Origin of the sequence: Variovorax sp. 3319, assembly GCF_031456585.1 — a bacterium.
Lineage (GTDB): Bacteria > Pseudomonadota > Gammaproteobacteria > Burkholderiales > Burkholderiaceae_C > Variovorax > Variovorax paradoxus_P.
In genome coordinates, this window is record NZ_JAVDUZ010000001.1 from 778,206 (window position 1) to 832,336 (window position 54,131).

Consider the following 54,131-nt stretch of genomic DNA (forward strand, 5'->3'; position numbering starts at 1 on the left):
GCGCTCGAAGACGCACTGGGTACGTCGCGCCGCACGCTCGAAGGCTCGCAGTTCGGGGCGTGCTTTCATGAACCGCACGTGCTGCGCACCGCCATCGACGGCGCGCGCAGCAACGACTTTGCCACGCTGCGATACGAGGCCTTTCTGCGCCGCGTGAACCACGAACTGATGCCGGTGCAGGTCACGCTTGCGCAGGGCGACAAGCAGGGCGAGCTCATCATCGAGATGTCGCCGCTCGAGCAGCAGGTGCGGCAAGACCGCGAAGAACGCCTGCTCGACCAGGCCCAGGCCAACAAGGAACTCATTCGCAACCTGGCGCACGAGATCAAGAACCCGCTTGGCGGTATTCGGGGCGCGGCCCAGTTGCTGCAGATGGAAGTCGAGTCGCGCGACCTGATCGAATACACGCAAGTCATCATCCACGAAGCCGACCGGCTGCAAACGCTGGTCGACCGGCTGCTGGCACCTCACCGGCGCCCGCATGTGGTGGGCGACGTCAACATCCACGAAGTGTGCGAGCGCGTGCGCTCGGTCATTCTTGCGGAGTTTCCGCGCGACCTGCATATCGAGCGCGACTTCGACGTGTCGATACCCGAGTTTCGGGGCGACCGCGAGCAACTCATCCAGGCCACGCTCAACATCGTGCACAACGCGGCACAGGCCTTGTCCGAGCGCCGCGCGGCTGGCGACGCGCAGATCACTTTCAAGACACGCATCGCCCGACAGGTGATATTCAACAAGCAGTGGTATCGATTGGCACTGGAATTGCATGTCATCGACAACGGACCGGGTGTGCCGGACACGATCAAGGACCGCATCTTCTATCCGCTCGTATCGGGCAGGGAAGGCGGGACAGGGCTTGGATTGACGCTCGCGCAAACTTTTGTGCAACAGCATCACGGCGTGATCGAGTGCGACAGTGTCCCGGGCCGAACCGATTTCAAGATATTGATTCCGCTGCCCTAGCAGCCACGGCAACAAGGAGATGCATGAAGCCGATCTGGATAGTTGATGACGACCAATCGATCCGCTTCGTGCTGGAGAAGGCCTTGTTGCGCGAAGACCTGCCCACGCGCAGCTTTACCAACACGCGCGAGGTGCTGGCCGCCCTCGAACTCGCCGCAGACGACGAACAGCAGGGCCCGCAAGTCCTGGTGAGCGACATCCGCATGCCCGGCGGCTCCGGGCTCGACCTGCTCGACAAGATCAAGGCCAAGCATCCCGGCTTGCCGGTCATCATCATGACGGCGTTCTCCGACCTGGACAGCGCCGTTTCGGCTTTCCAGGGCGGTGCCTTCGAATACCTTCCCAAGCCCTTCGACCTGCCGCGCGCGGTAGAGCTGATTCGCCGCGCCGTCGACGAAAGCCAGCGCGAGGAAGTGGCCGAAGAGCGCATGGTTGCCGCACCCGAAATGCTGGGCCAGGCGCCTGCCATGCAGGACGTGTTCCGCGCCATCGGCCGGCTTTCACAGAGCAACGTCACGGTGCTCATTACCGGCGAGTCGGGTTCGGGCAAGGAACTGGTGGCGCGTGCGCTGCACAAGCATTCGCCGCGCGCCAACGGGCCCTTCGTGGCCATCAACACCGCGGCCATTCCCAAGGACCTGCTCGAGAGCGAACTCTTCGGCCACGAGCGCGGCGCCTTCACCGGCGCGCAGACCATGCGGCGCGGCCGCTTCGAGCAGGCCGAGGGCGGCACGCTGTTCCTGGATGAAATCGGCGACATGCCGTTCGACCTGCAGACGCGCCTTCTGCGCGTGCTGAGCGACGGGCATTTCTACCGCGTGGGCGGACACAACTCCGTGAAGGCCAACGTGCGCGTGATTGCAGCCACGCACCAGGACCTGGAGCAGCGCGTCAAGCTCGGCGGCTTCCGCGAAGACTTGTTCCACCGCCTCAACGTGATTCGCCTGCGCCTGCCCGCGCTGCGCGAGCGCGGCGAAGATGTGCCCGCACTCACGCGCCACTTCCTCCAGGTGAGCGCGCGTCAGCTCGGCGTCGAGCCCAAGCGCATTTCAGACGCCGCGTTGGCCAGGCTCGCCGCGTTCAGCTTTCCGGGCAACGTACGCCAGCTCGAGAACATCTGCCACTGGCTCACCGTCATGGCGCCGGCCCAACTCATCGAAGCCAAGGACCTGCCGCCGGAAGTAATGGCCGCGGGAGCCGGTGCGGAAGCGCACGCCGGCGAAGCTGCAGTTGCCGCAGCGACGCCCACCGCCCTGCAACCCGCACCAACGCTCTCGCCCAGCCCGGAGCGCGAATCCGCCCCTGCGAGCGCCGCGCCAGAAGCGACCGAAGGCCTGGTGGGCGCCAGCAGCTGGGAGAGCGGTCTTGAGATGGAAGCCCAGGCGCTGCTGGCCGCCGGGCGCACCGACGTGTGGGACGTGCTGTCGCGCCGCTTCGAGTCGCGGCTGATACTTACCGCACTGGCCAACACCCGCGGCCGCCGCATCGAAGCTGCCCAGAAGCTGGGCATCGGCCGCAACACCATCACCCGGAAAATCCAGGAACTCGGAATCGAGTAGAGCGGCCCCCGCCGGGTGTGGCTAGCGGCTTCGTTGGCCGAGCGTCAGCGAATCGAGCTGGAAGTTTCCGCTCTTGTCCCAAAGCCAGGTGTCCACATACGTGTGGCCACCCAGGCGCCCTGGGCTTGGCAACGGCGACGCCGCCTTGATGAGCTCCGCAATCTTGCCCGGCACTTCAGGCGCATGGCTCGGAACGCGGCTGAACGTGACGTTGGTGACGTTGCCGCGGGCATCGAGCTCGGTTTCGACGACCACCACCGCATACACCAGCGGAGGGATTTTTCCCTTGTAGATACGCTGCGCGTAGGTCTTGTAGATCTGGCCCGCGCCGGTCTTGCGGTAGGCCCGCACTGCAGGCGTCTGGGCGGTGATCAGGCGCGTGGTTGGCACATTGGGCTTTGCGCCAGCTACTTCGTCTGTCGGGGAGGTGGGCGACTTGTCTTCGCCGGTCTTGTCGGCCGGTTTCAACGCCGAGCAGGCAACAAGCGTCAGTGCGGCTGCAACGGTTGCCAGGGTGCGCATGGTCATTTTCATCAGGTCCCTTGGTCGATATCGAGCACCACCGGCGCGTGGTCGCTGGGCTTTTCCCATTTGCGCGGCACGCGGTCGATGACGCAACCCTTAACGCGCGGCACCAGCGGTTCGCTCACAAGAATGTGGTCGATGCGCAGGCCCCGGTTCTTCTGGTAGCCGAGCATGCGGTAGTCCCACCACGAATAGCTCTTCTCGGGCTGTTCGAAAAGGCGGAAGCTGTCGACAAGGCCAAGCTGCAGCAGCGCCTTGAACTGCTCGCGCTCTTCGGTGGTGTGGTGGATGGTTTCCGCCAGCCCCACCGGGTCGTAGCTGTCCCGGTCTTCCGGCGTGATGTTGAAGTCGCCGAGCAGAACCAGGTTCGGATGCGCCGCCATCTCGGCACGCAGCCATTCGCGCAACGCGCGCAGCCAGCCCATCTTGTATTCGAACTTTTCGGTACCCGGCGCTTGGCCGTTGACGAAGTACCCGTTCACCACGCGCAGCGGGCCTGCCGCGGTGTCGATGGTGGCTGCGATCACCCGCGACTGGTCATCGGTGAAGCCGCCGATGTTCTTTGCCACGTCGCGCATCGGCGCCAGGCTCAGGATGGCCACGCCGTTGTACGTTTTCTGGCCGAACACCGCGCACTCATAACCCGCCGACTTGAGCACATCGAGAGGAAACTTGTCGTCGCTCATCTTGAGCTCCTGCAGGCACAGCACGTCCACAGGGTTGGCAATCAGCCAGTCGAGCACATGCTGCAGGCGGGCGGTAAGGGAGTTGACGTTCCAGGTGGCTATTTTCATCAAACGCTACGTTGTTGACTCGGGGGGCACTCCTGCCGGAATGCGCGGGTCCGCCTTTGTACCCCACTCGCGGCCCGCCGGCGGAGGATTCATCCGCGCGTGTAGAACTTGTCCTGCAAGAACCATGGAAAGCGACCGGCAAAGCACGTTTTCTTCGCAAGGAAACTGCCGTCTCCAACAACCTGGAGAGCCCGATGCCGGACGATATGGAGATTCGCGTTCCGCAGAACGACGAGCACATCGACATCACGGACCTGAAAGAGGTCGACTATTGGACGAAGTGGTTTGGTGTCAGCGAGACCCGGCTGCGGTTGGCGGTTGCGTCCGCGGGCACCATCAAGGACGACCTGCGCGTTTATCTTGGCCTTCCCTGAAAAGCGCTGGGGCCGTCGGCCGGCTTGCGGCCGCAGCCCTCGCGCTACCTGATGGATGGCTGAATCCAAAGTTGCCATCTACGGCGCGATCGGCGCCAACGTAGCCATTGCCGCGACCAAGTTCGTGGTGGCCGGCATTACCGGCAGTTCGGCCATGCTGTCCGAAGGCATTCACTCCGCGGTCGACACCTTCAACGGCGTGCTTCTGCTGGTGGGAATCAGGCTGAGCCAACGGCCCGCCACCCCCGAGCACCCGTTCGGCCACGGCAAGGAACTGTATTTCTGGAGCCTGATTGTCGCGGTGCTCATCTTCGGGCTCGGCGGCGGGGTGTCTTTCTACGAGGGCATCCAGCACATCCGCCATCCGGAGCCGATGCGCGATCCCACCTGGAACTACATTGTGCTGGCCTTGGCGTTCCTGTTCGAGGGCACCAGCTTCCTCATCGCGCTGCGGCAATTCCGCGCGCAGGCCCGCGGCCGGCCTTTCTGGCGCGCGCTCGAGCAAAGCAAGGACCCCACCACCTATACCGTGCTGGCCGAAGACTCCGCGGCGCTCATGGGGCTGGCGGTGGCTGCGCTGGGCATCTACCTGAGCCACCGCCTCGACATGCCTCAGCTCGACGGCGCGGCCTCGGTGGTGATCGGCCTGCTGCTGGCTGGCGTGGCTGTGCTGCTGATCGGCCAGGCGCGGGGGCTTCTCATCGGCGAAGGGATTCGCCCTGAAACCGCGCGGGCCATTCGCAGCCTTGCCATGGAGCAGCCCAGTGTCAGCGACGTCGGCCATGTGCTGTCGATGTACATCGGCCCCGACGAGGTGCTGGCCATCGTCGACGTGAACTTCAAGGAAGGTACTGCCACGGGCGAAGCGGCCGAGGCCATTTCGGCCATCGAAGGGCAGGTGCGCGCGCGTTTTCCGATGATCCGGCGGCTCTTCATCGAGGCGAGCGAGGCCCCGGTACAAGCAGTAGCAAGCGCGTGAGGTGCCTCGCGGCATCGTTCAGACGAACCGGGATCGTCGGCCTTGGCTGACCCTTGCTTACGTGTTTGCCTGAGCGCTGGGGCCCGGCGCTTGCGCCACGGTCGAGCCTCACTCAGGAGATAGCCGCATGAACACGCCTGCACCGCCGCCGTCATCGCGCCCGAAGCGCTCCCCGGACGAACCCGAGATCACCCAGGAAGAATCCGTACCCACTGATGGCAGCGACACCGAGGGTGAGGAGATGATGAAGAAGGTCGAGAACAAGAAGCTCGAAGACCCGGGTTCGGCCGAGCACAAGACGCCCGAAAAGTCCTGAGCGGCGGGAGCTTTGTCTTCTCACGAAAAAGGCGCCGCCCTACAGGGGAGGCACTCTCCCCTAGCTAAAAATCATTCCTGCGGGCATTGGCTGCCCGGCCTGCGGAGTCATTTTTTCGCAGGCAGATCGCAAACAGACAACAGCGTAAAGAAGGACTGTCTGTCCATACGATGGAGGAAAAAAATGAAGATCGACGCCGCGACGGGGGCCATGCAGGAACGCCTGATAAAGATCGGCGTGCCCGGCCTCGACGATGTTCTTGGGGGCGGCCTCACGTCCAATCGCTTGTACCTGGTCGAGGGCACGCCAGGTGCGGGCAAGACCACTATCGCGCTTCAGTTCCTGATTGAAGGCGCGGCGCGCGGCGAATCGGTGATGTACGTCACCCTGTCCGAAACGGCGCATGAGCTCAGGGGCGTTGCCGACTCCCATGGCTGGGATCTGAGCGGCATCGAAGTGCGAGAAATGCTCCCTTCGGAGACCGCGCTGGAGCCCGACGAGCAGTACACGATGTTCCATCCCTCCGAGGTCGAACTCAGCGAGACGACACTCCGAATCCTCTCTGACGTCGATGTGATCAAGCCCTCGCGAGTCGTCTTCGATTCGCTGTCCGAGCTGCGCCTGCTGGCCGGCAGCTCCCTTCGCTACAGGCGGCAGATCCTGGCGCTCAAGCAGTTTTTTGCAGGCCGCCGATGCACGGTGCTGCTGCTCGACGACATGACCGCCACTAAGCATGACCTGCAGGTGCAGAGCATCGCCCACGCCGTGCTGCGGCTCGAGCAGATCAGTTCCGACTACGGCGCCGCTCGCCGCAGACTGGTCGTCAGCAAATACCGCGGCCAGCAATTTCGCGGCGGCTATCACGACTACCGCATCGAGCGGGGCGGCCTTCGCGTGTTTCCACGCCTGGTAGCGGCTGAGCATTCGGCTGCACTCACGCAGGTGCGGATTCCGAGCGGCATCGAGTCGCTCGACGCCTTGCTGGGCGGCGGCATAGAGCGGGGCACGAGTACGCTGTTCGTCGGAGCGCCGGGTACCGGCAAGTCGACCGTGGCAGTGCAGTTTGCGCTGGCCGCAGCGCAGCGCGGCGAATGCGCGGCGCTCTTCATCTTCGACGAGAGCATCAACACCTTGCGCACGCGCTGCGAAAGCATGGGCATGGACCTGGGTTCGCATATCGATGCCGGCCGCATCAAGGTGCGGCAGGTCGATCCGGCCGAGCTGTCGCCCGGCGAGTTCGTGCACCTGATACGCCTCGCGGTGGTGGAGTCCGGTGCGGCCGTGGTGGTGATCGACAGCCTGAACGGCTACCTCAACGCCATGCCCGACGAGCGGTTTCTGATTGCGCAACTGCATGAACTGCTCTCCTACCTTGGGCAGGCGGGCGTCGCAACGCTGCTGGTCGGCGCGCAACACGGACTCATCGGCATGCAGATGCAGACGCCGGTGGACGCGAGCTACCTGGCCGATGCCGTGGTGCTGCTTCGCTATTTCGAGCTCGACGGCGAAGTGCGCCAGGCCATCTCGGTGCTGAAGAAGCGCGGCGGTGCGCATGAGCGGAGCATCCGCGATTTCTCGATGACTGCAACGGGCCTGAAGATCGGCGAGCCGCTGCGTAACTTCAGGGGCATCCTGTCGGGCATTCCGATTCCCATCGACGGCGTGCAGCACGCATCGTGAGCGCAGCACCGGCACCCGTCGAGCAGCGCATCCTGTTGCGAACCGCGACCTCCAGGGACGCCCTGATGGCCAACGCCGTATTGGCTCGCGCCCAGATCGATACGCACTCGTGCGCCAACCTGGGCGACCTTGTGCGCGAGCTGCAGCAAGGCGCGGGCGCGGTCATGCTGGCTGAAGAGGTCCTGGTCGACCCGGCCGCCGCCTCGCTGAACGAGGTGCTTGCCTCGCAGGCGCCGTGGTCCGACGTGCCGGTGCTCATTCTTGCCCGCCAGGGCGCGGATTCGCGCGTGATTGCCGAAGCCATGGACAAGCTGGCAAACGTCACCGTCATTGAACGCCCGATGCGGGTGGCGTCGCTCATCAGCACGGTGCGAACGGCGCTGCGTGCACGCAACCGCCAATACCAGCTGCGTGACCTGCTCGACGGCCTGCGCGAAGCCGACCAGCGCAAGACCGAGTTCCTTGCAACGCTGGCGCACGAGCTGCGCAATCCGCTCGCGCCGATGAGCACCGCGCTCACCCTCTTGATGCGAAAGCCGCACGAGGCCGCGGAGGCCGTGCGCTACTACGAGCTCATGGGCCGGCAGATCGAGCACATGGTGCGGCTGGTGAACGACCTGATGGAAGTCTCGCGCATCACGCGCGGCAAGATCGAGTTGCGCATGGAGGCCGTTGCGCTCGAATCGGTCATCAAGGACGCAATCGAACTGAGCCGGCCGTTGCTCGAAGGTGCGAAGCACGAGCTGAGCACCGAACTGTGCGACGAGCCGCTGGTGGTGCGAGGCGACGGCGTGCGCCTGACGCAGGTCTTTTCAAACCTGCTCAACAACGCCGCCAAGTACACCGCGCCGGGCGGCAAGATCAGGATTGTCCTGCGCAAGGAGGGCCGCCATGCGGTGGTCGAGGTGTGGGACAACGGCACCGGCATTGCACCGGAAATGCTCAATTCGATCTTCGACATGTTCGTGCAGGTCAGCGGCACCTCCAAGGCGGCGCAAGGCGGGCTGGGCATCGGGCTTACGCTGGTGAAGAGCCTTGTCGAGCTGCACGGGGGAAGCGTGGTGGCAACCAGCGATGGCCTTGGCCGGGGCGCAATGTTCTGCGTGCGCCTGCCGCTCACGCGCATCGATGCCGGCTCGGCCACGCCGCCGGCGGCCGCTGTCGCCGGCTGGCCGGCCTCTTTGCCGAACACCGTGCTGATCGTCGATGACAACCGCGATGCGGCCGACGCGTTGAGCGACTTGCTGCAGTCGCTCGGCGCCTCGACCCATGTGGCCTACAGCGGCGATGCAGCGTTGCATGCAGTGGCCGATGGCGTGCTGCCCGGGCTCGCGATCCTGGACATCGGCATGCCGGGCATGGACGGCTGCGAACTGGCCATCAAGCTGCGCGCCAACCCGGCCCTCAAGGGATTGATTCTTGTTGCATTGACGGGATGGGGCCAGCAAGGCGACAAGGACCGCATTGCCATGGCGGGGTTCGACCATCACTTGCTCAAGCCGCTCGACCTGGCGGCGCTCTTCTCAGTCCTGTAGCCATGAACCACAACGCCACCACGCTTTCGGCAGCCAGCGCTTCCACGGGCAAGCCGTCGCTGTGGCGGCGCTGCCGCCGCTGGCTGCTGCCGCTGCTCGGGGTCGCGGTGCTCGGCTTGCTGCTGTCGCATGCGCACAAGGTCGATTGGGCCGGCGCGTGGCAGGCACTGCAGCGCTATCCCGCAACGCTGCTGCTCGGCGTGCTGGGGCTCGCGACCGCGAGCCACGCGCTCTATGGCTGCTTCGACCTGATCGGCAAGCGGCACACGCGCCACAAGGTTCCGCGCTGGCGCACGTGGGCCATTGCGGTCACGAGCTATGCATTCAATCTCAACCTGGGCTCGCTGGTTGGCGGCATTGCGCTGCGCGCGCGGCTCTACGCGCGCGCCGGGCTGGACGAAGCCACCGTGGCACAGGTCGTCGGCATCAGCCTGGCGACCAACTGGCTGGGCTACGGGCTGCTCGCGGGCGGCCTGTTTGCGGCAGGTGCCATCACCCCGCCGCGCCAGGCCAGCATTGGCACGGATGCACTTCGCGTCCTTGGCGTGGTGATGATCGTGCTGGCCGCGGCGTATGTGGCGGCCTGTGCGTTCTCGCGTGGGCGGCAGTGGCAGGTGAGGGGGCGGCGGCTCAAGCTTCCGTCGGCGCAGCTGGCGCTGGTGCAGCTCACGCTCTCCGCCGCCAACTGGGCATTGATGGGCTGCGCCATGTACCTGCTGCTGGGCCGTCAGGTGCCGTATACGACGACGTTGAGCGTGCTGCTCGCTGCTTCGATCGTCGGGGTGATCACGCCTATTCCGGCCGGGCTGGGCGTGCTCGAAGCCGTTTACCTGGCGCTGCTTTCAGGCACTGTGCGCCAGGGCGCGCTGATGGGCGCCGTGCTGGCCTACCGCGCGCTTTACTACCTGTTGCCATTGGCCGGCGGCATTGTGCTTTACCTGCTGCTCGAGCGTTACGCGGCAAGTCATCCGAACGAGGCGGAAAGCGAGACACCATGGCGCGCGCAAACCCGCTGAAGCGCTACAAGGAGAAGCGCAACTTCGGCGTCACGCCCGAGCCGGAGGAGGGCGGCGCATCGTCACCCGGCACGCTGCAGTTCGTGGTGCAGAAGCACTGGGCCAGTCGCCTGCACTACGACTTTCGCATCGAGCTCGATGGCGCGATGAAGAGCTGGGCGGTGCCCAAGGGCCCCAGCTACGACACGCACGACAAGCGCATGGCGGTGCATGTGGAAGACCACCCCATCTCCTACAACCAGTTCGAGGGCGTGATACCGCCCAAGCAATACGGCGCGGGAAAGGTGATCATCTGGGACAAGGGTACCTGGACGCCCATCGGCGATGCCCGCAAGGGCTACAAGGCCGGGAACCTCAAGTTCGAACTGCATGGCTACAAGCTGCGCGGCAAGTGGGCGCTGGTGCGCATGCACAGCAACAAGGACGACAAGCAGGATGCGTGGCTGCTGATCAAGGAGCACGACGACTACGCCCGCCCGGCCGCCGAGTTCAGCGTGGTCGACCAGTTTCCCGACAGCGTGGCCGAGATGCCGATGCCCACGCCGGCCGCGCCCGCGCCCGCACCCGAGGCGGCGCCGCCTGCCCGTGCAAAACGCGGCAAGGCAGGCGGCGGCATGCCGGCCGATGCGGTGAAGGCCGCCATGCCCGCCAAGCTGTCGCCGCTGCTTGCCACTCTGGTCGACGGCCCGCCGCCCGACCCCGGGAACTGGTTCTACGAAATCAAGTTCGACGGCTATCGCCTGCTTGCCCGCATCGACGAGAAGAAAGACGTGCAGCTCATCACGCGCAACGGGCACGACTGGAGCAGCCGCATGCCGCAGCTGGTGCGCGCCATCAAGGGCATGAAGCTCAAGCCCGGGTGGCTCGACGGCGAGATCGTGGTGCTCAACGAATCTGGAAGCACCGACTTTCAAGCCTTGCAGAACGCGTTCGACAAGGAGAAGACCAGCAACATCGTCTACTTTCTTTTCGACCTGCCGTACTACGATGGCTTCGACCTCACGGGCGTGCCGCTCGTGGAGCGCCGGGCCCTGCTGCAGTCGCTGCTTGCCAAGGCGCCGCCTGAAATCCGCTTCAGCGAAATCTTCGATGCGCCGCCTGAAGACATCGTGGCCTCGGCCTGCAAGATCGGGCTCGAGGGCGTGATCGGAAAGCGCAAGAACAGCACCTACGCGTCGCGGCGCTCGCCCGACTGGATCAAGCTCAAGTGCTCTCGCCGGCAGGAGTTCGTCATTGGCGGCTATACCGATCCGAAGGGCTCGCGCGTGGGCATCGGTGCATTGCTGATCGGCGTGCATGACGAGAAGGGCGATCTCGTCTATTCGGGTGCCGTGGGTGCGGGCTTCAACGGCCGCACGCTCAACGAAATGCTCGAAAGGCTGAAGCCGCTCGGCACCGACGAGCGCCCGTTCAAGGACCCGACAGAGAACGACCGCCGCGCGCATTGGGTCAAGCCGGTGCTTCTGGCGGAAGTCACTTTTTCGGAATGGACCAAAGACGGCCACGTGCGGCACCCGGTGTTCCACAGCGTGCGCACCGACAAGCCCGCCAGGGCGATCATCCGCGAGAAGCCCGTGCATCAGCCGAAGGCCAGGCCGGGCAAGGAGGCCAAGCCGGCGAAAGACGCCGGGCCGATACCCTCGGCCACGATGCCCGCCAACTTCAAGGTCTCGAATGCCGATCGCGTGGTCGACCCGACCACAGGCATTACCAAGGTCGAAGTGGTGCGCTTCTACGGCCTTGTCGCGCCGCTGATGATGGAGCACCTCAAGAGCCGGCCGGTTTCGTTCGTGCGCGCGCCGCAGGGCATCAAGGAGCAACTGTTCTTTCAGAAGCACCTCGACGAGGGCCAGATGGCCGGCGTGCGGCAGCTCGACCCGGCGCTGTGGCCCGCGCACCCCGAGCTCATCGAAGTGGCGAGCCCGCTGGGGCTGTTGAGCGCGGCGCAGATGAACGTGATCGAGCTTCATACCTGGAACGCCGTGAAGACGCTCATCGGCAAGCCCGACCGCATGACCTTCGACCTTGACCCGGGCGAGGGCGTCGGCTGGCCCATGGTGCTGCAGGCGACGGAGCTGATGCGAGTGGTGCTCGATGAACTCGGCCTGCCTTCTTTCTGCAAGACCAGCGGCGGCAAGGGCTTGCACGTGGTCGTACCGCTGAAACGGCAATACGACTGGGACACCGTCAAGGATTTTTCCCAGGCCATCGTGCGGCACATGGCTCGCACGGTGCCGCAGATGTTCGTTGCCAAGAGCGGGCCGAGCAACCGCGTCGGCCGCATCTTCATCGACTACTTGCGCAACGGCTTCGGTGCGACCACGGTGTGTGCCTGGTCGGTGCGCGCGCGCCCGGGCATGGGGGTATCGGTGCCTGTGGAGTGGGCCGAGGTGCCAACGCTTGCGAGCGGCGCGCAGTGGACGCTCCGAAACATCCATGCCCGGCTCGACCGCGGCAACGAACCGTGGGCGGGCTACGCCAAGGCCGCGGTCAGCCCGGGAGCCGCAATGAAGCGGCTGGGCTTCGAGGCAAAGCTCAGAGTTCGATGAAGGCCGAGGTGGCCTTGTTCAGTGCCAGCATGCCCTTGGCGGTGATCGATTCGACCTGGGCCAGATGGCGTATCGCGCGATCGTCCGGCGCGTGGCCGGTGGACGGCGGGATGAAAGCGGTGACCAGCTCGGCCGCACGCAGCACGCGCACCCGGTCGATGTCTGCTGGCGTGTGGACGACGTATGGCAATTTCTGTTCGGCAATGACTCGAAGAAACTCCATGGACATGAGCCGTCTCCTTGTCTAGATGGCGGTACAAACATTTTGCGGAAAAAATCACGTTTGTGCCTAATCCCTGCACCGCATACGACTTTCTTGTGTGTACAGAAGTGTTCGTTTTTGCCCAAGACTGAAACGAAGGTGCCGATCCGCGCAGGGCTGAAACCGCTTACCGCGCAACCTGCGCAGGCGCGGGAGCCCGGTCGGCTGGAAGAATTTGCCAGCGCGCCGCGTCGATGCCGTTGAAGGCCGCTGCGTAGCGGGCGGTGCCGCCGTCTTCGCCCGTTACATCGCGTATCGCAATGCTGTCGATCCGGTCGGGGTAGGTGCGCGCAACGTGGCCGTAGATCTCGGGGTCGCTTTCACCCGAGTCGCCCACGAGCATGAATCGCCGCCGGGGAAAGTCGGCCAGCAGCCGCTCGATGACGCCCAGCTTGTGGGTGCGCGAATCCTGGTCGCCCGGAATCAGCGTGCGCCAGGTCGTGCTCTCGCGCAGGTGCATGCTGCCTGTGGGAAAGCCTGCATCGCGGACGAAGTCGGCCAGCGCGGGGTAAAGCTGCATCGGGCTGGCCGAAAGGTAGTGAAACCGCGTGCCCGGTGCTTGCGACAGCGCCCGGTAGTACGCAGCCATGCCCGGCGCGGCCTCGAAGCGCCGCGCGAATGTGTTCAACAGCATCTCGCGCCGGTCGCGTACCTGGGTGCGCTTGATGGTGTCGTCGATGTCCGAAATGATCGAGAGGCCTTCGGCAGGAACGATGAGCGCCTGGCCCCTGAAGCGGTGCAGCAGTTCGCCCGGCCCGGTCACGGCATGGAATTTCAGCCATTCCTCCGAAGCCGATGCATGGGGTGCATCGATCACGATCCGCATGTTCATGCGGCCGTTGGCGCCCGAAGGCGGCGAGGTCGCGCGCACCGGGCTGCCGTCGAAGTCGATATCGAACACCTTGCCCTCTTCCGATTCGGCATGGAAGAGCGCCGTGCGCTGGTTGAAGCGCAGCCGCGCCGCGGGCGAGAGCTTGTTCAGGCGCAAGCCCAGGTAACGCGCGAACGCGGTGTTGAGGCCCCAGCGCCGGTCGGGTTCGTAGACCCAGGCGTGAATGTCCACCTCGAGCCTGCCGTCGCCCGTGGGGCGCGCGGTGCCCGGCATGAAGAGCGCCTCTTCGTCGGGCTCCAGCCGCTCGGCCGCCTGCAGCGCCTCTATGGGTGCAAGGCCGCAAAGCAGTGCGGCGCCGGCCAGAAAGGAGCGGCGCCGCAGCGGCGGGGAAACGGCGAGCCGGACGTCGCCGTTCATGTCTTCGAGGGGGCCACGCGTTCGTAAGTGACGAAGCTGAAGTTCAAACCTTCCTTGGCCGAAACGTGCGGCTCGCGCTTGGTCTCGCGCCACTCGGAAGGGGCGAGCTCGGGTGCGTGCGCATCGCCCTCGTAGTCGTGCGCGAGTTCGGTCACCACGGCGTACTGCGCAAGCGGCTCGGCTTCGGCGTAGATCTGCGCCCCGCCGATCACCCACACATCGGGCACCTGCGATTCTTCGCAAAGCGCAAGCGCTTCCTGCAGGCTGCCCACGCGGTGGGCGCCTTCGGCTTTCCAGTCGTCCTGCCGGCTGATGACGATGTTGTGCCTGCCGGGCAGGGGCCTGAAGCGCGGCGGCAGCGAATCCCAGGTCTTGCGGCCCATGACGACCGGCGCGCCGGCCGTCTGCTGCTTGAAATGCACCATGTCTTCGGGCAGGTGCCACGGCATGGTGCCCTTGGCACCGATCACGCCATTGGCAGCGCGGGCGAAGATGAGATGCAAACGCGGTGTGGGCATATCGGGCCGGAGCAATGCGGTCACACGGCCACGGGCGCCTTGATCGCCTCGTGGTGCTTGTAGTCGAGCACTTCGAAGTCTTCGTACTGGTAGTCGAAGATCGAGGCGGGCTTTCGCTTGATGTGGAGCGTGGGGTAGGCGTAAGGCGTGCGGCTCAGTTGCAGTGCCACCTGCTCGGCGTGGTTGCTGTAGATGTGGCAGTCGCCGCCGGTCCAGATGAAGTCGCCCACGTCGAGGTCGCACTGCTGCGCGACCATGTGCGTGAGCAGCGCATAGCTGGCAATGTTGAACGGCACGCCAAGAAAGATGTCGGCGCTGCGCTGGTAGAGCTGGCAGCTCAGCTTGCCGCGCTCGCCGGGTGCCTGCGGCGGCGCCACGTAGAACTGGAAGAAGGCATGGCATGGCATGAGCGCCATCTTCGAGAGCTCGGCCACGTTCCATGCGCTCACGATGATGCGGCGCGAATCGGGGTTGGTCTTCAGCGTCTTGATGACTTCGGAGATCTGGTCGATATGCCCGCCGTCGGGCGTGGGCCAGCTGCGCCATTGCACGCCGTACACGGGACCAAGGTCGCCGTCTTCGCGTGCCCATTCGTCCCAGATGGTGACGCCGCGCTCCTTGAGCCAGTTGTTGTTGCTGGAGCCGGTCAAAAACCACAGCAGTTCCTGGATGATGGACTTCAGGTGCACCTTCTTGGTGGTGACCAGCGGAAAGCCTTCATTCAGGTCGAAGCGCATCTGGTGGCCGAACACGCTCTTTGTGCCCGTGCCGGTGCGGTCGCTCTTGAAAACGCCGTGGGTGTCGACGTGACGCATGAAATCTTCGTACTGGGAGCGAACGGGGCGGGCGGGCGAGGTCATGTTGGGAATTTTACGGGGCGGCGCTAGCATTGGCCGATGACCGGACATCCCCACTCCCACGAGCACTCCCACGACCACAGCGAACTCGGCGAAATGGACCTGCGTGTGCGCGCCCTGGAAAGCGTGCTCACGCAGAAGGGCTACATCGATCCCGCCGCGCTCGATGCGCTGATCGACACCTACCAGACCCGCATCGGCCCGCGCAACGGGGCAAGGGTGGTGGCGCGGGCCTGGGTCGACCCGAACTTCCACGACTGGCTGATGGCCGATGCCACGGCCGCCATTGCCTCGCTCGGCTACACGGGACGCCAGGGCGAGCACATGGTGGCGGTGGAGAACACCGGCGAGCAGCACCACATGGTCGTCTGCACCCTCTGCAGCTGCTATCCCTGGCCCGTGCTCGGCCTGCCGCCCACCTGGTACAAGAGCGCGCCATACCGTTCGCGCGCCGTGAAAGACCCGCGCGGCGTGCTGGCCGATTTCGGCACCGCGCTGCCGGAGACAACGCGCATCCGCGTCTGGGATTCGACCGCCGAGGTGCGCTACCTCGTGATTCCGCAAAGGCCCGCAGGCACCGATGGATGGAGCGAAGACCAACTTGCCAGTCTCGTTTCGCGCGATTCGATGATCGGCACGCGGCTTGCCGATTCGCCGGCCGCCGCCAGGAGCGCCGCATGAGCTACGTCACGCACGCCGACCTGGGCGGCCAGCCGGGCTTCGGGCCGGTCACACCCGAGCCCGAGGGCGAACTCTTCCACGCCGGCTGGGAGCCGCGAGCGCTGGCGCTCACGCTTGCCATGGGCGCAACCGGCTCCTGGAACATCGATGCGAGCCGCGCCATGCGCGAGACCCTGCCGAACTACCGCGACCTGAGCTACTACCAAATCTGGCTCGGGGCGCTCGAGCAGCTGATGCTGCAGCGCGGGCAGGTGTTTCCCGACGAGATCGCGTCCGGAGAGATGCGCCACCCGGCCGCGCCGGTCGCCCGCGTGCTGCAGGCCGGGAACGTGCCCACGGTGCTTGCAAAGGGCTCGCCGACCGAGCGCGCCGCGCCGGGCCCTGCGCGCTTTGCCGTCGGCCAAGCCGTGCGCATGCACATCGGCAAGGTCGACCATCACACGCGGTTGCCAGGGTACGTGCAGGGCAAGCGCGGCACCATCGAACACGTTCACGGCGCGCATGTGTTTGCCGACGCCAATGCGCAGGGCATCGGCGAACAGCCGCAGTGGCTCTACACCGTGGTCTTCGAGGAAGCCGAGCTCTGGGGTGACGCTGCGCAAAGCCAAAACCTCTCGGTGTCGGTCGATGCATGGGAAAGCTACCTGGAGTCCGTTGCATGAAGACCGGTATGAAGATCGACATGCCGCCACTCGCGCTCGCACCCGGCATGCCGCGCGACGCCGATGGCCCGGTGTTCCGCGAGCCGTGGGAAGCGCAGGCCTTTGCGATGACGCTTGCGCTGCATGAGCGTGGCCTTTTCAGCTGGGTGGAGTGGGCCGAGGCGCTTGCGGCGCAGATCACCGCTGCACAAGCCGCTGGGGACCCTGACGCCGGCGACACCTATTACCGGCATTGGCTTGCCGCGCTCGAGGGCCTGGTGGCCCGCAAGGGCGCGAGCTCGGGCGACGAACTCGCGCGCTACCGCCACGCCTGGGACCACGCGGCCGACCGCACGCCGCACGGCCAGCCCATCGAGTTGCGCGGCGAAGACTTTTCCGCCTAGACGCGGATCACTCGGCCCGGGTTCAGGATGTTCTTCGGGTCGAGCCCGCGCTTGATGGCGCGCATCATTTCCAGCGCCACGGGCGACTTGTGCTTTTCGAGCTTGTCGACCTTGAGCGAACCCACGCCATGCTCGGCCGAGAACGAGCCCCCGAACTTTTCGACGGCGTCGTAAACCAGCGTGTTGATGCGCTCTTCTTCGTTCTTCAAAAAGGCCTTGGTGTCGATGTTCTCGGGCGCCTGCACGTTGTAGTGCAGGTTGCCGTCGCCCAGGTGGCCAAAGTTCACCAGCCGCACGCCTGCGATTTCGTGTGCCAGCAGCGCATCGGTCTCTGCCACGAACTCCGGAATGCGCGACACGGGAATCGAGATGTCGTGCTTGATGTTCAAGCCCTCTTCGGCCTGCGCGAGCGGAATGCTCTCGCGAATGTGCCAGAGCTGGTGTGCCTGCGCGAGGTTCTCGGCCACTACGGCATCGGTTACGCAGCCGTCTTCAAAGGCCGTTTCGAGCAGCGCCTCGAAGCGCGCGCGCGCATGGTCTTCGGATTCGTTGTCGGAGTTCTCCAGCAGCACGCAGTAGGGCACGGCTTCGTCGCCGATGAAGGGCACGCGCAGTTGCGGCATGTGCTTGTCGACCAGGCTCAACGCAAACTTGCCCATTACCTCGAAGCCGGTGAGGCCCGAGCCCAGGTGCTTGTGCGCAAGGCCCAGCAGCGTGACCGCATGGTCGAGCGACGGCACCGCGGCCCACGCCGTGAGTTGCGCAGCGGGCAGGGGGTAGAGCTTCATGGTGGCGGCGGTGATGATGCCCAGCGTGCCTTCGCTGCCGATCATCAGGTCGCGCAGGTCGTAGCCGGTGTTGTCCTTGCGCAGGCCGCTCGTGCCTTCCCAGATTTCGCCCTGGGGCGTGACCACTTCGAGGCCCAGGCACAGCTCGCGCGTGTTGCCGTAGCGCACCACCTGCGTGCCGCCCGCGTTGGTTGCAAGGTTGCCGCCGATGGTGCAGCTGCCTTCGGCAGCAAGGCTCAGCGGAAACAGGAAGCCTTGCTTCTCGGCCGTTTCCTGCAGCGTCTGCAAGATGCAGCCGGCTTCGACCGTCATCGTGAGGTTGGCCGCATCGACGGTGCGGATGGTGTTGAGCCGCTGCAGGCTCAGCACCACCTGCGTGCCGCTGTCATCGGGAATGGAGCCCACTGCCAGCCCGGTGTTGCCGCCCTGCGGCACGATGGCCGTGCCCACCGCGGCGCAGGCCTTGACCACGTCTGCCACCTGCTGCGTGTTGGCGGGCCGCACCACGGCCAGCGACTTGCCACGTGCGCGCTTGCGCCAGTCTTGCTCATAGGCTGCCAGGTCGCCCTCGTTCAGCACGTGCTGCGCGCCGACGATGGCACGCAGTTGGTCTATGAGGGAGGGAGAAGAGGAAGTTGTCATCTGCGTCATTGGCGTCATTGAACGGAAGCCTCCATTTGGCGGGCCGCCTTGGCATTGCGCAGCCGCAGCCGCACGTGCCAGGCACAAGCCGCAAAGAGCATGAGGCACAGCAGCACCTCGACCAGCGCAAGCACCTGCCCCACGCCGTTGGTGTCGCTCCATGCGCGCACCACGCCCTCGGTGAAATAAAGCCAGATCATCAGGCTGACCCAGCGGTAGGTGTACATGCGGTTCTTGTAGAGCCCCGCAAGCGGAATGACAAGCGGCAGCACCTTCAGCGCCAGCAGCGAACCGCCGGGCCGCAGCGGCGCCAGCCACAGTTCCCAGGCCAGCCCCAGCGCGATCAAGCCGACCAGGCTGCCCACGGCAAGCCATCGGGTGGCGCGGACGGAAGAAGAGGCGTGCGGTGTGATGATTTGCATGAAGTGAGCACCGCGGAACTGGCGACACGAAGTGTGCGAAGACGAGGAGAGGGGTTCGGGTTCTTATGATACCGGCCATGAATCGTCGTCAGCTATGGAGGGATCTTTCGCGTTTTCCGTGGGGCAACACCGCGGCGGTGCTGGGCGAGCGGTTCCGCGAAGACCGCCTTGGACTGACGGCCAGCAGCCTCACCTTTACCACCACCATTGCAATGGTGCCGTTCTTCACCGTGGCGCTGGCGCTCTTTACGGTGTTCCCGATGTTTGCCAAGCTGCAAGGACGGTTGCAGCGCTGGTTCATAGAAAGCCTGATTCCGGACAACATCGCGCGGCAGGTGCTGGGCTACCTGAACCAGTTCTCCAGCAAGGCAGGGGGCTTGGGCATTGCGGGTTTGGTGGTGCTGCTCATCACCGCCATTGCGCTGATCCTCACCATCGACAAGACGCTCAACAACATCTGGCGGGTGCGCTCGCCGCGGCCTCTTGCCCAGCGTGTGCTCATCTACTGGGCCGCCATCACGCTCGGCCCGCTCATCCTTGCGGTGAGCCTGTCGACCACTTCGTATGTGTTTGCCGCGTCGCGCGACGTGGTGGGCGGAAGCATTCTGAAGCTGTTCTTCGACACCTTCGAATTCGTGCTGCTCGCGGCGGGCATGGCATCGCTCTACCACTATGTGCCCAATACCAACGTGCGCTGGTCGCATGCATGGGCCGGCGGCATCTTCGTGGCGGCGGCCATCGAAATTGCCAAGCGCGTGCTGGGCTACTACCTGAGCCTGGTGCCGACGTATTCGGTGCTCTACGGCGCCTTTGCCACGGTGCCGATTCTCCTGGTGTGGATCTACGTGGCATGGGTCATCGTGCTGCTGGGTGCGGTTATTGCGGCTTATCTGCCCAGCTTGCTCACCGGCGTGGCCCGCCGCGGCGGCCGGGCGGGGTGGCCGCTGCAACTGGCCATGGAGGTGCTGCAGCACCTGGCGCGTGCGCGCGCGACACCGGCCAAGGGCATGGGCGCAACCGAACTCGTCACGCGCATGCGGGTGGACGCGCTGCAGCTGGTGCAGGTGCTCGAAACCCTGGTGGCACTCGACTGGATTGCGCCGCTCGCCGAGGAAACTCCGAACGAAGACCCGCGCTACGTGCTGCTGGCCGACCCGTCCACGCCCATTGAGCCGCTGCTCAGGGAACTGCTGATGCCCCGGGCCGAGCCGCTCGAAGACCTCTGGCAAAAAGGGCCGCTGCGGTCGCTGCGCCTGGGCGACGTGCTCCTTATTTAGTAGCAGTCAGATCCTGGCCCTGCCCAGCCGGATGCCGCGGTACATCGCCCAGCCGCCCAGGAAGCTGTAGAGCGGGCGCTTGAACAAGGCCAGATCCCGGGGCAGTCGTGGTGTTCATCGTGCGAGCCTCCGCGGCGCCGAGGGCGCTTTGTTCATAATAGCCACGACCTTTCGGCCGCGCCACTGCGGCTTTGTATTCACACTTTCACCGCATCAGCCTTGAGCGCTCTTCCCGCTGCCGCCCCCGAATCCGCCGAGCCGGCCGGCGCCGCGCCATGGGTCGTGTGCCTGTGCGCCGAATGGTGCGGCACTTGCCGCGACTACCGGCCGCTGCTGGAGCAGGTGGCGCGGGCGCATCCGCAATTTCGCTTTGCGTGGGTAGACATCGAAGACCACGCCGATATTGCCGATGCGTTCGACGTGGAAACCTTTCCTACGCTGCTGATCGCCGGCGCCGAAGGCACCCGCTTTCTTGGTCCGCTGCTGCCGCATGCCGAAACGCTTTCGCGCATGCTCGGCGCGCTGCAGGCGCCGCAGCCTTCCACCCTCGACGTCGACTTGCTGCTGGCCGTGCTCGAGAAGCGGCCGGCCGAATTCGCGGTCTGACCGCGCCCTCGCATGAACATACTGATCTTTGGCGCCACCGGTATGGTGGGGCAGGGCGTGCTGCGCGAATGCCTGCTTGCGCCCGACGTGGCGCGCGTGGTTGCAGTCGGCCGCAATGCCACCGGGCAGCAGCACCCGAAGCTGCAGGACGTGGTCATCAGGAACATGTATGACTACAGCGGCTTCGAGCCGCAGTTGCAGGGCTTCGATGCCTGCTTCTTCTGTCTTGGCGTTTCGTCGGTCGGCATGAAAGAGGCCGACTACAAGCGCATTACGTACGACCTCACGATGGCTGCGGCCACGGTGCTTGCGCGGCTCAACCCGGGCATGACATTCACCTACGTCACAGGCGCTGGCACCGACAGCAGCGAGCGCGGCAGCAGCATGTGGGCGCGCGTGAAGGGCGCTACCGAAAACGCATTGCTCAAGCTGCCGTTCAAGGCGGCCTACATGTTTCGTCCCGGCATGATCCAGCCGCTGTACGGCGTGCGTTCGAAGACGCCGCTCTACCAGGGTGCGATCATGGTGCTCAAGCCGGTGCTGGGGCTTGCCTACCGGCTGTGGCCCGGCAAGGTGACCACCACCGAGAAGGTGGGCCGCGCCATGCTGGCGGTGGCGCGGCACGGCGCACCGAAGGTGCTGCTCGATCCGGCCGATATCAACGCCCTGGGCCGTTGAGGCTCAGGCCGCCGCGGGCGCACCTGAACGCGCGCGCCCCAGCTTGCGCCGTCCCGCGCTGGCGATGGCATTCACCAGGTGCTGCACGAATTCCTGTGCAAGCGGCGTGAGCGTGCGGCCTTCGAGCGCCAGCACCTGAAGCTGCCGCTGCTGCAGCGGCGCCTCGGCAAACGGGCGCGCCACCACCGTGCCCGCGTCGATCAGGTGCGTAACCGTGAGGTGCCCCGACAGCATCACGTCCGGCGTGCGCAACAGCGGCAGCAGCACCGATGAAAAGTTGCTGACAAAAATCGCGCGGTACTGCAGGCCCTGCAGGCTGCACGCCTGATCGAAGAGTTGCCGCGCAGTGACGCCCTTGTCGCCGACGGCCAGCGGAAAGCGCACCGCATCTGCCACCGACACCACACGCTGGCGCGCCAGCGGATGGTCGGGCCGCAGCACCGCGAACACGGGTGCGTTGGCCGAGTGTTCGATCCTCAGTCCAGGCTCGGGCGCAACCACGTATTTGAGTGCGATGTCGGCCTCGCCGCGCGCGAGCAACGCGCTTACGCCGTCGGGCGAGCCCACGTGGAGTTCGAGCTGCGTGCCCGGATGGGCCGCCTCGAAGCCGCGCATGACCTGCGGCATGAAGTGCGCAGCAAAGCCTTCGGTGCAAGCCATGCGAATGCGGTGTGCGCCGCGCCCGCCAAGGTCGCGCACCTGCTCGATGACCTGTTCGATGTCGAGTTGCGCATTGCGCAGATGCGCTGCCAGGCGCTCTCCGGCTGCATTGAGTGCCATGCCTCGGGCGTGGCGCTCGAACAGGGGCGTGCCCAAACTGTCTTCGAGCTTGGTGATCTGCCGGCTGACCGCCGACGAGGCCACGAACAGCCGCGCCGCGGCCTGGCTTACCGAGCCGCTGCGCGCCACTTCCAGGAAATGGCGCATCGGAATGCTGAGGAGCGGTGGTGTCATGGAAATTCGAGCCTTGCCTTCAAGGCAATGGTAGCTTGCTAAAACGATGCTGGAAGCATCGCGCTCCAGGCCTTGTACTTGCTGCACCCCACGCACACAGGAAAAACCTCTTCATGCAACGTACCGAGAGCCTTGCCGCTGCCGCCGCCTATTTCGACGAAGGCGGCTTCTTCGCCGACCTGCAGCGGCGCGTCGCCTTTCGCACCGAAAGCGACACCGGTGCCGCTACGCCGGCGCTCGGCGCCTACCTGCGCGACGAGCTGGTGCCGCCGCTGGGTGTGCTGGGTTTCGAGTGCGAGATCTTCGAGAACCCGGTGGCCGGCGGCGGACCCTTCCTGATCGCGCGGCGTGTCGAAGACCCTGCACTGCCCACCGTGTTGAGCTACGGCCACGGCGACGTGGTGAGCGGCCAGGATGCGCAATGGGACGAGGGCCTCGGCCCCTGGGCGCTCACCGTGCGCGGCAACCGTTGGTACGGGCGCGGCACGGCAGACAACAAGGGCCAGCACACCATTGCGCTCGGCGGGCTGGCGGCTGCGCTGCGCGCGCGGGGCGGGCGCCTGGGCTACAACATCACCTGGCTCATCGAAACGGGTGAAGAGGCCGCTTCGCCGGGCCTGCACGCCGTGTGCGAGCAGCAGCGCGACAAGCTGCGCGCCGACCTGTTCATTGCCAGCGACGGACCGCGCGTGAGCGCCGAGCGCCCCACGCTTTTTCTTGGTTCGCGCGGCGCCGTCAACTTCAGCCTGCGGTTGCGTGCCCGGGCACGGGGCTACCACTCGGGCAACTGGGGCGGCGTGCTTGCCAATCCGGCCACGGTGCTGAGCCATGCAGTGGCCTCGCTGGTCGATGCGCGCGGGCGCATTCTGGTCGACGCCCTGCGGCCACCCGAAATTCCCAAGGGCGTGCGCGAGGCGCTGGCGAACATCGCCATTGGCGGCGGCGCTGACGACCCGGCACTGGACGAAGCTTGGGGCGAACCCGGCCTGAGCCCGGCGGAGCGGCTCGTCGCGTGGAACACCATCGAGGTGCTCGCGCTGGGTGCCGGCTCGCCGCAGCGGCCCGTCAACGCGATTCCGGCCGAGGCGGTGGCGCATTGCCAGTTGCGCTTCGTCGTCGGAACGCCGTGGCGGGAGCTCACGAACATCGTGCGCGCCCATCTGGATGCTCGGGGCTTCGGCAACGTCGAGGTGCAGGTCACGCTGGAAGGTGCCGCCACGCGGCTCGACGTGGAGAACCCCTGGGTCGCCTGGGCCAGGCGCTCCATCGAAGACAGCAGCGGCCAGCGCATCGACCTGCTGCCCAACCTTGCGGGCTCGCTGCCCAACGATGTCTTTGCCGACCTGCTGGGCCTGCCCACGCTGTGGGTGCCGCATTCGTATCCGGCCTGCGCGCAGCATGCGCCCAATGAACACCTGCTGGCCCCGCTCGCACGCGAAGGCCTGCAGATCATGGCCGGCCTGTATTGGGACCTGGGCGAGCCGGGGCTCGCGCCGTGGGCAGCGGGCAAGACGTTGCACGCCGTCTCCTCCTGATTTTTTCTTTCCGGACGAACCATGAAAACTGCTCTCTCCTACCGCCTTCGCAGCCTGCTGGCTTGTGCTTCGGCGCTCTTCGCCTTGCATGCGCCCGCACTCGCGCAGGACGCCTGGCCCGACAAGCCAGTAAAGCTGGTCGTGCCTTTTCCGCCGGGCGGTGGCACGGACATCGTTGCGCGGGCGATGGGGCAGGGCCTGTCGGAGCGGCTCGGCCAGCCCGTGGTCATCGACAACAAGCCCGGGGCCTCCACCATCATCGGCACCGATGCGGTCGCAAAGGCTTCGCCCGACGGCTACACGCTGCTGCTCTCGGGCTCTACCAGCTACAGCGTCAACGCCGCGCTGCGCGCCAGGCTGCCTTACGACCCGGTGCGCGACCTGGCGCCCATTGCCATCGTCGCGCGCACGCCGCTGGTGCTGGTGGTGGGTGCGGGCACACCATGGCGCTCGCTGCCAGAACTCATTGCCGCCGCCAAGGCCAAGCCGAAGAGCATCCGCTACGCGACCTTCGGCGCCGGCTCGGGGCCGCACCTGGCGGGTGAACTGCTCGCGCTGGCCGCGGGCATTCAGCTGCAGGACATTCCGTACAAGGGCAGCAGCCAAGGCTCGATGGCGGTGATCGGCGGCGAGATAGAGATCGGCATCGACACCGTGGCGGCCGTGGCGCCGCATGTGCGCTCGGGCAAGCTGCGTGCGCTGGGCATCGTGGGCACAACGCGCTCCAGCATGCTGCCCGAGGTGCGCACCCTGGCCGAGCAGGGGTTGCCGGACGCGACCTTCGACGCCTGGTACGGCTTTGCGGCGCCGGCCCGCACACCGGCACCGGTGCTCGACAAGCTGGCGCGGGCGGTCACCGCAACCATGAGCAGCCCGGTCTTGCAGGCGCAGCTTCGCGCGCAGGGCATGGAGCCGGTGACCATTGGCGCGGCGGCATTCCGCAGCCAGATGGAAGGCGAGATCTCTCGCTATCGGGCGCTGGCCCCTCGCGCGGGCATAGCGCCCGAATAATTTGGCTCAGGCCGGTGTGCCGACGAAGTCGCGCAGTGCAAACAGCACTTCGTCGGGCGCCTCGCTCATCAGCGAGTGCCCCGCATGCACAGTGACAACCTTGCCCTGCTTCGCCTTGCCGGCCAGTGCCTTGGTGGCTCGCGGCGGCGTCATCTGGTCGGCATCGCCAAGCAGGAAGAGCACGGGGCATTGCACGGCTTCTATGGCTTTTTCGCCGTTGGCGTAATCGTTGCAGGCCTTGAAGCCGATGTGGAACACATTGGCATTGCGGTTGCTCGCGAGCACGCGGCGCATCAGCGCGCGCGAGCTGCCGTAGAGCCAGGTGCCGGGGCCGAGTGAGGAGGGAGGCGGCGCAAGCAGAGAGTGAGAGAACGTGTTGACCATGGCAATGGCGCGCTGCGGATCGTTGAGCGCGCCGTCCAGAAGCGCAGGCGACACAGTCATCGGATAGGCGGTGCCCACCAGCGCAAGATGTGTGACGCGTTCTGGCGCGCGAGCGGCAGCTTCGAGCGCAATGAGCGAGCCGAAGCTGTGGCCCACCAGCGCTGCCTTCTGCACGCCGGCGGCGTCGAGCAGCGCAATGACGAACTGCGCAGCCTCTTCCACGCTCGCGGGCGGCGGACCATCGCTCTTGCAATGGCCGGGCAGGTCGAGCGCAAGCACGTTCCAGCCGTGGTTGGCGAACCAGCGGCTTTGCAAGATCCACACGCTGTGGTCGTTGAGCACGCCGTGGATGAACACCACGGTCGGCTTGCTCGCATCGAAGGCCTTGCCGCCGGTGTAGCAATAAGTGGTGTGGCTGTTGACTGTGTAGCTCATGTCAGTTGCCCCCCGCTTTTTCCGCAGCCTTCAGCGCTCGCTTCAAGTCGTCGATCAGGTCCGCCGGATCTTCGAGCCCGATCGAGAGCCGGATCGTTCCCTGCGAAATGCCCGCACCCGCCAGTGCCTCGTCGGTCATGCGGAAGTGCGTAGTGCTGGCTGGGTGGATCACCAGGCTGCGGCAGTCGCCCACATTGGCCAGGTGACTGAAGAGCTTGAGTGCTTCGATGAATGCCTTGCCCTGCGCGCGGCTGCCCTTCATGTCGAAGCTGAACACGGCGCCCGCACCGCGTGCGCCGTGTCGCAGCAGCTTTTGAGCCAGTGCATGGCTCGGGTGCGACTCGATCAGAGGGTGGCCCACCCGCGACACGAACGGATGGCTCGCGAGAAATTCGACCACCTTTTGCGTGTTGTCGATGTGGCGCTCCATGCGCAGAGGCAGGGTTTCGATGCCTTGCAGGATCAGCCAGGCGGTGTGCGGGCTCATCGATGCGCCGAAGTCGCGCAGGCCCTCGCGCCGCGCGCGCAGCAGGAACGCGCCCACCGTGCTTTCCTCGCTGAAGACCATGTTGTGAAAGCCGTCGTAGGCCTGCGTGAGCTCCGCAAATTTGCCCGACTTTTCCCAGTCGAAACTGCCGCCGTCGACCACCACGCCGCCAATTACCGTGCCATGGCCCGAGAGGAACTTGGTGGCCGAGTGGTAGACGAGGTCGGCGCCCCAGTCGAAGGGCTTGATGAGGTAAGGCGAGGTGAGCGTGGAGTCGACCAGCAGCGGCACGCCGGCTGCGTGCGCAATGTCGCTCACCGCCGGAATGTCGAGCACGTCGAGCCCGGGGTTGCCAACTGTTTCGCCGAAGAAGAGCTTGGTTTCGGGGCGCACCGCTGCGCGCCAGCCGTCCAGGTCGCCGGGCTTCACGAAGGTGGTTTCAATGCCGAAGCGCCGCATCGTGTAGTGCAGCAGGTTCTGCGAGCCGCCGTAGAGCGCGGTACTGGCTACGATGTGGGAGCCCGCGCCCATGAGCGTGGCTATCGAGAGGTGAAGCGCCGCTTGGCCGCTGGCGGTGGCAATGGCGCCAATGCCGCCTTCGAGCGCCGAAACGCGCTGCTCTAGCACCGCGTTGGTGGGGTTGCTGATGCGCGAGTACACATGGCCCGCGCGCTCCAGGTTGAAGAGCGCGGCCGCATGGTCGCTCGACTCGAAGACGAAAGACGTGGTGAGGTGGATCGGCACCGCCCGCGCGCCGGTGGCGGGGTCGGGTGCGGCGCCGGCGTGCAGCGCCAAAGTATCGAATCCGGGGTCGGAATAGCCGGGCATGAGCACCTTTCTGGGTTCGTTCGCAATGCCCCGTTACGTCTGCTAATCATGCGCGCGCATCATGGGCGTGGGAGTCGGCGCCGATTGTGGGCTATATTCAATTCGGCACCGCCGCCGAGAACGATTTCCGAGAGGAGCACACGATGAAAGTCAGCGACATCCTTCGCGTCAAGGGCAACACGCTCTTCACCATCACGCCTGACGACCTGCTGGCCGAAGCGGTCAAGACCATGGCGGAAAAGGACATCGGCTCCCTCGTGGTCATGGAACACGGCGACCTGGTCGGCATGCTCACCTTCAGGGAAGTGATCGTGGCCCTTGTCGACAACGGCGGCCAGGTGGGCGGCACGCTCGTGCGCAAGGCCATGGACGACGCGCCCGTCACGTGCACTCTCGAAACCGAGCTCGACGAAATCCGCCGCATCATGTTGGAGCGCCACGCGCGCTACATGCCCGTCATGGACAAGCGCATGCTGATGGGCGTGATCAGCTTCTACGACGTGGCCAAGGCGGTGGTGGACAGCCAGAATTTCGAGAACAAGATGCTCAAGGCCTACATCCGCGACTGGCCTGAAGAGCAGTAGCCGCGGCGGCGCCAGCCGCGCGGTGCGGCGAGCTTATTCCTTGATATTGGCCGTCTGCACGATCTTCTGGTTGCGGGCGTACTCGGCCTGCACAAACTGACCGAACTGCTCGGGCGTGCCGCTCCCCGGCAGGGCGCCTTGCTCGTTGAGCTTGGCACGCACCTGGTCCTCGGCCAGCACCGCGTTCAGCTCCTGGTTGAGGCGCGCCACCACGGCCGGCGGCGTCTTGGCAGGCGCGAAGATGCCGGTCCAGCTCACCATGTCGTAGCCCTTGAGGCCCAGCATCTCGCTGAAGGTTGGCACATTGGGCAGCGCGGCGAGGCGTTGGTTGCCGGTAATGCCCAGTGCCTTCAGGCGGTTGCCGTTCACATGCGGAATGGCGCTGGTGCTTACCAGCATTGCCAGGTCGACCTGGTTGCCGATCACGTCCGTGGCAATCTGCGCCCCGCCGCGGTAGGGCACGTGGGTCACGAAGATGCCGCTGCGCTGCTTCAAGAGCTCCATGGCCAGTTGCAGCACCGTGCCCACGCCCGAAGTGGCGTAGTTGTAGGCACCGGGCTTGGCCTTGGCGTGCTTCACGAAGTCGGCATAGGTCTGGGCCTCCAGGCCGGGGCGTGCCACCAGCACCATCGGCGCGGTGTTGAGCATGCCCACCGGCGCAAGATCCTTGAGCGGATCGAACTTGAAGGCCGAGGGGTTGACCAGCCGGCCGATGGCAATGGCGCTGTCGGGCCCGACCACCAGCGTGTAGCCGTCGGGCGCGGCATTCACGGCCTTGGCCACGCCGATGGCCCCGCCCGCTCCACTGACGTTGTCGATGACGACCGACTGCTTCAGCCGCTCGGCCAGCCGCGTGGCGACCAGGCGGGCGTTGACGTCCACGCTGCCGCCTGCCGTATACGGAACGATCAGTGTGATCGGCTTGGCGGTAGGCCATGCGGCCTGTGCAAGTGCTGCGGCGGGCAGCATCGCGCAGAGAGTGGCGGCAAGAAGAGTGCGGCGGGGCAGGCTGAAGGGTTTGGTCATGGCTTGGCTCATTGCGGGTGGGCGGATTGCGGCTCTTGTGCAAGACGGGCGCGCAGCGCGTCGAACTCCTGGCTCCATTGCGTGCGCCATTCGCGGCGTTGGGTGTCGTCGATCCACGCGCCGTCGAGCCCGTTGTGCATGAAGCCGCGCAGGTCGTCCAGCCCGAACCCGAAGTCGCGCACCATCATCAGCCAGGCCCCGGTGGGCGTGACCTTGTGCAGCGTCGGATCGTCGGTGTTGGGGTGGATGCGCAGGCCCATGCCGGGCATGCGCCGGATCGGGTGGTCCTGCGCCCAGCGCTCCGGCGGCAGGGTGCGCAGGTAGTAGGAGTTGGTGGGCACCACGGTAAAGATCACGCCGCGCTCGGCGCACCGGCGCGCGAAGTCGGGCTGATCGACCACCGTGTAGCCGTGGTCGATGCGGTCGACCTGCAGCATGTCTAGCGCGGTGCGCACGTTGGTCCACGGCATGCCGAACTCGCCGGCGTGCGCGGTGGCCTTGAGCCCTGCGCGCCGCGCTGCGGCATATGCCTCGGCAAAAAGCTCGGGCGGCCGGTCGGTTTCGCGGTAGTCGATGCCGATGCCGATCACCTCGTCGCAGCGGTGCGCCTTGACCCACTCCACCATTTCGACGGCGGCCTCGGGGCTGGCCTCGCGGTCGATGGCGGCGATGAGGCGGCCCGTAATGCCGAACTCCTGCTGCGCATCGTGAATGGCCCGGACGATTGCGCCCTGCGCCATCGGGTAGGCAATGCCCGAGCCTTGCACCGTGCCGGTGGGGTTCCAGAAGAACTCCGCGTAGCGCACGTTATGGGCGGCCGCGTCCTCCAGGTATTCAAGCGTCAGCTGGTACAGGTCGCCCGGGCTGCGAACCAGTTGCGCGTCGAGGGCGCGCAGCACGCGCAGCACGCCGACCGGCTTTTCCCCGCGCGTATAGAAGCCTTCGATTTCGTCGGCCGCCAGCGGCGAACCGGCGCGATGGTTGAGCTGCTTGAAGGTTTCGTGGCGCACCGTGCCGAACAGGTGGCAATGCAGCTCCACCTTCGGCATCGCATGCAGCATGGCTTCCAGCGTGAGGGGCGGCAGTTCGGGGCGGGTCATGCCGGGCAGTCTAGGGAGCGCCGCCTCATAAGCAAAATTTTGAATTTCTATAATTTGATTCATCCAATCAATCGCCGACCCAACCCTATGGCCTCTTCGCCGCTCAGGGCGCTCACGCTGCGCCAGCTCCAGTTCTTCTCGGTGCTGGTCGAAGAAGGGCACTTCGGCCGCGCGGCACGTCGGCTGGCGATTACCCAGCCGGCGCTGAGCAACGCCATCAAGCAGATGGAAAAACTGCTGGGCGCCGAGTTGCTGACCCGTTCCACCCACCGGCTGGAACTCACGTCGGTGGGCGCCGAGGTGTTGGCGCGCACCGACTTCCTGGTCAACGCGTTCGACGTGGCGCTGCGCGACATCGAGAGCACGGTGCGGCGCGGGCGGGCGTTCGTGCGCGTGGGTGTGATTCCCTCGGCCAGCGGGCGCGTGATGGCCGCGGCGAGCGAATTTCTCGAAGCCGGAGGGCGCGAGGTCGAAATTGCCTGGCGCGACGCACCTTCGACCGATCTGCTGGCCGAACTGCGCAGCGGCCAGCTCGACATGGCCGTTGCGGCAATTACAGAGCCGCCGGGCGGCCTGACTTGTGTCGACCTGTTCCGCGACCCGTTGGTACTGGTGGTGCCGCGCAACCACGCACTGGCCGCTGCCGATGATGCGAACTGGGAGGCGATCGGGAAGGAGCGGCTGGTGCTGTTCGAAAGCGGCAGCATGCCGGCGCTCGGCAACCCGGCCCGTGCGCAGTTCGAGCAGGGGCCCGAGCCCTACCGCGTGAGCTATTCCGAAACGCTGTATGCGCTGGTGCGAAGCGGCCAGGCCTTGGGATTGATGCCGCGGCTGTATACCTCGTCGCTGCGCGACCCTGAACTGGTGGTGGTTCCCTTGTCGAAACCGCGCGTCGAGCGGCGCGTGGTGCTGGCCTACCTGCCGGGGCCGATGCGCAACGTGGCGGCGCAAGAGCTGATTGCGTTTTTGCGCGAGCGGCTTCCGCAGGCCGGTGAAGCCGCGGTGCGGCGGGTGGCTGCGAAGGGCGCGCGCAACCGGCGCTGAAGCGGCGCCGAGGCGGGCAGATCTAGTGCAGCTCGGCCGCGGCGTGAATGGTTTCGCGCACGCGCGGGTAGATCTGCGCGTTCCATTTGCTGCCGCTGAAAACGCCGTAGTGGCCCACGCCGGCCTGCAGATGATGCACCTTCAGGTAGGGCCGGATGCCGGTGCACAGGTCTTGCGCCGCCACTGTCTGGCCCACCGCGCAGATGTCGTCGCGCTCGCCTTCCACCGTGAGCAGCGCGGTGCGTCGGATGGCGGCCGGGTTTACCGTTCGGTCGCCCACGGTGAGCACGCCGCGCGGCAGGTCGTAGGTCTGGAACACGCGCTCTACCGTCTCCAGGTAGAACTCGGCCGGCAGGTCGTTCACCGCCAGGTATTCCTCGTAGAAGGCTGCAATGGTGCGGGCTTTCTCGAGGTCGCCTTCGACAAGGTGGCTGGCCATGTCCTCGAACTGCTTCTTGTGGCGCTCGGGGTTCATGCTCATGAAGGCCGAAAGCTGCAGGAAGCCCGGGTACACGCGCCGCATCATGCCGGCATGCGGCCACGGCACGTGGCTGATGAGGTTGCGGCGGAACCACTCGATGGGCTTGCTGGTGGCGAGCTTGTTCACGCCGGTAGGGTTGATGCGGCAATCGACGGGGCCCGCCATGAGCGTGAGGCTGCGCGGCGTGGCGGGGTTGTCGTCTTCGGCCATGAGCGCGGTGGCGGCCAGTGCGGCCACGCAGGGCTGGCACACGGCCACCATGTGCACGCCCGGGCCGACCGCTTCCAGAAACTGGATGAGCTGCAGCGTGTAGTCGTCCAGGCTGAAGCCCCCGTGCCACAGCGGCACGTCGCGCGCGTTGTGCCAGTCGGTCAGGTACACGTCGTGGTCGCGCAGCAGGGTGCGCACGGTTTCGCGCAGCAGCGTGGCAAAGTGGCCCGACAGTGGTGCGACCAGCAGCACAGGAGGGTGCACCGCTTTTGTGTCTTTGCGGAAATGCAGCAGAGTGCCGAACGGCGAAACCAGTGTTTTCTCTTCGTGCACCGCGGTTTCCGCGCCGTCGACCACAACGCTTTCAATGGCGTAGTCGGGTCGCGAATGGGTGAGCCGCATGCGCGAGAACACCTCGAACTGGGCAGCCATGCGCCGCACCATGGTGCCTTCGGTGCCGTCCTTCCAGAGTGCCTGGCCGAGGTACTGGGCTGCGAGCCGGGAGGGCGAGAGCAGGTCGGCTTGGTTCTGGTAGGCCCGGTACAACATATAAGTAGTACAGGCAAGTTGCGGGCCAAGCGGTGGCACAGGCCTTGCACGGCCATGGGAGCCAACCCGGCAGCTAGGCACACCCGCCAAGGAGACCCACGATGGCCAAACCCGTTCTCACCATCAGCAGCAAAAACTACGGCGCCTGGGCGCTGCGGGGCTGGCTGATGTGCAGGCTGGCCGGGCTGGACTTCAGCGAAAAGATCATTCCACCCGACGACCCGGCCATGAAGGCCGAGATGCTGCTGCTCTCGTCGTCGATGCTGGTGCCGTCGCTGCAGCATGGCGGCGTGAAGGTGTGGGACACGCTGGCCATTGGCGAATACCTGAACGAGATCAAGCCCAAGGCCGGGCTGCTGCCGGCCGACATCCAGGCCCGCGCGCATTGCCGCGCGATCTGCGGCGAAATGCATTCGGGCTTTGCTTCGATGCGCGGCGCCTTGCCGATGAACATCAAGGCGCGCTTTGCGGGCTTCAAGATCTGGTCGCGCGCGCAGGCCGACATCGACCGCATCGTCGCCATCTGGCGCGAATGCCTCAAGACCTACGGCGGCCCCTTTCTGTTCGGCAAGCAGCCCGGCATGGCCGACGCCATGTATGCGCCGGTGGTCACGCGCTTTCTGAGCTACGACGTTCCGCTGGACACCGTTTGCGCCTCCTACTGCAAGCGCGTGATGGACCTGCCCGCCATGCAGGAGTGGGTGGCCGCCGCGAAGCAGGAACCCGAAGAAATCGACGAACTGGACGCGGAGTTCTGAGCAGGGCCGGCGCCTAGTGGCGGAACATCCGCAGGTCGAGCGCGCTTTCTTCGCCAAGCCACATGGCATGCGCCGTGTGGTCGGCCAGGTCGTCGCCCGTGACGCCGTGCACAAAAATGTCGAGGCCGTTGCGGTTGGCCTCCAGCCATTCGATCACCTGGTCGAACTCGGCGGCGTCGAACGCCAGTTGGCAGCTCCAGTGCGGATGCGGCCCGACCAGCCGCTCATGCACCCGGCCGACCACCACCATCAACTCGCGGCCTGCGCGATCGCACAGCTGCCTTGCCTGCGCGACCGTGTCGGGGCCGAAGTAGACGTGGGCGTGGTATTGCGGATAGAGGTTTTCAGGGCGGCGCGGCATATCGGCTCATTGTGGCCCTAACCTGAAGCGCCCGCTGTAGCGGAAGACGTCGCCAAACCAGCGGTGGCGCAGCACCATCTTCATGGTGAAGCAATCGGCGTCGGCCGGATCGGGCCGCTCCTCGACGTAGGCGTTGCCCAGCAGCAGGCCGAGCGGCAGAGGCAAGCGCAGCCTGCCAAGGTGCCAGAGGTACCCCAGGTCGCGAAACACCAGTGCGCCTTCTTCCGCGCTCACGGCTAGGCGCATGCCGATGCCGAAGCGCACGTATTCGATGACCTCTTTGTTGCCCTTTGCCGCATGCGCCATGTGCGAGCGAAAGTGGAACGGCGCCCGGCCTTCGAACCGGAAGACGCGGTCCCAGTACAAGAGGGCATCGTCGGGCCGGCAGCGGTAGTGCACTTCGACAGGCACGCCTGTGCCGGTGTAGGGAACGAGCGCACCGAACAGGCGGCCGAAGGGCATGAGCACACGTGCCCATGGCGCGTGATGCACCTCGTCCATGGTGCCGCGCACGCACACATGCGCGTTCGAGAACGGCGCCATGGTGTAGTGGCGGCGGATCACGTCGCCGAGCAGCTCCCAGCCGGGGCCGAGCGCCTGCTGGAACACGGGCCGGTTGTCGCTCATGCGCCTGCCAGGGCCGCTTCGCTGCGTACCTTGTAGAAGTGCAGGATGTGCTCGGAAAAATCGCCGAGGAGAAAATGCGCCACGCGGTCAGCGTACCAGTTGAAGCGCGTGCTCACGCGCCATGAAACGTCGATGCGAAGCTCGGTGCCGCCATTGCGCGGCGTGAGCGTGTAGGCCGAGTCGCGCAGGTCGAAGTAGTGGCCGCCGATCAGCACGTGGTCGTCCAGCGCGCCGGCCGGAAAAGAGTCGGGCGAAAAGCGATAGCGCCATTCGACGCGCTGCAGCGGTTGCCAGTCAGTGACGACTTCGTCGAAGTGCACGTTCTTTTGCCATTGCACCTTGCGCACGCGGCCTTCTGGCGTTTGCTCGGTAACGGCTGCCAGCGGCATGGGTACGCCGATGCGGTAGGCCCATGCGTCGCCCACTTCGGTAGGGCGGATGTCGCGCACATCGTTGAGCTCGTGCCACACGCGTTCTGCGGGCGCGGCAATGAAGAGCGTGCGCGAGGTTTTCGAGATCAGTTCCGGATTGGGCAACTGCGGCTCGATGGCGCCGAGCAGCAGCGGGAGCACCGCAAAGCTGTAGAGCGCCGGCTTGGGCCAGTTGGTGACGCGGCAGACCAAGCCCATGGCCAATCCGCCGAGGCTGCCCATGAAGGCGAACATCGGCACGATCACGATGGCGCAGATCATTCCCTCGATGTAGACCAGCAGCGTGCCGACCACGAACAGCGCAGTGGCAACCCAGGGTGCCCAGATGTAGTAGCCCCAACCGCGCCGCTCGAGGCGCTCGGCCATGTAGACCGTGACGGCGCCGCACACGGCAGGCGCAAGGTAGATGAAGGAGCCCAGCATGGCCGAGAAGCGCTGGCCCGGCAGGCCGCTGAAGGCAATGCGCAGCACAAAGGCAGCTGCCGCACCCACCAGCAGTGGCCAGAACCACGCAAAAGGCATGCGGCGCCTCGGCATCTCGTGCAGTTCCGAGGCGGTGGTAGTACCGCTGATTGCGGGGGGTGGCAAATCGCGCGGTGTGGCTTCTTCGGGTTCGTTGCTCATGAAAGTTTCTTCTCCTCGTTGTGTCTTGTTGGTGTTGGGGGCTGTGGTTTCTAGCCGCTGCGCCGCGCTGTGACCATGCAGTAGTCGAAGTCGCGCCAGAAAACGCCCAGCACCAGCGCGCAGTAGCTGGCGACGATGTGCTTGCGGCGCCACGGGCTGAGCCGGCCGCGCGCCTTCCAGAGTTCGGCGAGCGCAAAGCGCGTGGCAAGCGCCGGAATGTGCAGCGCGCTGGGGGCCACGCGCCAGCGCAGCGACTGCACCTTGATGTTTTCGAAGCCGTTGTCGCGCAGCGCGGCCACGAAGTCGTCCTGCACGGCCAGCGTGGGCACGGCCCAGCTGTCGGCCCACAGGCGGTGCAGCCAGCCCGCGATGCGGCCGGGCTGGCGCCGCAGCAGAAAGCCATCGACCACCGCCAGCCGCGCGCCGGGCTTCAGCAGGCGGGCCGCCTCGCGCACGAAATCGGCCTTGGCCGTGCCGCTTGCGTAGCAGGCGCTTTCCACTGCCCACGCGCCATCGGCTTGCGCCGCCGGCAGGCCGGTGCGCGTGTAGTCGGCTTCGATGTGCGCCATGCGATCGGCCACGCCGGCGCGGGCGTCGAGCCGGGCCGCGATGCTGTTCTGCACGGCCACGTTGGTAACGGTGACGGCATAGAGCGATGGGTTTTCGCTTACCAGCGTGCGGGCGGTGGCACCGGCTCCGCAGCCCAGGTCGATCACGCATCGGCGGCTCTGCGCGCTTTGTAGCTTTGAACCGGGGGCCTGGTCTTCGTCGAGCTTCAATGCGCGGCCGACTGCGCGGTTCATCTCCACGAGCATGCCTTCGCGCCGCAGCGGATTGAGCCCGAGCCGCCAGAAGCCGAAGTGCATGTTGTAGCTGGGGCTCCATGCACGGTAGTCGTCGGCCACCTCGGTGAAGTAGTCGTGCGTCTCGGCCGGCGTGATGGCCGGGTTGGACAGTGGGGCTCCGGTTGCGGTGTGCGTGAATGGCGCGCGAGGCGTTTGCGGCGCGCGGAAGTCGGGCTGGAAGACGTTGGGCACGAAAAGCTCCTCTTTTCTTTTTCAGATTCGGCAGTTGCCGCCGGCGCAGGTGGCCGACGAACGTGCGGCCTTGCCGGCGAGCAAGGCGACCAGCCAGCGAGGCAACCGGTAGCGATTGCGTGCGAGCACCGCATAGGCACGGTCAGCAAGCGGTGCAACAAGCGGCAGGTCGAGCAGGAAGCTGCCGCTCGGCAGCCCCACGGCATCGCGGCAAGCCCGGATGGCGGGAACACCCGCCAACACCTGACCTTCGGCGTCGACCGCGTGAATGGCGGTCATCAGCGCTTCGCGCGGTGCAGGCCCTGCGTCGAAGGCCGGCGGCGAGCAGTCGACCAGTTGCAGGCGCTCCGCGGCATCGCGCGCCTTCATGCCGCTCATTTCAGCCGAGCACAGTGCGCAGGTGGCGTCGTAGTAAACAGTGAGGGGGTAGGTGACAGCGGGGCGCATGATTTTGTTTCGTTATTTCTGTCAAAACAGAAATGATGGGGCAAAAAAATAGAGGCTCAGATCATCGGCAGGCTGGCGTGATGTGCATCGGGGTCGTCGCCGTTGTTCTTTGCGGGGGTGGGTGCGGCCGGGGCTGCATCGCCGCGAACGAACTTTTGCACGCTGGCGCCGAGCGTCAGCACCTTGTCGAGCGTGCCGGGCGAGAGCCGCAGCATTTCGTCGGCCCAGGTGGCGAGCTTGCTCATCAGGTCCATGGTGGAGCGGATGCGGTCTTGCGCATCGGGCGGCTCCTTCTGGAAGTCGGGGCTCGCGACGATTTCGCGCAGCACGCGAATGGTCGGGTCGAACTCGCGCTCCTTCCGCTCGCGCACCACGGTGCGAAACAGCTCCCACACATCGACACTGGTTTCGAAGTAGTCGCGCCGGTCGCCAAGGATGTGCGTTACCCGCACCAGGTTCCATGCCTGCAGTTCCTTGAGGCTGTTGCTCACGTTGGAGCGCGCCACCCCCAGGGTGTCCGAGAGCTCTTCGGCATGCATGGGCTTGCCGTGGGCAAACAGCAGCGCATGAATTTGGGAAACCGTGCGGTTGACACCCCACATGGAGCCCATTTCGCCCCAATGAAGGACGAACTTGCGTTGAATGTCTGTGAGTTCCATGCCTCGGAGTCTAGGATTTTAGAAATTTCTGTCAATAGAGAAATGAAAATTCAGCTGTGCACGCCGCTGGATTTGGAATACTGTATGAATAAACAGTATCTGAAAGAAAGGTGCACCTCATGCCAGCTGCCCACATTCCCATCCACATCATCAAAGGCCGGGGCGCGGCCACGCACTTGGCGCACCGCTTTTCGCGCGACGAGCGCAATGCATTCGACGACGGGTGGGGCACGCTCGAGGAGGGCGCGGCCGAAGCCGAAGGCTTGTTGCCGCTGGCTACGGAGGTGCGTTTCGAAGACGTGAAGTCGGTGCTCAACCAGAACGAATCGCCCGACGTGTCGTTCGACCGTTCGCTCAACCCTTACCGGGGCTGCGAGCACGGCTGCATCTATTGCTTTGCGCGGCCCACTCACAGCTACCTGAACCTTTCGCCGGGGCTCGACTTCGAAACCAAGCTCATTGCCAAGCGAAACATCGTCGAGGTGCTGCGCGCCGAACTCAGCCGCAAAGGCTACCGGCCGAGCCACATTGCCATCGGCACCGCCACCGACTGCTACCAGCCCATAGAGCGCGAGCTGCGGCTCACACGTTCGATCATCGAACTGCTGCAAGAGACCCGGCACCCGTTTGCGCTGGTCACCAAGTCGAGCGCGGTTGAACGCGACCTCGACCTGATTGCGCCCATGGCCGCCAAGCACCTGGCCGCGGTGTACGTGACCGTGACCACGCTCGACGGTGAACTGGCCCGCAAGCTCGAGCCGCGAGCGGCCGCTCCGCATCGGCGCCTGCGCACCATTCGCACCCTGGCCGAGGCAGGCGTGCCGGTGGGCGTGAGCGTGGCGCCGCAGATTCCGTTCGTCAACGAAGACATGGAGCATGTGCTCGAAGCGGCCTGGGAGGCCGGTGCGCGCAGCGCCTTCTACACCGTGATACGGCTGCCGTGGGAGGTGGCGCCCCTCTTCAAGGAATGGCTGGCGCTGCACTACCCGCAGCGGGCAGACCGCATCATGGCGCGCATCCACGAAATGCGCGGCGGCAAGGACTACGACGCCGACTTTGCGACGCGCATGAAGGGCACCGGCCTCTGGGCCGACCTGATCCGGCAGCGTTTCGAGAAGGCGGCAAACCGCATCGGCTTCAACCGAGAACGCATTCCGCTCGACCTGGACGCGTTCCGTCCGCCGGGCGCCGTGGGGCAGGGCAGTCTTTTCTGAGAGCCGTCTTTGTCTGGCCTGCCATCTGCATCGCCTCGAATCCGTGTCAAATCCGTTTCAAAATAGGCACTGGATTCAACCCACCGGCGGCAGCAGCCGTCCGGCTTTAGCTGCAAAGGTACGCATGAACGGGATATGGCTGGTGGTAATGGGGGTTTCGGGCTGCGGCAAGTCCAGCCTGGGTGCGGCGCTTGCCACCGCCTTCGCGCTGCCACTGATCGAGGGGGACGACCACCACCCTGTGTCGAACGTCGAAAAAATGCGCCAGGGCATCCCGCTGACCGATGCCGACCGCGCTGGCTGGCTCGCCACGCTGGGCCGTGCGCTTGCCGAAAAGCCTCAGGGTGCGGTGCTGACTTGTTCGGCGCTCAAGCGCGCTTACCGCCAACAGTTGCGCGCGGCGGTGCCAGACCTGCGCTTTGTCTTCATGTCCATCGAACGCGACGAGGCCGAGCGGCGGGTGGCCGCGCGTGCGGGAGCGGGGGAGCACATGTTTCCGGCCAGCCTGGTGGCCAACCAGTTCGCCACGCTCGAATCGCCCGTCGGCGAGCCCGGCGTTGTGGCGGTCGATGCGACTGCGCCGCTGCCGGAACTGGTGGCGCAGGTGCAGCGCGAAATGCCCGACGCTGCACGCCTTTAGGGCCGGTAGCGCCGGCATTCCGCGCAGTGCGCCGGCGCTGAGCTTCAGATTACTTCGGGCCAGTTGGTATGGAAGAACTCGCCCGCGGGCTTGTCGACCCGTTCATACGTGTGCGCGCCAAAGAAGTCGCGTTGCGCTTGAAGCAGGTTTGCCGATAGCCGCTCGGTGCGGTAGCTGTCGTAGTAGGCAAGCGATGCGCTGAACGCCGGCACCGGTATGCCGTTGCTCACCGCCAGCGCCACCACTTCGCGCCAGTTCTGCTGCGTGCGGTTGAGCAGGTCCTTGAAGAACGGGTCAAGCATCAGGTTGCCCAGCGCGGGATTGGTGCGGTAGGCGTCGGTGATGCGGTTCAGGAAGCGCGCGCGAATGATGCAGCCGCCGCGCCATATCGCAGCGATGCGGCCGAGGTCGAGCTTCCACTCCTTCTTCTCGCCCATTGTCTTGATGAGGTCGAAGCCTTGCGTGTAGCTGATGACTTTCGACGCATAGAGCGCGTCGTGCACCTTGGCCACGAGCGCCTGCTTCTCGAGCGAAAGCTCGGCCTTCGGCCCCTGCAGCAGCTTGCTTGCAGCCACGCGATGCGTCTTTTGCGACGACAGCACGCGAGCTTCGACCGCTGCGTTGATGGTGCTGATGACCACCGCGTTTTCGGCCGCGTTGATGAGCGTCCATTGGCCGGTGCCCTTCTGGCCCGCCTTGTCGAGAATGACGTCGACGATCGGCTGGCCGGTTTCGGGGTCTTTCTGCTCGAGCGCCTTGGCGGTGATCTGGATCAGGTAGCTCTGCAGTTCGCCATCGTTCCATTCGTTGAACACCGCGGCCATCTCGTCGGTGGTGAAGCCTGCCGCCTTGAACAGGCTGTAGGCCTCGCAGATGAGCTGCATGTCGCCGTATTCGATGCCGTTGTGCACCATCTTCACGTAATGGCCCGCGCCGCCCGGGCCGATGTGAATCACGCAAGGCTCGCCGTCGACCTTGGCTGCGATGCTCTCGAAAATCGGCTTCATCACCTCCCAGGTGGAAAGCGGCCCGCCCGGCATGATCGAAGGCCCCTTGCGCGCGCCTTCCTCCCCACCCGACACGCCCGCACCAATGAAGCGCAGGCCCTTGGCCGAGAGGTACGCATCGCGGCGCTCCGTGTCGGTATAGAGGCTGTTGCCGCCGTCGATGACGATGTCGTCCTTGTCGAGCAGCGGAATCAGCTGCTCGATCACCTGGTCGACCGGCGCACCGGCCTTCACCATGATCTGGATCTTGCGCGGCCTGGCAAGGCTTTGAACGAACTCTTCAAGTGTCTTCGCTCCCACCAGCTTCTTGCCGGGGTTCGCTGCCACGAAGGCCTCGGTGGTGGCTTCGGTGCGGTTGTACACGCTGACCTGGAAGCCGCGGCTCTCCACGTTCAGCACAAGGTTCTGTCCCATCACGGCCAGGCCGATCAAGCCGAAATCGCTTTTGTTGTTGCTCATGCCCTTCTTTCTTCGTGTGCGGTCGATGTGACGGCATTGTGCCGGGGGCGCCCGGGGCCTGCAGCTGAAAGGCTCTTATGGCCGAGCGGGCCGCAGGGGCGGCAGGTCAACCGCCAAAGAGCGCGTCGAACACGCGTATGGACGCATACGCATCGTTGGCGGCATAGCGTATTTGCGCTTCGGTCAGCTGCTTGTTGGCCCAGTTCGACGTGGTGGCCTTGCGCGACTTGACGAAGCGGCGGTTGAACACCAGCGCCACGGCCGTCTTTACGCCGACCGATTTGCGGTAACCGCGCCGGCGAAACTCGCTGTCGATGTCGAACACGGCTTTCGGTTCGATGTTCAGGCGGTTGCGTATCAGCGTGAGGTCGCTTGAAAGCCCGAAGCCGACCTTTCGGAGTTCGGTCGAGGCGAGCAGCGCGGCGACGACCGGGTTGCATTTGGTGCGGTGCAACTGAAACAGCCAGGCTTTCTCGCGCGTTGAAAACTGCACGACGTGCGGGCCGCCAGACACTTCGTTCTTGGCGAAGGTGGGCTTCGATTCGGTGTCGAAACCGGCAACGCCCGAGGCCAGCAATGCGGCAGCCGCGTGCTCGGCTTCTTGCAGCGTTGCAACGACCACGATGTCCTTGAGGCCGAGGCCCTCGAAGGCTTCGAGCAGGGCGATTTGCTCCCGCTCGGGGAGAGGCGGCAACGCGGCAATGGCGTCGCTCACGAGGAGGCTGCTTTCTTTTTCTTCACTGGAGATTTCTTTGCTGGTGTTTTCTTCGCCGGTGTTTTCTTTGCAGCCGCCTTGGCGGTGGCGGTCTTTTTCTGTTTTGGCGGCTGGCCGGAACGCAACGCCGCCTCGTAGGCACGGCGGCCCCAGAGGGCGGCTTCGTGCCGGTCCTCGAAGAGGTCTGCGGGTGCTTGCCGGTAAGACATCGGCATGGTCTTGCCGCCGCGCTCGTAGGTGAAAGGCGGCAGGTTCAGTGTGTCGAAGTGTTCGGCGCTCTCGGCATCGGACTTCAGGTAGAGCGTGTCCTTCAGGACGATCGCGATCATGCGTCCCTCGTGAAAGATGCCGTGGCCGCCGAACATGCGGCGCGCCTCGATGCGGCCGAAGCGCTCGAAGATCTCGTGCAGGCTTTCTACGAACTCACTCATCGCGCAAGCCGCTCACGACGTGATCTCGATGCGGTTGCCGTCCGGGTCGAGCACCACGCTTTCGTAGTAGCCGTCACCGGTGCGGCGCGGGCCGTCGAGCAACGGGTAGCCGTCGGCCTTCAGGCGCTGCGTGAGTTCGTCCACCGCTGCGTCGGAACCCACGCTGATGGCCAGGTGCGTCCAGCCCATGCGCTGCGCGCCGGGTTCGGCGGGCACGGGCGAGAGGGTGCTGGTGGTCATGGCCTCGATGCGGGCGCCGTCGCCGAGGCTCAGGAAGCACGATGCAAAACCCTTGGCCGGGTTGACATAGCCTGTGCCGGCGGTGGCGCCGAAGTAGTCGACGTAAAAGCGCTTGCAGCGTTCGAGATCGGTGGTCCAGAGAGCGATGTGATCGATGCGCATGAAAAGACAGGAACGAAGGAAAAGTGCACTCAGGCAATAGGCGGCGGTCGGCGTGCCATGCCCTGCGGAAACCAATGGTAGGCAACCCGCTCGCGTCCGCTGGCGGGGTGCCTGTCGACCGCGCCGCGTACCAGGCCGTAGCGCTCGTAGAAGCGCTGCGCCGCGGTGTTGTTGATGGCGACATGAAGCTTCCAGCCGAGCGGCATGCGCACGCTGGCTTCGTCGAGTAGCGCCTGTCCCAGGCCCTGGTTGCGCAGGTGCGGTTCGACGAACAGCTGGGCGACGTATTCGCGCCGTGCGAGCATCACCATGAAGGCGAGCACCTGGCCTTCGCGTTCGGCCAGCACCACGTCGGCAGGCGGTACGAATTCTGTTTGCACGCGCCGCAGCCAGTGCGTGATCGGCTCGATCACGGTGGCCCTGCGATTGGCCGCTATCCAGGCCCTGCGCCAGATGCCGGCCAGCACCAGGCTCTCTTCAGGGGCGCCGTCGCGAGAGCGCAATTGAAACGCGGGAATCTGTGCTGCGGACATGCGACTCATGATACGGCGCCCGTGTGCCGCGGTCGATACGAGTGGCCGATCAGCCACGCAAGGTTTGCGCGTGGTGAGCGAGGTGGTCCGCCATGAAGGTCTGGATGAAGTAGTAGCCGTGGTCGTAGCCTGCGTGGCGGCGCAGTGTGAGCGGCTGGCCCGCGGCAAAGCAGGCCGCCTCGAATGCTTCGGGGTATAGCTGCTCGGCAAGGAATTTGTCGGCCAGCCCCTGGTCGATCAATATGCCCTGCGGGTAGGGCGCGGCGGTTTGCGATTTCATGAGTGCGCTGGCGTCGTGCGCAAGCCATTGCGCGCGGTCGCCGCCAGGCTCTCCCAGGTAGCCGGTAAACGCTTTTTCACCCCACGGGCATTGTGTGGGCGCGCAGATGGGCGCAAATGCGGAGAGCGACTTGAAGCGCCCCGGGTGCCGCATTGCGAGCGTGAGCGCGCCGTGGCCGCCCATCGAGTGGCCGAGGATGCCAAGGCGCTGGTCGTCGACCGCAAAGTGCTTTGCCACGAAGGGCAGCAGTTCGTGCACGATCCAGCTTTCCATGCGCCAGTGGGCAGACCACGGGGCTTCGGTGGCGTCGAGGTAGAAGCCCGCGCCAATGCCGAAGTCCCAGTTGGCGGTGGCGCCGGGCAGGCCTTCCACGGTACTTCCGCGCGGGCTGGTGTCGGGTGCAATCAGCGCCAGGCCCAGGCTGGCCGCCATGCGTTGCGCGCCGGCCTTCACTGCAAAGGTTTCTTCGTTGCAGGTGAGCCCCGCAAGGTAAAGCAGCGCCGGCACGCGCTCGTGGGCGGCTTGCGGCGGCAGGTAGACCGAGAAGCGCATCGGCAGCCCGATTTCATGCGAGGCATGTTCGTGAAAGCTTTGCACGCCGCCGAAGACGTGGTGCTCGGAAAGGGTCTTGAAGATGTCGGTCATCGGGAGTTGTTGTTGGGCCGCAGTGCGGGCACCAGTTCGAGTACGGCGTCTGCAAAGATGCGAGGCGCCTCTTGCGGCATGTTGTGGCCCACGCCCCGTACCAGCCGGTGCGAACGCTGTCCGCTGAAGCGGTGCTCATGGGCAGAGGCTTCGGCAGGCGGACGCACGCCGTCGTCCAGGCTGTCGAAGGTGATGGTGGGCACCGATATTGCAGGCTGCGCGGCCAGGCGGCGCTCGATGTGGGCGTAGGCCGGGTCGCCCGCCACAAGCCCGAAGCGGTGACGGTATGAATGAATCACCACCTCCACAAAATCAGGATGGTCGAACGCAGCCGCGCTGCGCTCGAAGGTGGCATCGTCGAACTTCCACGTTGGCGACCAGAGTTGCCACAGCAGGCGCGTGAGCGCCCTGCGGTCCTTCGCCAGCCCGGCGCGGCCGCGCTCGCTGTGAAAATAGTACTGGTACCAAAGGCTGTGCTCGTTCGCGGGCGTGTCGGGCTCCATCGCCTTGGCGATGTGCTGGATGTTGTAGCTGTTGAACGAAACCAGCCCGGCGCAGCGCTCGGGCCAAAGTGCCGCTACCACGCACGCCGCGCGGCCGCCCCAGTCGTAGCCCGCAAGCACCGCGCGCTGGATGCCGAGCGCGTCGAGCAGTGCAAGCAGGTCTGCCCCGAGGGCAGCCTGTTCGCCGGAGCGCGGCGTGGTATCGCTCAGGAAGCGCGTGCCGCCGTAGCCGCGCAGATAAGGCACGATGACGCGGCAGCCTTCGTCGGCGAGCATCGGCGCCACTTCGGCGTAAGTGTGGATGTCGTACGGAAAGCCGTGCATCAGCAGCACGGGCGGGCCGTCGGCGGGGCCGGCCTCGTAACAGGCGATTTCGAGAACGCCCGCTTCGATCTTGCGCAACGGCTCCATGCGATTCATCGCGGGCGTTCTCCTAAAGAGGCTAGTAAAGCACCACGCCGCGGATCGACTCGCCGCGCTTCATCAGGTCGAAGCCCTTGTTGATGTCTTCGAGCGGCATGGTGTGGGTGATCAGGTCGTCGATGTTGATCTTGCCTTCCATGTACCAGTCGACGATCTTCGGCACGTCGGTGCGGCCGCGTGCGCCGCCGAAGGCCGAGCCTTCCCACTTGCGGCCGGTGACCAGCTGGAACGGCCGCGTGCTGATCTCCGCACCCGCCTCGGCCACGCCGATGATGATGCTGCGGCCCCAACCCTTGTGCGTGCATTCGAGCGCCTGGCGCATCACCTTGGTGTTGCCGATGCACTCGAAGCTGTAGTCGGCGCCGCCGTCGGTCAGCTGCACGATGGCATCGACCACGTTCTCGGTGTTCTTCGGGTTGATGAAATGCGTCATGCCGAACTTGCGCGCCATGGCCTCGCGCTCGGGGTTCAGGTCGACGCCGATGATCTTGTCGGCGCCCACCATCTTGGCGCCCTGGATCACGTTGAGGCCGATGCCCCCGAGCCCGAACACCACCACGTTGGCGCCGGCTTCCACCTTGGCCGTGAAGATCACCGCGCCGATGCCTGTGGTCACGCCGCAGCCGATGTAGCAGACCTTGTCGAACGGAGCGTCTTCGCGGATCTTGGCGAGCGAGATTTCAGGCGCGACCGTGTAGTTGCTGAAGGTCGAAGTGCCCATGTAGTGAAAGATCGGCTTGCCGTCGAGGCTGAAGCGCGAGGTGGCATCGGGCATCAGCCCCTTGCCCTGCGTGCCCCGGATGAGCTGGCAGAGGTTGGTCTTGCGCGAAAGGCAGAACTTGCACTGGCGGCACTCGGGCGTGTAGAGCGGAATGACGTGGTCGCCCTTCTTGAGCGAGGTGACGCCGGGGCCCACGTCGACTACGATGCCCGCGCCTTCATGGCCGAGGATGGCCGGGAAGATGCCTTCGGGGTCGGCGCCCGAGAGTGTGTAGTAGTCGGTATGGCAGATGCCGGTGGCCTTGATCTCCACTAGCACCTCGCCGAACTTGGGGCCCTGGAGGTCGACGGTTTCGATGGTGAGGGGGTCTCCGGATTTCCAGGCGACGGCAGCTTTGGTTTTCATTGGGGGCTTCAGGCAAAAGAGAAGGGGTACAAGGATACCCAGACCGGCGCTCAGGCCGGGCCGGCTGAAAAGATACCCGACATTCCGATGAAACCGGGCAGATGACGAAAGTCCCACACCCAGCTGCGCAGCGCGGGGTACTCGTCCAGGGCGATGCCGCCTTCGCCGGCCAGCGCCACATAGGGAAAGCAGGCCAGGTCGGCCACAGTGGGGTGTTGCCCGACGAGCCATTGCAGGCTTTCGCAGGCGCGTTCGGCCAGGTGGTCGTCCAGTAAACGAAAGACTGCATGTGCGCCACGCCGGCAGGCTTCGATGTCGAGATTTTCGTAGCCGAAGGCATCGTGCAGCCGGGCCGCCGATGCGGTGCGGGTAATTTCATCGGCGGTGGTAAACCACATCGCGATCTGGCCGCGCAGTTGGGGGTCGTCCGGGTACCACCTGCGCTCGGTGTCGTATTTGCTCGCAAGATAGACGAGGATGGCTTGCGCGTCGCGCAGCACAAAGCCGTTGTCGTCGATCACCGGAATCTGCCCCAGTGGATTGACGTGCGCGAGAAACGCAGCCGACTTGTGTTCGCGGCCGGGGTGGAAGTCGACGGGCACGCTCTGGCAGCCGAGGCCCAGCCAGGCAAGCATCTGCCGCACCTTGAAGCAGTTGCCTGAAAGGGCGTAGTCGTAGAGCTTGATCATGCGGCTTGCCTCACGCCAAAGCGCATGCCGCGCTCACGCAGCCAGCGCCGGTAGGTGACCGAAGTCGTGTCGCCGCGCGTTGGCGTTTCGGCGCGGCCTTCGAGAGGCATGCGCTTGAAGGCGTGGTTCTCGAGAATCGGCTTGTCCTGTCCGAAGATCGTTTGCTGGAATGCGATGAGTTCGGCGTCGGTCGAGGTGTCGTCGTAGCAGGCGAGCAGCGTGTGGGCGATTACGTGTTCATCATCGAGAGGCTGCAGGAAGAGCGCAATGGCATCGAGCTGGCCGGCGCGGTGGCTCGACTTGTAGAGCATGGCCGTGAGCGGCTGCATGACGCGGTACTTGTAGACCACTTCGCTGCCGCTGTCGTGGGCGGCCGAGGCGCGGGGCTGCCAGAAGCGGCAATCCGTGGCCCAGATTTCTTCGGTGACCGGGTCGACCTGCACCTGGTACTTTGCCACCTCAGTGTGCGGCACCTTGCCCAGGAAGCCGGCGTGCACGAAAGGGAAGTGCGCCATGTCCAGAAAGTTCTCTATCACCCGCAGCCCTGACACGGCCACGCCGATGCTGCCGCAGTCGACCATGCGGCGCCCGGGTTCGCCATATTCGGGAAAGTCGAACAGGGGCCGCGCCGGCTTGCCGCTCGGGCACACCCAGAGATAGCCATAGCGCGACTGGATGGCCAGCGTTTGTGCGCCGAGCCGGCACTGCGGCGCACCGGCCGCGTCGCTCCAAATATGCAGTTTTTCGCCGAGCAGGCGAGCCGTGAGGGGCTGCGCGTTGGAGGTGCCGGCCAGCGCTGCCGAAGGGCCGACGACCAGCCAGTCGTCGAGCATGTTGGGGTCGTCTGTAATGAAGGCCATGTTTTTCTTCAGGCTGCCTTTTGCGGCTGGCGGCATTCTTCGATGTCGGTGCGCAGATCGCGGGCGGCAATGTGCAGTGTCTTCATCGCGGCGGTTCCGGGCGCGGCATCTGTCCAGAGGTGAACAAAGGCAAGCTGCGGTTGTGCATCGAGCAACAGGGCCACTGCGCCGGATTCGCCGAGTAGCCCGTGCCATGCGGCGGTTGCTGCTGCGCTTGCCGAGAAGCCGCGCCGGGCGAGTGCCGTGCGCACGCTTGCTGCATCGGCACGCACGGTGAGCGTGCGGCAGAACGACCAGCCACCGGGCACGACTCCGTCTTGCGGCGGGGCATGCGCGGTATCGCCAGCGAGGTTCACCCACAGCATGCCGGCCGCATCGACTGCGCTGAAAACCTGCGCGCACAGGTTGCGCGGCGGCGGCATGTCGGGATGCGCGGGAATGCTCATGCACTGGCCGCTGCCCGCCGCGTACTGCCAGCCGTAGTACGCACAGGAGAGGCGGTTTTCGACCACCTGTCCGAGCGTGAAGCGCACACTGCGGTGGGGGCAGCGGTTCTCCCATGCCTGCGGTGCACCATCGGCCGAACGCCAGAGCGCAAGCTCCTGCCCTTGGGCAAAGCCCGCGACGATGTTGGCTCCGGGGCACACATCGGCCGAGCGGGCGACCGGGTGCCAGGCTGAAACTCTGTCTGCACTCATCATGATGCGCGCTACCTTAGCGCAAGTCTTCCACGGAGCGGGCACTCATAATGGCGCCATCGCAAGACGCCACTCACCATGAAGAAAATACTCGTCCTCAACGGCCCCAACCTCAACCTGCTTGGCACGCGAGAGCCCGAGCAATACGGTCGCGACACGCTGGCCGACGTCGAGCGCCTGTGCAAGGACGCGGGCGCCGCGCACGGGGTGGAGATCGAGTGCCGCCAGTCGAACCACGAAGGCGTGCTGATCGACTGGATCCATGAGGCCGGCCGAGAGGTGGCCGCGGGCAACATGCTGGGGGTGGTAATGAACACGGGCGCCTACACCCACACATCGATCGCGCTGCACGACGCCATCAAGGGCGCCAGTGTGCCGCTGATCGAACTGCACATTTCGAACGTGCATGCGCGTGAGGAGTTTCGCCACCGCTCGTACATTTCGCCGGCGGCGCGGGGCATCATCGTTGGCTTGGGCGTAAAGGGCTACGCCCTGGCAATTGCGGCCCTGGTGCCCTGAGCTGCAGCCACAGGGGCCATCCGATCAGTCGGTCTGCCTCGGAGCCGCGGCCTTCCAGCTGCGGCTGATGTGGCCTTGGGAGTCGACGCTTTCCAGGTGAACATCGAAGCCCCACAACCGGGCAACATGCTTCAGCACTTCTTCGGCGTCGTCGTGCAGCGGCAGGTTGTTGCGCTGCGTGTGGCGCAGTGTCAGTGCGCGGTCTCCGCGCATGTTGACGTTCCACACCTGGATGTCGGGCTCCCTGCTGCTGATGTCGTACTGGCGTGACAGCGATTCGCGCAGCGCCTGATAGCCGCTGTCGTCGTGAATGGCGGACACTTCGAGCTCGGGCTCGCTCTGGTGGTCGCGAATCGCGAACAGCCTGAAATCGCGCATCGTCTTCGGGCTCAGGAACTGGCCGATGAAGCTCTCGTCCTTGAAGTTGCGCATTGCGTAGTCGAGCGTCTTGACCCAGTCGGTGCCCGCAAAGTCCGGGAACCAGCGCTTGTCTTCTTCATTCGGCTTTTCGCAGATGCGCCGCAGCTCGGTGAACATGGCAAAACCCAGCGCATAGGGATTGATGCCGCTGTAGGCGCGGTGCCCCACGGGCGGCTGGAAGATCACGCCCGTGTGCGAGCTGAGCCATTCCATCATGAAGCCGTCGGCAAGCTGGCCGCGGTCGTACATGGTGTTCAGCAAGGTGTAGTGCCAGAAGGTGGCCCAGCCTTCGTTCATGACCTGGGTCTGGCGCTGCGGATAAAAATACTGCGCGATCTTGCGCACGATGCGCACCACTTCGCGCTGCCACGGCTCGAGCAGCGCCGCGTTCTTCTCGATGAAGTAGAGCAGGTTCTCCTGCGGCTCCGAAGGAAAGCGGCGGGACGAGTCGGATTCGGCGGCGTGTTCACTCCTGCGCGGCAGGGTGCGCCACAGGTCGTTCACCTGCTGCTGCATGTAGCGTTCGCGCTCGGCGCGCTGCGTTCCTTCTTGCGCCAGCGACCGCTTCTGCGGGCGGCGATAGCGGTCGACGCCGTAGTTCATCAGCGCATGGCAGGAGTCGAGCAGCTGTTCCACCGCATCGAGGCCATGGCGCTCTTCGCATTCGGCGATGTAGTGCCGTGCGTACACGAGGTAGTCGATGATCGAAGAGGCATCGGTCCACATCCGGAACAGGTAGTTGCCCTTGAAGAAGCTGTTGTGGCCGTAGGCCGCGTGCGCAATCACCAGGGCCTGCATGGCCATGGTGTTTTCTTCCATGAGGTAGGCAATGCAGGGGTCGGAGTTGATGACGATCTCATACGCCAGGCCCATGTGGCCGCGGCGGTAGTTCTTTTCGGTGGCGATGAACTGTTTGCCGTACGACCAGTGGCGGTAGATCATGGGCATGCCGACGCTGGCGTAGGCATCCATCATCTGCTCGGCGGTGATCACCTCGAGCTGGTTGGGGTACACGTCGAGTCCGAAGCCCTTGGCAGTTTTCGCTATCTCCGTGTGATAGGTCTCGATGAGGTCGAAGGTCCAGTCGGACGGGCTGGGCAGCCGCTCCAGCCGCCCGGTGGAGTTCAGGCGCTCGAGGGGAGGGTGTTCGGAGGTCATGCGGGCACCCCTTCCTTCTTGAAGAGGTCGCGGAACACGGGGTAGATGTCGCTTGCGTCCGATACCTTGCGCATCGCGAAGTTGGGCTGAATGCCCTCCAGCTGCGCGTATTCCTGCCACAGGTTCTGCTCGGTTTCGGCCACCTGTACATAGGCGTAGTAGCGCACCACCGGAAGAATGCTGTCCACCAGCAGCTCCCGGCAGCGCCCGCTGTCCTGGTGCCAGTTGTCGCCATCGCTTGCCTGCGCGCCGTACACATTCCATTCGCCGCTCGGGTAGCGGGCCTTGATGATCTCGTCCATGAGAACCAGCGCGCTCGACACCACGGTGCCGCCGGTTTCGGTGGCATGGAAAAATTCTTCCTCGTTCACTTCTTGCGCCTGCGTGTGGTGGCGCAGAAACACAAGGTCGATGCGTTCATAGTGCCGCGTCAGAAACAGGTAGAGCAGCATGAAGAAGCGCTTTGCCATGTCCTTGCGCGCTTCGTCCATGGAGCCTGAAACGTCCATCAGGCAGAACATCACCGCCTTGGCGCTCGGCACCGGGGTCTTCACGCGGTTGCGGTAGCGCAGGTCGATGGGGTCGATGTAGGGCACGTGCCGCGCGGTTCTGCGCAACTCCTCGATGCGCTCTTCAGTCTCGCGGATTTCTTTCTGGATGAACGGTTGTTCCGCTTGCGGATGCTGCTTCAGGTGCAGCAGGTGCGCCTCCAGGCGCCGCAGCTCCTTGCGCGGCTCACCGCCAAGCGCAATGCGCCGCGCGAGCGCGCCGCGCATCGAGCGCACCACGTGCAGGTTGTTGGGCGTGCCGTCGTTCGTGAAGCCGGCGCGGTGGCTCTTCCATTCGGGCACCTCGGCGATCTGCGTACGAATGAGGTGGGGGAGGGCGAGGTCGTCGAAGAACACGCGCATGAATTCCTCGCGCGTGAGACGAAACACGAAGTCGTCTTCGCCTTCGCCGCCGTCTCCGGCCTCGCCGCTGCCCGAGCCGCCGCCGGCCTGCCCTTCGGGCCGCGCGATGCGGTCGCCCTTCAGGTATTCCTGGTTGCCCGGGTGCACGTACTCGCGGTCGCCGCCGCGCGCATGGCCGAACACCGGTTCGGACACATCGTGGCGCGGCAGGGTGACATCTTCGCCTTGCTCCAGTTCGCGGATGTTGCGCCCGCTGACTGCGCGCCGCACCGCCTCCTGGATCTGGCCTTTGTAGCGCCGGAGGAAGCGCTCCCGGTTGCCGATGGATTTGTTCTTGCCCGAGAGCCGGCGGTCGATGATCTGCTGCAGGATGGCCACGATGATGTCAAAGCTCCTTGCAAAAAGGGAGCGAGGCTCCGGCCTCGCCGCTATGGACTACCGCTATGAACTCTTGCGTACCCGCAGGTACCACTCGCAGAGCAGGCGAACCTGCTTGGCCGTATAGCCTTTTTCGACCATGCGGGTCACGAAGTCTTCGTGCTTCTTCTGCTCGTCGGCACTGCTCTTCGTGTTGAAGCTGATCACCGGCAGGAGTTCCTCGGTGTTGGAGAACATCTTCTTCTCGATGACGGCGCGCAGCTTTTCGTAGCTCGTCCATGCGGGGTTGCGCCCCGCGTTGCCGGCACGCGCACGCAGCACGAAGTTGACGATCTCGTTGCGGAAGTCCTTCGGATTGCCGATGCCCGCTGGCCGCTCGATCTTCTCGAGTTCGGCGTTGAGCGCTGCGCGGTCGAACACCTCGCCGGTGTCCACGTCGCGGAACTCCTGGTCCTGGATCCAGTAGTCGGCGTAGGTGACATAGCGATCGAAGATGTTCTGGCCGTATTCGCTGTAGCTCTCCAGGTAGGCAGTCTGGATTTCCTTGCCGATGAACTCGGCATAGCGAGGCGCCAGCAACTCCTTGATGTAGCTGATGTACTTTTGCTCCGTTTCCGGCGGAAACTGCTCGCGTTCGATCTGCTGCTCGAGCACATACATCAGGTGCACCGGGTTGGCCGCTACCTCGGAGCTGTCGAAGTTGAATACCTTGGAAATGATCTTGAACGCAAAGCGGGTAGAAACGCCACTCATGCCTTCGTCGACCCCGGCGTAGTCGCGGTATTCCTGGATCGACTTGGCCTTGGGATCGGTGTCCTTCAGGTTCTCGCCGTCGTACACCTGCATCTTGCTGTAGATGCTGGAGTTTTCAGGTTCCTTCAGCCGCGTGAGCACCGAGAGCTGGGCCATCATGCGCAGCGTGCCAGGGGCGCAGGGCGCCTTGGCCAAGGATGAGTTGCGCACCAGCTTCTCGTAGATCTTGATTTCTTCCGACGCGCGCAGGCAATAAGGAACCTTGACGATGTAGATCCGGTCGAGAAAAGCCTCGTTGTTCTTGTTGTTGCGGAAGGCCTTCCACTCGCTCTCGTTGCTGTGCGCCAGCACGATGCCGTCGAACGGAATGGCGCCGAAGCCCTCGGTGCCCTTGAAGTTGCCTTCCTGGGTGGCGGTGAGCAGCGGGTGCAGCACCTTGATGGGCGCCTTGAACATTTCCACGAATTCGAGCAGGCCCTGGTTGGCCAGGCACAGGCCGCCCGAGTAGGCGTAAGCGTCGGGGTCGTCCTGGGCGTAGGTTTCGAGCTTGCGAATGTCGATCTTGCCGACCAGCGACGAGATGTCCTGGTTGTTCTCGTCGCCGGGCTCCGTCTTGGCGACCGCAATCTGCCGCAGCACGGACGGGTAGCGCTTGACCACCTTGAACTGGCGGATGTCGCCGCCGTACTCTTCGAGGCGCTTGACGGCCCACGGCGAGAGGATGCGGTTCAGGTAGCGGCGCGGAATGCCGTATTCCTTTTCAAGGATCTCGCCGTCTTCTACCGCATCGAACAGGCCGAGCGGAGTTTCGTTGACGGGCGACCCTTGAATGGCATAGAAGGGCACGTGCTCCATGAGCTGCTTCAGGCGCTCGGCGATCGAGCTCTTGCCGCCGCCGACCGGGCCCAGCAGGTAGAGGATCTGCTTCTTTTCTTCGAGGCCCTGGGCGGCATGCCTGAAGTACGACACCACCTGCTCGATGGCGTCCTCCATGCCGTAGAACTCCTTGAAGGCGGGGTAGATCTTGATGACCTTGTTCGCGAAGATTCGCGAAAGCCTGGAGTCGTTGCGCGTGTCGACCAGCTCGGGTTCGCCGATTGCCTTGAGCATTCGCTCGGACGCGGTGGCATACGCTGTGGGATCGCGTTTGCAAATATCCAGGTAGTCCTGCAGCGAGAGGACTTCCTCGCGAGTGCGCTCGTAGCGGGCGGCAAAGTTGCTGATCACATCCATGGTCACGCCTCCATCAAGTCTGCGGGTTTATTAACCCGAAGCCTGCAGCCGCAATGCGTCGCAACTTTTAAAGGTGTGCCCGCCCCATGGCTGCAAGCCGTGGAAAACTCCCTTAATCACATCTGCACAAACAGCATAAAGCAAAGAGTGCACCCGGAATATTGTTTGTTAAATCAGAACCACAGTGCCGAGTAAAGTTCCTGAGAAAAACCCGCACCATTTCTCAATTCCAGCTAAATTCCAAGGTTCGGCAAACGCACTTGGTGCTATCCCGATGCACAGTGAAAATACCTATGGCAATCGGTCTCTGCACTCTTTGCTTCTTTTCCGGGGAAAGCACCTCCTATTGAGCACCCCGCGGCTCAAAACCGTTACACAACAATAACGCGCCATGTGCTGTTTGGGTTTATTGCTCAAACCAAAAATATATAAAAGCAATCTGCGCGCCATCTTTTGATGGGCAAGTCGCGCATGTCCGCGTGGGAACGCGCGCCAAACAGTGGTCGGCGGGGTTCTGCCAGGGGGCATTCGTGGTGCGCGGCACCGAAGAAGGTCGGCAGGCACCGTTCGCGTGCGCGAACGAACGCAGGTCTGAAGAGAGCTGCGCTGGCGGCTTTCAACTACGCGAAAGGCCGGCAAGACAAGGGCTGCTGCCCCTGCCTTGCCGGCCTTGCTTCTACAGCTGAAAAATCAACTGAAGAGTCAGCTGAAGAATTCCTTGGCCTTGTCGAGCCAGCCCTTGTCGGTGGGGCTGTGCTTGTCGCCGCCCTTCTTGAGCGACTCGTCAAGCTCCTTCAAGAGCTTGCGCTGGTGCTCGGTGAGCTTGACCGGCGTTTCGACGCGCACGTGGCAATACAGGTCGCCCGGGTAGCTCGAGCGCACGCCCTTGATGCCCTTGCCGCGCAGGCGAAACTGCTTGCCGCTCTGCGTGCCGTCGGGAATGTCGATGGCAGCCGGTCCCTTGAGCGTGGGCACGCTGATTTCGCCGCCCAGCGCCGCAGTGGTCATGCTGACGGGCACAACGCAGTGCAGGTCGTCTCCGTCGCGTTCGAAGAGCTCGTGCTTCTTGAGGCGGATTTCGATGTACAGGTCGCCGGGCGGCCCGCCATTGGTGCCTGGCTCGCCGTTGCCGGTGCTGCGAATGCGCATGCCATCGTCGATGCCTGCAGGAATCTTGACTTCGAGCGTCTTGTTGTTCTTGATCTTGCCTTGGCCATGGCACACCGTGCAGGGCTCCGGAATGA

At 65.0% G+C, this 54,131-nt stretch carries 58 protein-coding genes (2 of these 58 cut by a window edge); 23 read left to right on the forward strand and 35 right to left on the reverse strand.

Going from position 1 to position 54,131, the window contains the following annotated elements:
- Together glnL and ntrC are read left to right on the forward strand one after the other, a co-directional pair.
- Positions 1–966, forward strand: partial view of a nitrogen regulation protein NR(II) gene (gene glnL / locus J2X67_RS03905; RefSeq protein ID WP_309950688.1) — the 3' portion only. The gene continues 114 nt to the left of window position 1, outside the view; the window shows 966 of its 1,080 coding nt (coding positions 115–1,080); its start codon lies off the left edge, out of view; it ends in the stop codon at positions 964–966.
- Between the two features lie 23 nt (positions 967–989).
- Entirely contained in the window at positions 990–2,525 is a 1,536-nt protein-coding gene (gene ntrC / locus J2X67_RS03910) for a nitrogen regulation protein NR(I) (RefSeq protein ID WP_309950689.1), read from the forward strand.
- A gap of 21 nt (positions 2,526–2,546) precedes the next feature.
- Here ntrC and J2X67_RS03915 read toward each other — a convergent pair whose 3' ends face one another.
- Both J2X67_RS03915 and xth read right to left on the reverse strand, forming a co-directional pair.
- On the reverse strand, positions 2,547–3,053 hold the full coding sequence (locus J2X67_RS03915) for a hypothetical protein (RefSeq protein ID WP_309950690.1): 507 nt from the start codon (positions 3,051–3,053) through the stop codon (positions 2,547–2,549).
- A 5-nt stretch (positions 3,054–3,058) separates the two neighbouring features.
- A complete protein-coding gene (xth, locus tag J2X67_RS03920; RefSeq protein WP_309950691.1) occupies positions 3,059–3,844 on the reverse strand; it encodes an exodeoxyribonuclease III in 786 nt (261 codons plus the stop codon).
- Positions 3,845–4,038: 194 nt separating this feature from the next.
- Here xth and J2X67_RS03925 point away from each other — a divergent pair, with 194 nt between their 5' ends.
- The 7 genes from J2X67_RS03925 to ligD all read left to right on the forward strand — a co-directional run bounded on the left by J2X67_RS03925 (position 4,039) and on the right by ligD (position 12,293).
- Positions 4,039–4,218, forward strand: coding sequence for a DUF3606 domain-containing protein (locus tag J2X67_RS03925; RefSeq protein WP_281149886.1), 180 nt, complete (start codon positions 4,039–4,041; stop codon positions 4,216–4,218).
- A gap of 55 nt (positions 4,219–4,273) precedes the next feature.
- Positions 4,274–5,197, forward strand: a complete 924-nt coding sequence (locus J2X67_RS03930; RefSeq protein ID WP_309950693.1) for a cation diffusion facilitator family transporter — start codon at positions 4,274–4,276, stop codon at positions 5,195–5,197.
- A gap of 127 nt (positions 5,198–5,324) precedes the next feature.
- Positions 5,325–5,513, forward strand: a complete 189-nt coding sequence (locus J2X67_RS03935; RefSeq protein ID WP_309950694.1) for a hypothetical protein — start codon at positions 5,325–5,327, stop codon at positions 5,511–5,513.
- Positions 5,514–5,696: 183 nt separating this feature from the next.
- Entirely contained in the window at positions 5,697–7,193 is a 1,497-nt protein-coding gene (locus J2X67_RS03940) for an ATPase domain-containing protein (protein WP_281149889.1), read from the forward strand.
- Positions 7,190–8,728: an ATP-binding protein gene (locus J2X67_RS03945; protein ID WP_309950697.1), complete on the forward strand. Its 1,539-nt coding sequence runs from the start codon at positions 7,190–7,192 to the stop codon at positions 8,726–8,728. Before J2X67_RS03940 ends, J2X67_RS03945 begins: the two co-directional genes overlap by 4 nt.
- 2 nt (positions 8,729–8,730) lie before the next feature.
- Positions 8,731–9,744, forward strand: coding sequence for a lysylphosphatidylglycerol synthase domain-containing protein (locus J2X67_RS03950; RefSeq protein ID WP_309950699.1), 1,014 nt, complete (start codon positions 8,731–8,733; stop codon positions 9,742–9,744).
- Positions 9,723–12,293 (forward strand): DNA ligase D, encoded by a 2,571-nt coding sequence (gene ligD, locus J2X67_RS03955; RefSeq protein WP_309950700.1) that lies wholly within the window; start codon positions 9,723–9,725, stop codon positions 12,291–12,293. Before J2X67_RS03950 ends, ligD begins: the two co-directional genes overlap by 22 nt.
- On the opposite strand, the gene J2X67_RS03960 is transcribed toward ligD, so the two are convergent.
- The 4 genes from J2X67_RS03960 to J2X67_RS03975 form a co-directional block, all read right to left on the reverse strand.
- Positions 12,280–12,522 (reverse strand): hypothetical protein, encoded by a 243-nt coding sequence (locus J2X67_RS03960; RefSeq protein WP_309950703.1) that lies wholly within the window; start codon positions 12,520–12,522, stop codon positions 12,280–12,282. The two genes, ligD and J2X67_RS03960, sit on opposite strands and share 14 nt — an antisense overlap.
- 160 nt (positions 12,523–12,682) lie before the next feature.
- A complete protein-coding gene (locus tag J2X67_RS03965; RefSeq protein ID WP_309950704.1) occupies positions 12,683–13,804 on the reverse strand; it encodes a phosphatase domain-containing protein in 1,122 nt (373 codons plus the stop codon).
- Entirely contained in the window at positions 13,801–14,322 is a 522-nt protein-coding gene (locus J2X67_RS03970) for a dihydrofolate reductase (protein ID WP_309950841.1), read from the reverse strand. Before J2X67_RS03970 ends, J2X67_RS03965 begins: the two co-directional genes overlap by 4 nt.
- 20 nt (positions 14,323–14,342) lie before the next feature.
- Positions 14,343–15,182: a thymidylate synthase gene (locus J2X67_RS03975; RefSeq protein ID WP_309950706.1), complete on the reverse strand. Its 840-nt coding sequence runs from the start codon at positions 15,180–15,182 to the stop codon at positions 14,343–14,345.
- Positions 15,183–15,218: 36 nt separating this feature from the next.
- On the opposite strand from J2X67_RS03975, the gene nthA reads away from it, so the two are divergent.
- From nthA to J2X67_RS03990, 3 genes are read left to right on the forward strand one after another with little or no spacing between them, the layout of a single operon-like run.
- A complete protein-coding gene (gene nthA, locus J2X67_RS03980; protein WP_309950707.1) occupies positions 15,219–15,860 on the forward strand; it encodes a nitrile hydratase subunit alpha in 642 nt (213 codons plus the stop codon).
- Positions 15,857–16,522, forward strand: coding sequence for a nitrile hydratase subunit beta (gene nthB, locus J2X67_RS03985; protein ID WP_309950708.1), 666 nt, complete (start codon positions 15,857–15,859; stop codon positions 16,520–16,522). Before nthA ends, nthB begins: the two co-directional genes overlap by 4 nt.
- A gap of 8 nt (positions 16,523–16,530) precedes the next feature.
- Positions 16,531–16,905: a nitrile hydratase accessory protein gene (locus J2X67_RS03990; RefSeq protein ID WP_309950842.1), complete on the forward strand. Its 375-nt coding sequence runs from the start codon at positions 16,531–16,533 to the stop codon at positions 16,903–16,905.
- Here the strand turns inward: J2X67_RS03990 and J2X67_RS03995 are convergent.
- On the reverse strand, positions 16,902–18,335 hold the full coding sequence (locus tag J2X67_RS03995; protein WP_309950710.1) for an FAD-binding oxidoreductase: 1,434 nt from the start codon (positions 18,333–18,335) through the stop codon (positions 16,902–16,904). The genes J2X67_RS03990 and J2X67_RS03995 overlap by 4 nt on opposite strands.
- Positions 18,336–18,349: 14 nt before the next feature.
- Positions 18,350–18,757, reverse strand: a complete 408-nt coding sequence (locus J2X67_RS04000) for a DUF2069 domain-containing protein (protein ID WP_309950712.1) — start codon at positions 18,755–18,757, stop codon at positions 18,350–18,352.
- Positions 18,758–18,822: 65 nt separating this feature from the next.
- Between J2X67_RS04000 and J2X67_RS04005 the strand changes: the two genes are divergently transcribed.
- The 3 genes from J2X67_RS04005 (at position 18,823) to J2X67_RS04015 (ending at position 21,318) form a co-directional block, all read left to right on the forward strand.
- Positions 18,823–20,034 carry a YihY family inner membrane protein gene (locus tag J2X67_RS04005; protein WP_309950713.1) on the forward strand — a complete coding sequence of 404 codons (1,212 nt, stop codon included), beginning with the start codon at positions 18,823–18,825 and terminating at the stop codon, positions 20,032–20,034.
- 219 nt (positions 20,035–20,253) lie between these two features.
- Positions 20,254–20,640, forward strand: a complete 387-nt coding sequence (locus J2X67_RS04010) for a thioredoxin family protein (RefSeq protein ID WP_309950714.1) — start codon at positions 20,254–20,256, stop codon at positions 20,638–20,640.
- 12 nt (positions 20,641–20,652) lie between these two features.
- Positions 20,653–21,318: an epimerase gene (locus J2X67_RS04015; RefSeq protein ID WP_309950715.1), complete on the forward strand. Its 666-nt coding sequence runs from the start codon at positions 20,653–20,655 to the stop codon at positions 21,316–21,318.
- Between the two features lie 3 nt (positions 21,319–21,321).
- On the opposite strand, the gene J2X67_RS04020 is transcribed toward J2X67_RS04015, so the two are convergent.
- Positions 21,322–22,272 carry a LysR family transcriptional regulator gene (locus tag J2X67_RS04020; protein WP_309950716.1) on the reverse strand — a complete coding sequence of 317 codons (951 nt, stop codon included), beginning with the start codon at positions 22,270–22,272 and terminating at the stop codon, positions 21,322–21,324.
- A 113-nt stretch (positions 22,273–22,385) separates the two neighbouring features.
- Between J2X67_RS04020 and J2X67_RS04025 the strand changes: the two genes are divergently transcribed.
- Both J2X67_RS04025 and J2X67_RS04030 read left to right on the forward strand, forming a co-directional pair.
- Positions 22,386–23,807 carry a M20 family metallopeptidase gene (locus J2X67_RS04025; protein WP_309950717.1) on the forward strand — a complete coding sequence of 474 codons (1,422 nt, stop codon included), beginning with the start codon at positions 22,386–22,388 and terminating at the stop codon, positions 23,805–23,807.
- Positions 23,808–23,828: 21 nt separating this feature from the next.
- A complete protein-coding gene (locus J2X67_RS04030; protein ID WP_309950718.1) occupies positions 23,829–24,818 on the forward strand; it encodes a tripartite tricarboxylate transporter substrate binding protein in 990 nt (329 codons plus the stop codon).
- A gap of 6 nt (positions 24,819–24,824) precedes the next feature.
- On the opposite strand, the gene J2X67_RS04035 is transcribed toward J2X67_RS04030, so the two are convergent.
- Entirely contained in the window at positions 24,825–25,637 is an 813-nt protein-coding gene (locus J2X67_RS04035; protein WP_309950720.1) for an alpha/beta hydrolase, read from the reverse strand.
- Position 25,638: 1 nt separating this feature from the next.
- Positions 25,639–26,952 (reverse strand): O-acetylhomoserine aminocarboxypropyltransferase, encoded by a 1,314-nt coding sequence (locus J2X67_RS04040; protein WP_309950722.1) that lies wholly within the window; start codon positions 26,950–26,952, stop codon positions 25,639–25,641.
- A gap of 143 nt (positions 26,953–27,095) precedes the next feature.
- Here J2X67_RS04040 and J2X67_RS04045 point away from each other — a divergent pair, with 143 nt between their 5' ends.
- Complete coding sequence (locus tag J2X67_RS04045) at positions 27,096–27,536, forward strand: CBS domain-containing protein (RefSeq protein WP_126747450.1); 441 nt, start codon at positions 27,096–27,098, stop codon at positions 27,534–27,536.
- 33 nt (positions 27,537–27,569) lie between these two features.
- Here the strand turns inward: J2X67_RS04045 and J2X67_RS04050 are convergent, their stop codons facing one another.
- Both J2X67_RS04050 and add read right to left on the reverse strand, forming a co-directional pair.
- A complete protein-coding gene (locus tag J2X67_RS04050; protein WP_309950724.1) occupies positions 27,570–28,562 on the reverse strand; it encodes a tripartite tricarboxylate transporter substrate binding protein in 993 nt (330 codons plus the stop codon).
- 8 nt (positions 28,563–28,570) lie between these two features.
- Entirely contained in the window at positions 28,571–29,662 is a 1,092-nt protein-coding gene (add, locus tag J2X67_RS04055; protein ID WP_309950726.1) for an adenosine deaminase, read from the reverse strand.
- 87 nt (positions 29,663–29,749) lie between these two features.
- On the opposite strand from add, the gene J2X67_RS04060 reads away from it, so the two are divergent.
- On the forward strand, positions 29,750–30,706 hold the full coding sequence (locus J2X67_RS04060; protein WP_309950728.1) for a LysR family transcriptional regulator: 957 nt from the start codon (positions 29,750–29,752) through the stop codon (positions 30,704–30,706).
- 22 nt (positions 30,707–30,728) lie between these two features.
- On the opposite strand, the gene J2X67_RS04065 is transcribed toward J2X67_RS04060, so the two are convergent.
- Entirely contained in the window at positions 30,729–31,946 is a 1,218-nt protein-coding gene (locus tag J2X67_RS04065; RefSeq protein ID WP_309950730.1) for a polyhydroxyalkanoate depolymerase, read from the reverse strand.
- A gap of 101 nt (positions 31,947–32,047) precedes the next feature.
- Here J2X67_RS04065 and J2X67_RS04070 point away from each other — a divergent pair, with 101 nt between their 5' ends.
- Positions 32,048–32,704, forward strand: coding sequence for a glutathione S-transferase (locus tag J2X67_RS04070; protein ID WP_309950731.1), 657 nt, complete (start codon positions 32,048–32,050; stop codon positions 32,702–32,704).
- A gap of 13 nt (positions 32,705–32,717) precedes the next feature.
- Here J2X67_RS04070 and J2X67_RS04075 read toward each other — a convergent pair whose 3' ends face one another.
- The 6 genes from J2X67_RS04075 to J2X67_RS04100 are packed head-to-tail and all read right to left on the reverse strand — an operon-like array spanning position 32,718 to position 36,890.
- Positions 32,718–33,065 carry a DOPA 4,5-dioxygenase family protein gene (locus J2X67_RS04075; RefSeq protein ID WP_309950734.1) on the reverse strand — a complete coding sequence of 116 codons (348 nt, stop codon included), beginning with the start codon at positions 33,063–33,065 and terminating at the stop codon, positions 32,718–32,720.
- A 6-nt stretch (positions 33,066–33,071) separates the two neighbouring features.
- Positions 33,072–33,692 carry a DUF4166 domain-containing protein gene (locus J2X67_RS04080; protein WP_309950737.1) on the reverse strand — a complete coding sequence of 207 codons (621 nt, stop codon included), beginning with the start codon at positions 33,690–33,692 and terminating at the stop codon, positions 33,072–33,074.
- A complete protein-coding gene (locus J2X67_RS04085) occupies positions 33,689–34,747 on the reverse strand; it encodes an SRPBCC domain-containing protein (protein ID WP_309950738.1) in 1,059 nt (352 codons plus the stop codon). The genes J2X67_RS04080 and J2X67_RS04085 overlap by 4 nt, the downstream gene beginning before the upstream one ends.
- A gap of 50 nt (positions 34,748–34,797) precedes the next feature.
- Entirely contained in the window at positions 34,798–35,784 is a 987-nt protein-coding gene (locus tag J2X67_RS04090; RefSeq protein ID WP_309950740.1) for a methyltransferase domain-containing protein, read from the reverse strand.
- 21 nt (positions 35,785–35,805) lie between these two features.
- Positions 35,806–36,231: a DUF393 domain-containing protein gene (locus J2X67_RS04095; RefSeq protein ID WP_309950741.1), complete on the reverse strand. Its 426-nt coding sequence runs from the start codon at positions 36,229–36,231 to the stop codon at positions 35,806–35,808.
- 56 nt (positions 36,232–36,287) lie between these two features.
- The gene (locus tag J2X67_RS04100; protein WP_309950743.1) at positions 36,288–36,890 is read right to left on the reverse strand and encodes a MarR family transcriptional regulator; all 603 of its coding nucleotides are present in this window, start codon (positions 36,888–36,890) and stop codon (positions 36,288–36,290) included.
- Between the two features lie 119 nt (positions 36,891–37,009).
- Here J2X67_RS04100 and J2X67_RS04105 point away from each other — a divergent pair, with 119 nt between their 5' ends.
- Both J2X67_RS04105 and J2X67_RS04110 read left to right on the forward strand, forming a co-directional pair.
- The gene (locus J2X67_RS04105) at positions 37,010–38,104 is read left to right on the forward strand and encodes a PA0069 family radical SAM protein (protein WP_309950744.1); all 1,095 of its coding nucleotides are present in this window, start codon (positions 37,010–37,012) and stop codon (positions 38,102–38,104) included.
- 124 nt (positions 38,105–38,228) lie between these two features.
- Positions 38,229–38,744, forward strand: a complete 516-nt coding sequence (locus tag J2X67_RS04110; protein WP_309950745.1) for a gluconokinase — start codon at positions 38,229–38,231, stop codon at positions 38,742–38,744.
- Positions 38,745–38,788: 44 nt separating this feature from the next.
- Here the strand turns inward: J2X67_RS04110 and gnd are convergent, their stop codons facing one another.
- The 11 genes from gnd to J2X67_RS04165 form a co-directional block, all read right to left on the reverse strand.
- Positions 38,789–40,210: a decarboxylating NADP(+)-dependent phosphogluconate dehydrogenase gene (gene gnd, locus J2X67_RS04115; RefSeq protein WP_309950748.1), complete on the reverse strand. Its 1,422-nt coding sequence runs from the start codon at positions 40,208–40,210 to the stop codon at positions 38,789–38,791.
- 106 nt (positions 40,211–40,316) lie between these two features.
- A complete protein-coding gene (locus J2X67_RS04120; protein ID WP_309950751.1) occupies positions 40,317–40,925 on the reverse strand; it encodes a 3'-5' exonuclease in 609 nt (202 codons plus the stop codon).
- Complete coding sequence (locus J2X67_RS04125; protein WP_309950752.1) at positions 40,922–41,356, reverse strand: TfoX/Sxy family protein; 435 nt, start codon at positions 41,354–41,356, stop codon at positions 40,922–40,924. Before J2X67_RS04125 ends, J2X67_RS04120 begins: the two co-directional genes overlap by 4 nt.
- A gap of 12 nt (positions 41,357–41,368) precedes the next feature.
- On the reverse strand, positions 41,369–41,758 hold the full coding sequence (locus J2X67_RS04130) for a VOC family protein (RefSeq protein WP_309950754.1): 390 nt from the start codon (positions 41,756–41,758) through the stop codon (positions 41,369–41,371).
- A gap of 29 nt (positions 41,759–41,787) precedes the next feature.
- Positions 41,788–42,291, reverse strand: coding sequence for a GNAT family N-acetyltransferase (locus J2X67_RS04135; protein WP_309950756.1), 504 nt, complete (start codon positions 42,289–42,291; stop codon positions 41,788–41,790).
- A gap of 49 nt (positions 42,292–42,340) precedes the next feature.
- Entirely contained in the window at positions 42,341–43,216 is an 876-nt protein-coding gene (gene fghA, locus J2X67_RS04140; protein WP_309950758.1) for an S-formylglutathione hydrolase, read from the reverse strand.
- On the reverse strand, positions 43,213–44,139 hold the full coding sequence (locus tag J2X67_RS04145) for an alpha/beta hydrolase (RefSeq protein WP_309950760.1): 927 nt from the start codon (positions 44,137–44,139) through the stop codon (positions 43,213–43,215). Before J2X67_RS04145 ends, fghA begins: the two co-directional genes overlap by 4 nt.
- Before the next feature lie 22 nt (positions 44,140–44,161).
- Positions 44,162–45,268 (reverse strand): S-(hydroxymethyl)glutathione dehydrogenase/class III alcohol dehydrogenase, encoded by a 1,107-nt coding sequence (locus J2X67_RS04150; RefSeq protein ID WP_309950761.1) that lies wholly within the window; start codon positions 45,266–45,268, stop codon positions 44,162–44,164.
- Between the two features lie 50 nt (positions 45,269–45,318).
- Positions 45,319–45,957, reverse strand: coding sequence for a glutathione S-transferase (locus J2X67_RS04155; protein WP_309950762.1), 639 nt, complete (start codon positions 45,955–45,957; stop codon positions 45,319–45,321).
- Entirely contained in the window at positions 45,954–46,817 is an 864-nt protein-coding gene (locus J2X67_RS04160) for an aromatic ring-hydroxylating dioxygenase subunit alpha (RefSeq protein ID WP_309950764.1), read from the reverse strand. The genes J2X67_RS04155 and J2X67_RS04160 overlap by 4 nt, the downstream gene beginning before the upstream one ends.
- A gap of 8 nt (positions 46,818–46,825) precedes the next feature.
- The gene (locus J2X67_RS04165; protein ID WP_309950766.1) at positions 46,826–47,515 is read right to left on the reverse strand and encodes a Rieske 2Fe-2S domain-containing protein; all 690 of its coding nucleotides are present in this window, start codon (positions 47,513–47,515) and stop codon (positions 46,826–46,828) included.
- Between the two features lie 78 nt (positions 47,516–47,593).
- Here J2X67_RS04165 and aroQ point away from each other — a divergent pair, with 78 nt between their 5' ends.
- Positions 47,594–48,034: a type II 3-dehydroquinate dehydratase gene (aroQ, locus tag J2X67_RS04170; RefSeq protein ID WP_309950767.1), complete on the forward strand. Its 441-nt coding sequence runs from the start codon at positions 47,594–47,596 to the stop codon at positions 48,032–48,034.
- Between the two features lie 24 nt (positions 48,035–48,058).
- Here the strand turns inward: aroQ and J2X67_RS04175 are convergent, their stop codons facing one another.
- The 4 genes from J2X67_RS04175 to dnaJ all read right to left on the reverse strand — a co-directional run.
- Positions 48,059–49,612, reverse strand: a complete 1,554-nt coding sequence (locus tag J2X67_RS04175) for a SpoVR family protein (RefSeq protein WP_309950769.1) — start codon at positions 49,610–49,612, stop codon at positions 48,059–48,061.
- On the reverse strand, positions 49,609–50,901 hold the full coding sequence (locus J2X67_RS04180) for a YeaH/YhbH family protein (RefSeq protein WP_309950771.1): 1,293 nt from the start codon (positions 50,899–50,901) through the stop codon (positions 49,609–49,611). The genes J2X67_RS04175 and J2X67_RS04180 overlap by 4 nt, the downstream gene beginning before the upstream one ends.
- 63 nt (positions 50,902–50,964) lie before the next feature.
- Positions 50,965–52,887 carry a PrkA family serine protein kinase gene (locus J2X67_RS04185; RefSeq protein WP_309950772.1) on the reverse strand — a complete coding sequence of 641 codons (1,923 nt, stop codon included), beginning with the start codon at positions 52,885–52,887 and terminating at the stop codon, positions 50,965–50,967.
- Positions 52,888–53,589: 702 nt separating this feature from the next.
- Positions 53,590–54,131 carry the 3' end of a molecular chaperone DnaJ gene (dnaJ, locus tag J2X67_RS04190; protein WP_258505162.1) on the reverse strand. Its footprint extends 595 nt past the window's final position, so only the last 542 of its 1,137 coding nucleotides appear in the window; its start codon lies off the right edge, out of view — the gene reads right to left on this strand; it ends in the stop codon at positions 53,590–53,592.

Bases quoted from the DNA above. Each gene is read 5' to 3' on its own strand.
- J2X67_RS04025 (WP_309950717.1), top strand. From the start codon at position 22,386: ATGCAACGTACCGAGAGCCTTGCCGCTGCCGCCGCCTATTTCGACGAA.
- J2X67_RS04100 (WP_309950743.1), bottom strand. From the start codon at position 36,890: ATGGAACTCACAGACATTCAACGCAAGTTCGTCCTTCATTGGGGCGAA.
- J2X67_RS04035 (WP_309950720.1), bottom strand. From the start codon at position 25,637: ATGAGCTACACAGTCAACAGCCACACCACTTATTGCTACACCGGCGGC.
- J2X67_RS04185 (WP_309950772.1), bottom strand. From the start codon at position 52,887: ATGGATGTGATCAGCAACTTTGCCGCCCGCTACGAGCGCACTCGCGAG.
- J2X67_RS04085 (WP_309950738.1), bottom strand. From the start codon at position 34,747: ATGAGCAACGAACCCGAAGAAGCCACACCGCGCGATTTGCCACCCCCC.
- J2X67_RS04105 (WP_309950744.1), top strand. From the start codon at position 37,010: ATGCCAGCTGCCCACATTCCCATCCACATCATCAAAGGCCGGGGCGCG.
- J2X67_RS03965 (WP_309950704.1), bottom strand. From the start codon at position 13,804: ATGAACGGCGACGTCCGGCTCGCCGTTTCCCCGCCGCTGCGGCGCCGC.
- J2X67_RS03960 (WP_309950703.1), bottom strand. From the start codon at position 12,522: ATGTCCATGGAGTTTCTTCGAGTCATTGCCGAACAGAAATTGCCATAC.
- J2X67_RS04040 (WP_309950722.1), bottom strand. From the start codon at position 26,952: ATGCCCGGCTATTCCGACCCCGGATTCGATACTTTGGCGCTGCACGCC.
- J2X67_RS04015 (WP_309950715.1), top strand. From the start codon at position 20,653: ATGAACATACTGATCTTTGGCGCCACCGGTATGGTGGGGCAGGGCGTG.
- J2X67_RS04135 (WP_309950756.1), bottom strand. From the start codon at position 42,291: ATGTCCGCAGCACAGATTCCCGCGTTTCAATTGCGCTCTCGCGACGGC.
- J2X67_RS04060 (WP_309950728.1), top strand. From the start codon at position 29,750: ATGGCCTCTTCGCCGCTCAGGGCGCTCACGCTGCGCCAGCTCCAGTTC.
- nthA (WP_309950707.1), top strand. From the start codon at position 15,219: ATGACCGGACATCCCCACTCCCACGAGCACTCCCACGACCACAGCGAA.
- J2X67_RS04155 (WP_309950762.1), bottom strand. From the start codon at position 45,957: ATGATCAAGCTCTACGACTACGCCCTTTCAGGCAACTGCTTCAAGGTG.
- aroQ (WP_309950767.1), top strand. From the start codon at position 47,594: ATGAAGAAAATACTCGTCCTCAACGGCCCCAACCTCAACCTGCTTGGC.
- J2X67_RS03970 (WP_309950841.1), bottom strand. From the start codon at position 14,322: ATGCCCACACCGCGTTTGCATCTCATCTTCGCCCGCGCTGCCAATGGC.
- J2X67_RS03915 (WP_309950690.1), bottom strand. From the start codon at position 3,053: ATGACCATGCGCACCCTGGCAACCGTTGCAGCCGCACTGACGCTTGTT.
- J2X67_RS04075 (WP_309950734.1), bottom strand. From the start codon at position 33,065: ATGCCGCGCCGCCCTGAAAACCTCTATCCGCAATACCACGCCCACGTC.
- J2X67_RS03975 (WP_309950706.1), bottom strand. From the start codon at position 15,182: ATGACCTCGCCCGCCCGCCCCGTTCGCTCCCAGTACGAAGATTTCATG.
- J2X67_RS03995 (WP_309950710.1), bottom strand. From the start codon at position 18,335: ATGACAACTTCCTCTTCTCCCTCCCTCATAGACCAACTGCGTGCCATC.
- J2X67_RS03935 (WP_309950694.1), top strand. From the start codon at position 5,325: ATGAACACGCCTGCACCGCCGCCGTCATCGCGCCCGAAGCGCTCCCCG.
- J2X67_RS04130 (WP_309950754.1), bottom strand. From the start codon at position 41,758: ATGCGCATCGATCACATCGCTCTCTGGACCACCGATCTCGAACGCTGC.
- J2X67_RS04080 (WP_309950737.1), bottom strand. From the start codon at position 33,692: ATGAGCGACAACCGGCCCGTGTTCCAGCAGGCGCTCGGCCCCGGCTGG.
- J2X67_RS04065 (WP_309950730.1), bottom strand. From the start codon at position 31,946: ATGTTGTACCGGGCCTACCAGAACCAAGCCGACCTGCTCTCGCCCTCC.
- fghA (WP_309950758.1), bottom strand. From the start codon at position 43,216: ATGACCGACATCTTCAAGACCCTTTCCGAGCACCACGTCTTCGGCGGC.
- J2X67_RS03940 (WP_281149889.1), top strand. From the start codon at position 5,697: ATGAAGATCGACGCCGCGACGGGGGCCATGCAGGAACGCCTGATAAAG.
- J2X67_RS04050 (WP_309950724.1), bottom strand. From the start codon at position 28,562: ATGACCAAACCCTTCAGCCTGCCCCGCCGCACTCTTCTTGCCGCCACT.
- J2X67_RS04145 (WP_309950760.1), bottom strand. From the start codon at position 44,139: ATGAATCGCATGGAGCCGTTGCGCAAGATCGAAGCGGGCGTTCTCGAA.
- J2X67_RS04125 (WP_309950752.1), bottom strand. From the start codon at position 41,356: ATGAGTGAGTTCGTAGAAAGCCTGCACGAGATCTTCGAGCGCTTCGGC.
- ntrC (WP_309950689.1), top strand. From the start codon at position 990: ATGAAGCCGATCTGGATAGTTGATGACGACCAATCGATCCGCTTCGTG.
- J2X67_RS04095 (WP_309950741.1), bottom strand. From the start codon at position 36,231: ATGCGCCCCGCTGTCACCTACCCCCTCACTGTTTACTACGACGCCACC.
- J2X67_RS04000 (WP_309950712.1), bottom strand. From the start codon at position 18,757: ATGCAAATCATCACACCGCACGCCTCTTCTTCCGTCCGCGCCACCCGA.
- add (WP_309950726.1), bottom strand. From the start codon at position 29,662: ATGACCCGCCCCGAACTGCCGCCCCTCACGCTGGAAGCCATGCTGCAT.
- gnd (WP_309950748.1), bottom strand. From the start codon at position 40,210: ATGAGCAACAACAAAAGCGATTTCGGCTTGATCGGCCTGGCCGTGATG.
- J2X67_RS04045 (WP_126747450.1), top strand. From the start codon at position 27,096: ATGAAAGTCAGCGACATCCTTCGCGTCAAGGGCAACACGCTCTTCACC.
- J2X67_RS04005 (WP_309950713.1), top strand. From the start codon at position 18,823: ATGATACCGGCCATGAATCGTCGTCAGCTATGGAGGGATCTTTCGCGT.
- J2X67_RS04070 (WP_309950731.1), top strand. From the start codon at position 32,048: ATGGCCAAACCCGTTCTCACCATCAGCAGCAAAAACTACGGCGCCTGG.
- J2X67_RS04030 (WP_309950718.1), top strand. From the start codon at position 23,829: ATGAAAACTGCTCTCTCCTACCGCCTTCGCAGCCTGCTGGCTTGTGCT.
- J2X67_RS03930 (WP_309950693.1), top strand. From the start codon at position 4,274: ATGGCTGAATCCAAAGTTGCCATCTACGGCGCGATCGGCGCCAACGTA.
- J2X67_RS03950 (WP_309950699.1), top strand. From the start codon at position 8,731: ATGAACCACAACGCCACCACGCTTTCGGCAGCCAGCGCTTCCACGGGC.
- J2X67_RS03990 (WP_309950842.1), top strand. From the start codon at position 16,531: ATGAAGATCGACATGCCGCCACTCGCGCTCGCACCCGGCATGCCGCGC.
- ligD (WP_309950700.1), top strand. From the start codon at position 9,723: ATGGCGCGCGCAAACCCGCTGAAGCGCTACAAGGAGAAGCGCAACTTC.
- J2X67_RS04175 (WP_309950769.1), bottom strand. From the start codon at position 49,612: ATGACCTCCGAACACCCTCCCCTCGAGCGCCTGAACTCCACCGGGCGG.
- J2X67_RS03925 (WP_281149886.1), top strand. From the start codon at position 4,039: ATGCCGGACGATATGGAGATTCGCGTTCCGCAGAACGACGAGCACATC.
- J2X67_RS04110 (WP_309950745.1), top strand. From the start codon at position 38,229: ATGAACGGGATATGGCTGGTGGTAATGGGGGTTTCGGGCTGCGGCAAG.
- J2X67_RS04150 (WP_309950761.1), bottom strand. From the start codon at position 45,268: ATGAAAACCAAAGCTGCCGTCGCCTGGAAATCCGGAGACCCCCTCACC.
- J2X67_RS04165 (WP_309950766.1), bottom strand. From the start codon at position 47,515: ATGAGTGCAGACAGAGTTTCAGCCTGGCACCCGGTCGCCCGCTCGGCC.
- J2X67_RS04020 (WP_309950716.1), bottom strand. From the start codon at position 22,272: ATGACACCACCGCTCCTCAGCATTCCGATGCGCCATTTCCTGGAAGTG.
- xth (WP_309950691.1), bottom strand. From the start codon at position 3,844: ATGAAAATAGCCACCTGGAACGTCAACTCCCTTACCGCCCGCCTGCAG.
- nthB (WP_309950708.1), top strand. From the start codon at position 15,857: ATGAGCTACGTCACGCACGCCGACCTGGGCGGCCAGCCGGGCTTCGGG.
- J2X67_RS04160 (WP_309950764.1), bottom strand. From the start codon at position 46,817: ATGGCCTTCATTACAGACGACCCCAACATGCTCGACGACTGGCTGGTC.